Below are 55,662 nucleotides of genomic sequence, written 5' to 3'. Positions count from 1 at the left end.
CCCGTCTCCGAAGAGGTCACCGGCATCGATCTGGTGCGCGAGCAGTTCCGCCTCGCCGAGGGCGGCACGCTCGACTACGACGACCCGCAGCCCGTCGGCCACTCGATCGAGTTCCGCATCAACGGCGAAGACCCGGGTCGCGGGTTCTTGCCGCAGCCCGGTCGCATCCACCAGTTCAAGACGTTCGGCGGCCCCGGCATACGCCTCGACTCCGGCGTGACCGCGGGCGACAGCGTCTCGGGAGCGTTCGACTCGCTGCTCGGCAAGCTCATCGTCTCGGGACGTGACCGCGCCGAGGCACTGGAGCGCTCCCGGCGCGCCCTCGACGAGTTCGAGGTCGCCGGCATGCCCACCGTGCTGCCGTTTCACCGCAAGGTCGTGCGTGACCGCGCCTTCACGGCCGAAGACGGCCACTTCGGCGTGTTCACCCGGTGGATCGAGACCGAGTTCGACAACGACATCGCACCGTGGGACGGCGAAGCGGAGTCTCCGGCCGAAGCCGAGCCGCGTCACATCGTCGTCGTCGAGGTGTCGGGCAAGCGCCTCGAGGTGAGCCTTCCCGATCGCATCGCGGTCGCACCCGCCAAGATCGGCCGACCGGCGGCGGTGCCGCCCTCGCGCCGCTCGCACGCTCCGACGGTGATGTCCGGCGCGTCCGGTGACGCCGTGAAGGCGCCGATGCAGGCCACGATCGTCAAGGTCGCGGTCGAGGAGGGCCAGCCCGTCGTCAAGGGCGACCTGGTCGTCGTGCTCGAAGCGATGAAGATGGAGCAGCCGATTCAGGCGCACAAAGACGGCGTCGTCGGCGCCATCAACGCCGCTCCCGGCACCACCGTGTCGGCCGGGCACCAGTTGCTCACGATCTCCTGATGATGATCGCCGCGTCCCGCCGTCGCCTCGCCGTCGCCGCGACTGCGGCATCCGCTCTCGCGCTCTTGACCGGGTGCAGCACGGGGCCTTCCGACGCGGACCGCGCGGCGTGGTCGGCCTGGTCGGCATCGGTGATCGGAGCGAACCCGGGCGCGGCCGCCAGCGGAATGCTCGCCGCCAGCGAGGGGCCGGGGACCAGTGTGACCCTGTCGACGGGCACCACGTATCGCGCGGTCGAGCTGCGTTGCATCGGTGCCGACCGCGTGGCGTTCGCGTTGACCTACACCGCCGGCAGCTCGACGGTCAGCACACAGCAGGACATCGTCTGTCAGCAGGGCGCCCTGCGGACGCCCATCGCCATTCCGACGGCCATGCAGAACCTCACGTCGTTCACGGTGTCGGCGACATCGTCGGATGGCGAAGGAATGTGGACCGCGCAGGTGCAGCGGTAGCCAGACGGAGCGAAGCGGGGCGCATGCTGTGACCGCTTCGCTCAGCCGAAGAAGTCGTCGTCGCGGTTGACGAGGTGCATGGCGCGGGTCGCGTCGGTGACCGAGGCGCTCAGCGACGGGAAGACGGCGAAGATGCGTGAGACCTGGTCGACGGTGAGGCGACGCTCCACCGCCATCGCGATCGGGTAGATGAGCTCGGAGGCGCGCGGGGCGACGATCACGCCGCCGATCACGGTGCCGCTGCCCTCACGGGCGATGATCTTCACGAAGCCGTCTTTGATGCCCATCATCTTCGCGCGCGCGTTGGCGGCCAAGGGCAGCTTGTACACGTATCCGTTGATGGCGCCCGTCTCGAGGTCCTTCTCCTGGCGGCCCACGGTCGCGATCTCCGGCGCGGTGAAGATGTTGGCCGTGATGCGGCGGCGCTCGAGCGGGATGACCGTGTCGCCGAGGGCGTGGAAGATGGCGGTGCGTCCCTGCATCGACGCGACGGATGCCAGCGGGACGAAGGTCGTGCAGTCGCCGGCGGCGTAAATGTTGGGCACAGAGGTGCGGGCGACGCGGTTGACGCGGATGTGGCCGGAGTCGGTCAGCTGCACACCGGCATCCTCGAGGCCGAGGTCGGCCGTGTTCGGGATCGAGCCGACCGCCAGCAAGCAGTGACTGCCCTCCACGGTGCGCCCGTCCGAAAGCGTCACGACCACGCCGTCGCCGGAGCGCTCGACGCTGTTCGCGCGCGAGGTCGACAGCACCGTCATCCCCCCGCGCGTGAAGACTTTTTCGAGCACGGCGGCTGCATCGGCATCCTCGCCCGGAAGCACCTGGTCGCGACTGGAGATCAATGTGACTTTGGCGCCGAGGTTCATGTACGCCGAGGCGAACTCGGCCCCCGTCACGCCGGAACCGACGACGATGAGATGCTCGGGCAACGACTTCATATCGTAGAGCTGGGTCCAGGTGAGGATGCGCTGACCGTCCGGCCGGGCGGTGGGCAGCTCACGCGGCGACGCCCCGACCGCCACCACCAGCGTGTCGGCCTCGACGCGGTCGAAATCGGTTCCTCCGGGACCCGTCGATACGACGAGGGCGTGATGGCCGTCGAGCCGCCCGTGGCCGGCGATGATCCGCACACCTGCCTCGACGAGCTGGGCACGCATGTCGTCGGACTGCTGGCGCGCGAGGGAGAGCAGACGCTTGTTGACCGCCGCGAGGTTGATCGCGACCTCAGGCTTGAGGGCCGTTCCGCGATCGTCCTTGGCGAAGAACTGCACACCCAGATCGTGCGCCTCTGAGATCGCGACTGCAGCGTCGGCCGTGGCGATGAGGCTCTTCGAGGGGACGACGTCGGTCATGACGGCCGCTCCGCCAACCCCCGCACGCTCGACGAGGGTCACATCGGCGCCGAGCTGCGCGGCGGCGAGCGCCGCCTCGTACCCGCCGGGACCGCCACCGAGGACAGCGACCGACTGGGTGTTCACGAAGCTCGACGACATTGCTCCATTCTTTCAGGCCGACACGGCGGGCCGTGTCGCGCCGCGTCGGTCCGCCCGAAGCGCGGCGCGAGTGGCCCGGGGGCGCCGGGGTTCCTAGAGTGGGAGCATGTCCGACATGAACAGCAATCCGCTCGACGACCCCTCCGCCGACCCGTTCGAGGTCGCCGCGCAGGCGGCGGGCGACATCGCCCGCCTGACCGGCGTCGAGCACCACGACATCGCCCTCACCCTCGGCAGCGGATGGGGCAAGGCCGCCGACCTCATCGGCGAGACGACCGCGACCGTTCCCGCCACCGAGGTCACCGGGTTCAGCGCCCCGGCGCTCGCCGGACACGTCGGGTCGCTGCGCAGCATCCTGACGCCGACCGGCACGCGCGTGCTCGTCATCGGTGCCCGTACCCACTACTACGAGAACCACGGCGTACGCCGGGTCGTGCACAGCGTACGCACGGCCGCCGCGACCGGGGCCACCACGATGGTGCTGACCAACGGCGCCGGCGGCATCAAGGAGACCTGGACGCCGGGCACCCCCGTGCTCATCAGCGATCACATCAACCTGACCGCCGACTCCCCGCTGGAGGGCGCGACCTTCATCGACCTCACCGATCTGTACTCGTCGCGTCTGCGCGGCATCGCCCGGTCGGTCGATCCGACCCTCGATGAGGGCGTGTACTGCCAGTTCCGCGGCCCACACTATGAGACGCCCGCCGAAGTACAGATGGCGAAGGCCATCGGCGGTCACATCGTCGGAATGTCGACGGCGCTCGAGGCGATCGCCGCGCGGCAGGCCGGCATGGAGATCCTCGGCTTCTCGCTCATCACCAACCTCGCCGCGGGCATCCAGAAGACGCCGTTGAGTCACGCCGAGGTCATCGAGGCCGGCCAGAGCGCCGAGCCGGTCATCTCGGCGCTGCTCGCGCGCGTGATCGGCCAGCTGTGAGCACGGCGGATGCCGCGGCGGACGCCCTGACCGCGGCGGCGCGCTCCTGGCTCGCGCAAGACCCGGACGAGGTGACCCGCGCGGAGCTCACCGCCGTGCTGGACGCCGCCGCCGCAGGAGACGCCGCGGCATCCGCCGACCTCGCCGACCGCTTCGGCGCGCGCCTGCAGTTCGGCACCGCGGGGCTGCGCGGGCGCCTGGGCGCGGGCAGCAACCGGATGAACCGTGTGCTCGTCTCACAGGCGGCCGCCGGATTCGCGGCATACCTGCGCGAGAAGTCAGCGCCCGGTGAGACGCCGCTGGTCGTGGTCGGATACGACGGACGGCGCAACTCCGACGTGTTCGCCCGCGATTCGGCCGAACTGTTCGCGGGGGCGGGTCTTCGCGCGGTGCTGCTGCCGCGGCTGCTGCCGACGCCGGTGCTGGCCTTCGCCGTCCGCCACCTCGGTGCCGCCGCGGGCGTCATGGTGACCGCGTCGCACAACCCGCCGGACGACAACGGCTACAAGGTCTACCTGGGCGGTGCCGACGACGGATCGCAGATCGTCGCGCCCGCCGACGCCGAGATCGCCGCTCAGATCGATCGCGTGGCCGCCACGACGGTCGTTTCCGAGCTGGCCCGGGGCGAGTACGAGATCGCCGACGAGTCCGTCGTGCAGGCGTACGTCGCCGCGACCGCGGCGGTCGCTCCCGCCACGGCGGGCGCCGCCGGGATGAGCTGGGTCTACACCGCGATGCACGGCGTCGGCTACGAGACCCTGCGATCGATCCTCGAGCTCGCGGGGTATCCGTTGCCGACCGTCGTCGAGGCGCAGATCGCCCCCGACGGACGCTTCCCGACCGTCGCGTTCCCCAACCCGGAAGAGCCCGGCGCGATGGACCTCGCGTTCGAGACGGCACGCGCGGTGGATGCCGAGTTCATCATCGCCAACGACCCCGACGCCGACCGTCTCGCGGTGGCTCTTCCCGACGCCGCCGCCGACGGCGGCTGGCGCCGGCTCACCGGCAACGAGATCGGCCTGCTGCTGGGGTGGCGCGCCGCGGCCCGGGCCGCCGAACGCGGCACGGCCGGCTCGCTGGCGTGCTCGCTCGTCTCCTCCCCCGGCTTGCAGACGGTCGCCGAGCACTACGGGTTGGACTTTCACGCGACGCTGACGGGCTTCAAGTGGATCTCGCGTGCCCCCGGCATCCTGTACGGCTTCGAGGAGGCGCTCGGCTACCTCGTCAACCCCGAGACCGTGCGCGACAAGGACGGCATCTCGGCGGCGGTGGCGATTCTCGGCATGATCGCCGAGGCACGGGAGCGCGGCGAAGGACTCGCCGACCTGCTGCGGCAGTTCCAGGACACATTCGGTTTCTTCGCGTCGGGCCAGGTGTCGCTGCGGGTCGAGGACCTGTCGGTGATCTCCGACATCATGGCGGGGCTGCGGGCGGCACCGCCGACCCAGTTGGGCGGCACGGCGGTGGTGCGGATCGACGACCTGATGACGGGCGTCGACGGGTTCCCGCCGGGCGATGTGCTGCGGCTGTGGCTCGATGACGGGTCGCGGCTCATCGTGCGCCCCAGCGGCACCGAGCCCAAGCTGAAGGCCTACCTCGATGTCCGCGGCGAATCCGCCGCCGACGCCGAGCGACGCCTGGCGGCGCTGGATGCCGCTACCCGCGCCCTGATGACCCCCGCCTGAACTGCCCCCACGCCTTCGTCCTCGCGACGCGCGGCAGCGCCTAGGCTCGGAGCGTGTTGTTGACGGATGCGGTCGTGCTCGAGAACACCCACGTGCGGCTGGAGCCCTTGCGCGCCGACCACGCCGTCGAGTTGCAGCGCGCGCGGGACGGGTTGGAGTACGCCTGGTACACGTCCGTTCCGACGGACGCCGCCGCGGAGATCGCGCATCGGCTCGCCGAGAGGGATGCCGGACGGATGAACCCGTTCGCGGTCATCGTCGGGGAGGTCGCCGTCGGCATGACCACGTTCTGCACGATCGACAGCGCCAGTCCCCGCGTCGAGATCGGGTACACGTGGCTGTCGCCGACCGTGCAGCGCACCCCCGTGAACACGGCGGCGAAGCTCCTGCTCCTCACACACGCGTTCGAGGAGTGCGGCGTGATCGCGGTGCAGTTCTGCACACACTGGCACAACCGGCAGTCGCGGGCGGCGATCGAGCGCCTCGGCGCGAAACAGGACGGCGTGCTGCGCAACCACCGCGTCGGTCCCGACGGGACGCTCCGCGACACCGTCGTGTACTCGGTCCTCCCCCATGAGTGGCCCGCCGTGAAGCTCGGGCTTCAGTCGCGGCTCGGCTGAGAACGTCAGCCGTCGACGACGGCGGCGAGTTCGTCCAGGAACGGACCGAAGGAGGTGCCGCGGCGGACGATCCGCTGCACGCTGTCGCGTTCGCTGAACACCTCGACCAGCTGCTCGAACACGGTCTGAAACGCTTCGCGGTCGCTCTCCGAGAAGGCGACCATCGCGATCACCTGCACGCGTCCGTCACCCCAGCTCATAGACGGGTCGGCGATGCCCACCGCGATGGATGTCCGGGTCGCGGTCATCCCGATCGCGTGCGGCACGGCGAGCGCATCGGTGAAGGCGGTCGATGACAGCCGCTCGCGCTCGAGCGTGCGCTCGACATAGTCGTCGTCGATCACTCCCTGCGCCACCAGGCGGGCACCGAGATCCCGGATGACGCTTTCTTCGTCGGCATCCGCCGCGACGCGGCCGATGAAGGCGTCGGCGGAGAAATAGCGCCCCAACTCCTCGCGCAACCGCGCGAGGCGGCGCCCCCGACGCACACGCCCCGCCGCCGCCTGCACCCGTTCGATGTCCGATTCGGTCAGGAACGGCTGGATGCGGACGATACCGTCGCCGGCGAACGGCGGATCGATCGTCGTGAGGATGAGGTCGGTGTCGATCGCGTCCCAATCCGGGTCGGCGCGGGTATCGACGCCGACGACATCGACGGCTTGACCGAGCGAGCGGTCGACGCTGGAGCGCAGCAACTCGTGCAGCTCGTAGTACCCCGGGCAGACGATCGTGGCGGTGAGGACGGTGCCGGCGTGTCGGCTTCGTTCGAGCTGGCCGCCGACGTGCATCGCGATGTAGGCGATCTCGTCGTCGAGAATCGGGATGCCGAGCAGCCCGCGCAGTCCGTCGGCGAGGAAGACCGCGACATCGAAGATCATCGGGTACGTCGCCTTGAGCGAGCGGGTGAGCGGGTTTCGCGACCATGCCTGCTCCTGCGCGCGCAGCCGCAGGTTCTGCACGTGGAGCGCGAGCCGGAGGACGAAATCGTCGTGCTCGATGTCGACGAGGAACTCGAACGCCGCGCGGTGCACGACATCGCGCACCGCGGCCTCGACATCGGGCTGCAGACCCGCCCGCGTGACCGACGCCGCCTCCCCCGGGCCGGGCGCGACCACGCGGCCGAGCACCAGTGCGGCGAGGTGACGGCGATCGCCCGCTCCCAGGCGCAGACCGAGGTGGCGCTGGCACAGGACGTCGAGCAGATCGCCGACCGCCTCCTGCGCTGCGCTCGAGGAGTCGACCGCGGTCGCTTCCAGGGCGCGGTCGTGGGCGACGCGATCGGCGGTGATGGCGACGTGCATCATGACATCGCCGATGCCGAACTCGTTGACGAAGTAGCCGAGGTCGCGCAGGCCCGAAACGAGGTCGGCCTTGAACGGGCCGAACACGGCCTCTCCGATCGAGCCCGCTCCCAGGCTGCGGCGCAGCGCGCCGAGGTCGAACGCCCCATCATCGGTTTCATCGTGGGCCAGGCGGCTCAGCAGACGCCGCTGCGCCATCTCGGTGCCCCGCAACCGCGCCCGCGAACCGGTGCGCTCCAGGGTCAGTTCGGTGTCACCGAGAAGCGCACGCACGCGGGCGAGGTCACCCTCGAGGGTGGCGGGGCTCACGTGGAACTCCTCGGCCGTCTCGTACACGTCCACGCCATCCCGGCCCGACAGCAGGCTTCGCACCAAACGATGCACACGCTCGCGCGGCGTCGCACTGTCGACGGCGGCGCGGAGGGCGAGCGGAGCGTCGGCGCCTGCGCGATAGCCGAGCGGACCCGATTCGACGACGGTGCCCCGGGGCACCCGGGCGTTGAGCGCCGTGACGTAGCTGCGGATGCTGCGGGGAGTCACCCCGACGATGTCCGCCAGCTCGCCGGCCGTCAGCCAGTCGGATTCTCGCGCGAGGAGCGCGATGACCCTGTCCTGGCGCGCTCTGCTCATATCTTCCAGTCAACCACGCCCACCGTCACCTGTTTCCGCCCCCGCGGAAACAGGTGTGGTTGTCGCCTCTCAGCGCTTTCACAAGAATGGCTGGAAAGGAGGCGGATCGATGAGGATCCTCGTTGTGTGCGGCGCGGGAGCGTCGAGCACTTTCGTCGCGCAGCGCGTCAGACACGCTGCGCAGACGGCCGGGCGTCAGCTCAGTGCCGTCGCTGGCACCGAGCAGTCGCTCCCGATCGACATCGATGCCGCAGACATCGTGCTCGTCGGACCCCACCTGCTCGGCAGCCTGGACCGCATCCGACGAGACGCGGCGACGCGCCTCGCGCACGTGATCCTGCTTCCCGCCGACATCTACCGAGACGTCGACGGCACGCGCACGCTCGCGCTCATCGACGAAGCACTGGACCCCGACCGAGAACACCCCGCCCCGACGGAGAGGAACCCCGCATGAGCTCTGTGTCGCGAACGATCCGTATCGGATCGTCGAATGGACTGCACGCTCGCCCCGCGAAGCTGTTCGCGCAGGCGGTGAAGGAGTCCGGCCTTCCCATCACCATCTCCAAGGGGTCGGGAGCGGCTGTGAACGCCGCCAGCATCCTCGGCGTCATCTCGCTGGGCGCGGAAAAGGGCGACTACGTCACCCTCACCGCCGAGGGCGAGCACGCGAATGGCGTGCTCGACACCCTCGCCGAGCTGCTCACGACCGACCACGACGAGAACTGAACCGAAAGAGAGAGCCCGAAGATGAGTGAACTGCGTGGAGTAGGTATCGGTCTGGGAGTGGCCCAGGGACCCGTCGCCCGCATGGCCGAGCCGCTGCCTGCCCCGTCCGATGCCGCCAGCACGCTGACGCCCGACGAGGAGCTCGCCCGTGTGCGCGAGGCCGTCGCGGCCGTCGCCCGCGAGCTGGAGGAGCGCGGCGCCAAGGCCGGCGGCCTCGCCCGCGAGGTGCTCGAGGCGCAGGCGATGATGGCCGAGGACCCCACGCTCGACACCGAGGTCTCCACGCGGGTTGGCGCCGGCAAGACCGGTGAGTTCGCCGTGCACGACGCATTCGCGAGCTTCCGCGACACCCTGGCTGCGATGGGCGGCTATCTGGGCGAGCGCGCCGCCGACCTCGACGACGTCGCCCAGCGCGTGATCGCGCGCCTGCGCGGCCTGCCCGCCCCGGGTGTGCCCGACCCGGGCCACCCGTTCGTCCTCGTGGCCAAGGACCTCGCGCCCGCCGACACCGCTCTGCTCGACCTGGACCAGGTGCTCGCTCTGGTCACCACCGACGGCGGCCCCACCTCGCACACCGCGATCCTCGCCCGCGAGAAGTCGATCGTCGCGATCGTCGGCGCCGCCGCCGCCAAGGAGCTCGTCGATGGGCAGACCGTCATCGTGGACGCTGCCAAGGGCGTGGTGACGACCGACCCGACCGCTGACGAGCTGGCTCAGGCCGAGAATCGCGCCGCGGCCCGTGCCTCCGCAGCATCCGCCCCCCTCACTCCGGGCGCACTGAAGGACGGCTCTGCCGTTCCGCTGCTGGCCAACCTCGGAAAGCCCGGTGGCGCCGCCGAGGCCGTCGAGCTCGGTGCCGAGGGTGTGGGACTCTTCCGCACCGAGTTCCTGTTCCTCTCCGCCACGCAGGCACCGACCGTCGACGAGCAGACCGCGTCGTACACCGAGCTGCTGCAGGCGTTCCCGGGCAAGAAGGTCGTCGTCCGCGCGCTCGACGCCGGCGCCGACAAGCCCCTCGCCTTCCTCAACGACGCGCACGAGGACAACCCGGCCCTGGGCCTGCGAGGCCTGCGCGCCCTCCGCGCGAGCGAGGACATCCTGCGTGAGCAGTTGACGGCCCTCGCCAATGCGGATGCCGCGACCGACGCCGACCTCTGGGTGATGGCGCCGATGGTGGCCACCGTCGAAGAGGCCGACTACTTCGTGACGCTCGCCAAGGAGTACGGCATCAAGACCGCCGGCGTCATGGTCGAGGTGCCCTCGTCGGCGATCCAGGCGAAGCGCATCCTGCAGCTCGCGGACTTCGCCTCCATCGGCACCAATGACCTCACCCAGTACACGCTCGCCGCAGACCGCCTGCTCGGTTCGGTCGCGTCGTATCAAGACCCGTGGCATCCGGCCGTGCTGCAGCTGATCAAGATGACCGCCGACGGTGGCAAGGCCAACGGCAAGCCCGTCGGTATCTGCGGCGAGGCCGCGGCCGACCCGCTGCTGGCCGTCGTGCTGGTCGGCCTCGGCGCGACGACGCTGTCGATGGCGCCCACCGCGCTGGCCGACGTGCGCGCGTCGCTGCTGCAGTACACACGGGAGGATGCCGAGCGCATCGCCGCCGCTGCCCTCGCCGCCGATGACGCGGCTTCCGCACGAGCAGCGGCACAGTCCGCTGCAGAGAGCTCCGCCGCCTGACGGCGGGGGACGACCCGAAGGGAACAATGACAATGACAACGGCGTCCACGACATCGACGGGGGTGAACCGCGCGCGCGTCGGCGTGCAGCGATTCGGCACCTTCCTCTCGGGCATGATCATGCCCAACATCGCGGCCTTCATCGCCTGGGGCTTCATCACGATGTTCTTCATCACGAAGGGCTTCTTCGGCGCGGAAAGCCCCTTCAGGTGGCATTGGTCTCCCGTCGCCGAGATCATCGGCGGCGGCGGAAACTCGGCCACCATCGGGTGGAACGGCGCGATGACCGCGCTCGCCAGTGGCGACGTCGCCGCGTACGTGGGCCTGGTCGGCCCGATGGTCACGTACCTGCTGCCCTTGCTGATCGCGAACACCGGTGGCCGCATGGTCTACGGCGCTCGTGGCGGTGTCGTCGCCTCGATCGCGGTCATGGGCGTGATCGTCGGCACCGACATCCCGATGTTCCTCGGCGCGATGATCATGGGCCCGCTCGCGGCCTGGATCACCAAGCAGATGGATAAGCTCTGGGACGGCAAGATCCGCCCGGGCTTCGAGATGCTGGTCAACAACTTCTCCGCCGGCATCCTCGGCATGATTCTCGCGATCGTCGGCTTCTTCGCGTTCGGTCCGATCATGCTGGGTGTCAGCACGTTCCTCGGCGGCATCGTCGGGTGGCTCGTCGACGTGAACCTGCTCCCGCTGCTGTCGATCATCGTCGAACCGGCGAAGGTGCTGTTCCTCAACAACGCCATCAACCACGGCGTGTTCACTCCGCTCGGCATTCAGCAGGCGACGGAGACGGGCAAGTCCATCTTGTTCCTCATCGAAGCCAACCCCGGCCCCGGCCTGGGTCTGCTGCTCGCCTTCACGTTCTTCGGTGTAGGCGCAGCAAAGGCCTCGGCGCCGGGCGCGATCATCATCCAGTTCTTCGGCGGCATCCACGAGATCTACTTCCCGTACGCGCTGAGCAAGCCGATGACGATCCTGGCGCTCATCGCCGGTGGGGCGGCGGGTGTCACGACGAACATGCTGTTCGGCGGCGGACTCGCCTTCCCGGCGGCCCCGGGCAGCATCATCGCCGTCACCGCGGCAGCGATCGGCCCCGGTGCCGGCAACCTGCTCGTCGTCTACCTCTCGGTGATCGTGGCCGCGGCGGTGACGTTCCTTCTGAGTGCGGTGATCCTGCGGGCGTCGCGCAAGCGCGACCTCGCCGCTGAGGCGGACTCGACCGCGTCGTTCGAAGCCGCGATCGCGCAGACCGAGGCCAACAAGGGCAAGAGCTCGGACGCGCTGTCGGGCCTGCGCGCCGGGGCTGTTGCGGGTGCGGGTCGTGAGGGCGACCAGACGTCGCTGTCGGTCGATCAGGCCGCTGATGCCGTCGCGACCGGGACCATCGCCCCGGCCGGACACGTGAAGAACATCGTGTTCGCGTGCGATGCCGGTATGGGGTCGTCTGCCATGGGAGCCAGTGTGCTCCGCAACAAGATCAAGAAAGCGGGCGTGGAAGACGTCTCCGTCACCAACAAGGCGATCGCGAACCTCGACGGCAGCGAAGACCTCGTGATCACCCAGCAGCAGCTGACCGACCGCGCACGCGGGCGCACACCGAATGCGACGCACGTGTCGGTGGACAACTTCATGAACTCGCCGAAGTACGACGAGGTCGTGGATCTGGTCGTCCAGCAGCAGAAGAACCGGGCCTGAGAACTCAGAGCCTGCGCGACGCCGCGGGGACGGGATGGCGTGATGCCCCCGGCCCCGCGGCTTTCGCCCCACGCACAAGGGCTCCGACATACGATGACCGGGGCCATGCCACGAACAGAGACGAGGATGACATGTCACGCGAAGTACTGAACGTCGGCCAGGTCCGCATCCACCCCGGATCGGTCACCAAGGAAGAGGCGATGAGAGAAGCCGCCGACATCCTCCACGCCGCCGGGGCGGTCACGCCGGCCTACTTCGACGCCATGCGCCAGCGCGAACAGACGGTGTCCACCTACATGGGCAACGAACTCGCGATCCCGCACGGCACCAACGAGACGAAGGATGCGATCCTCGCCTCCGCGCTGTCGTTCGTCCGCTACGACGGTGGCGTCGACTGGGACGGCGAGAAGGTGAGCTTCGTCGTCGGCATCGCCGGCAAGGGCGATGAGCACCTCGACATCCTGTCGCAGATCGCACTCATCTTCTCCGAAGACGAAGAGGTCGCGCGCCTGAAGGCCGCAGGCTCCCCCGAAGACCTCGTCGCGCTGCTCGCGACCGTGAACGACTGATGAAGGCCGTCCACTTCGGCGCCGGCAACATCGGGCGCGGATTCGTCGGCCTGCTGCTGCACCAGGGCGGCTACGAGGTCGTGTTCTCGGATGTCGCGGCATCCCTGGTCGATGCCATCAACGCGGCCGACGAGTACACGGTGCACGAGGTCGGCGACGAGGCGCGCGACACGGTCGTGACCGGTTTCCGCGCGATCAACAGCGCCACCGATGCGCAAGAGCTGATCGACGAGATCGCCACCGCAGACGTCGTGACCACCGCCGTGGGACCGACCATCCTGCGCTTCGTCGCGCCGCACGTGCTCGCCGGACTCGCCCTGCGCGACCCCTCCCGCACGCCGCTGCAGATCATGGCGTGCGAGAACGCGATCGGCGCCACCGATACGCTCCGCGACGAGATCCGCGCCCAGGCCGCCGACGCGTGGGACGCGATCGTCGGCCGCGCCGTGTTCGCGAACACGGCGGTCGACCGCATCGTTCCCGCGCAGCCGGCCGACGGCGGCATCGACGTCACCGTGGAGCCGTTCTTCGAGTGGGCGATCGAGCGCCCCCCGTTCGGCGACGCCCCGCCGCATATCCCCGGCGCACACTTCGTGGACGACCTCGCCCCCTACATCGAGCGCAAGCTCTTCACCGTCAACACGGGCCACGCCGCCACGGCCTACTTCGGCGCGCGGGCAGGCATCGACAAGATCTCCGACGCGCTCGCCGACCCGGAGGTCGCTGGCAAGGTCGCGGCCGCGCTGGAGGAGACCTCCGCGTTACTCGTCGCCGTGCACGGATGGGATGCCGGCGAGCTCGCCGAGTACCGGGCGACGATCCTCCGCCGCTTCGCCAACCCTGCGCTGCCCGACACCGTCGGGCGCGTCGGTCGCCAGCCGCTGCGCAAGCTCTCCCGGCACGAGCGGTTCGTCGGTCCCGCCGCCGCTGCAGCCGAACGCGGGTTGCCGACGGTCGCACTCGTGGACGCGATGGGCGCGGCCCTCGAGTTCGACGACGCCGACGACGAGCAGTCGGTCGAGATGCAGCGGCGCCTGCGCGAAGAGGATGCCGTGGCCTTCACCGCCGCGGTCACCGGCCTCGAGCCCGGGCATCCGCTCTTCGCGGCGGTGGAGGCAGTCGTCCGCCGCCGACAGTCGGAGCTCTGACCCGCAGGGACTGCTCCTCCACGGCCGCAACTCCTCCACTTCTGCCTTCCCGCAGCCGCAATCGGCGCAAACCGCCGGTTTTGGCGTCGAGGTGGAGGAGTTGCGTCCGCCGGCTCCTTCACAATCGCACCGCGCGGCCAGTCCTCCACTGATCGTCGTCACCGCCCACCGCCGCGTGTCGCCGCACACTCAACTGCCGGCATGGATCCTTCGCGTTTTGGGGACGGCCGCCCGCCGGCACCACCGCAGATCGAGAACGCCGTCGACGCCTTGGAACGACGCCGGTGGACCACGGCTGACCTGCGCAGCGCGGGGGTACCGAAGCGGGCGCTGCGTCGCTGGCTGGACAGCGGCCGCCTCGTCCGCGTGCGCCGCGGCGTCTATGTCTCGGCGGATACTCCTGCACCGCTCGTGGACGCGGCGCGACTCGGCGCGCGTCTCGGGTGCGTGTCGCTGCTGTCGCTGCTCGGCGTCTTCGTGCGCAACGCCAGCGGACTGCATGTGCACATCGACCGTGGTGAGAGCAGGCTCCCGCCACGTGGGCCGAGGGTCGTCGCGCATTGGCGCACACCGGGTGACGGTGGCGACCATCACCTCGCGGCACCCATCGTCGACGCCCTCGTCGAAGCGGTGCGGTGCCAACAACCGCGCGATGCCATCGCCACTCTCGATTCTGCGTGGCATCTCGGGGTTGCGGACGAGTCCGTCATCGCAGAGGTGTTTGCCCGCCTTCCCGCCCGCTATGCGGCGCTCCGGCCCCTGCTCGATCCCCGAAGCGAAGCGGGCACGGAGTCTCTGATGAGGCTGCTGCTGCGCGCTCTCGGTCATCGGGCCGAGGTGCAGGTGCGGATCGCTGGCGTCGGCCGCGTCGACCTCGTGGTCGACGGTTGGCTCATCGTGGAGTGCGACAGTCGCGCCTACCACGGCGACTGGGCCGCCCGGCGCCGCGATGTCCGCCGCGACCTCGCCGCGGCACGCCAGGGGTACACGACCGTGCGCCCACTGGCAGAGGACATCCTGTCCTCGTATGACGAGATGGTCGCCACAATGTTCGACATCCTGCGCCACGGTCCGACGCGAGCTGCGGCCCGAACTCCTCCACGATGACCGCAGTATGGCGCGCCGGACATCCGTCAGGCCAGAACCTCCGCGGTGTGGAGGAGTTGGGGCCAGCAGCCCGCCCGGACGGGCGCGGCGAGCGCGGCTCAGGCGTCGAAACCCTCGCCGATGAGCTCGATCAGCTCTTCGCGCTCCTCCACCGACAGGAAAGCGCCGGCGGCCGCGTTGAGCTGGAAGGCCTCGAGGTCTTCCAGCCGGTACTCGAAGGTCTCGGCCAGCAGCGCCAACTCGCGCGTGAGCGAGGTGCGGCTCATCGTGCGGTTGTCGACGTTGACCGTCACGGCGAATCCAAGCTGGTACAGCAGATCGAACGGGTGGTCTTCGAGGCTCGTGCCCCACGCCGCGATCGCACCGGTCTGCAGGTTCGACGACGGCGACAGCTCCAACGGAATCTCGCGGTCGCGCACCCAGCGAGCCAGGTCGCCGAAGGTCACCAGCACCTCGTCGCCCTTCTGCTGCACGACCTCGAGGTCCTCGGCGATGCGCACTCCGTGCCCGAGGCGCAGCGCGCGCCCATCGAGAAGCGCGGAACGGATCGAGTCGAGGCCGGCCGCTTCACCGGCGTGGACCGTCACCGGGAAGAACTCGGATGCCAGATAATCGAACGCGCCGCGGTGGTTGGATGCCGGGAACCCGTCCTCGGCGCCGGCGATGTCGAACCCGACCGCACCACGGCCGCGGAATGCGACGGCGAGCTGGGCGATCTCCAGCGAACGATCGGCGTGACGCATCGCGGTGATCAGCTGGCCCACGCGGATGTCGCGGCCTGAGCGGTCGACGGCTTCCTCGGCCTCTTCGATGCCCTCCTGAACGGCTTCGACGGCCTCTTCGAGCGAGAGTCCGCCGGCCAGGTGCTGCTCGGGTGCCCACCGCACCTCACCGTAGATCACGCCGTCGGCGGCGAGGTCCTCGACGAACTCCTTCGCGACCCGGCGCAGCCCATCGGCGCTCTGCATGACCGCGGTCGTGAGGTCGAACGTCTTCAGGTACTCCACGAGCGAGCCGGAGTCGCTCTGGTCTTCGAACCAGTCGGCGAGCTCGGCGGCGTCGGTCGAGGGCACCTCGAGGCCGATCTCGTCGGCCAGCTCGATGATCGTCTGGGGCCGCAGCGCGCCGTCGAGGTGGTCGTGGAGCGACACCTTCGGGAGCGACCGGATCGAGACACCCTCGAGCTTCGGGTCTGCGGATGAGTCGATGGCCATGAGGGCTTCCTTCGAATGGGGGTGGAGAGGGTCAGGCGGTGATGCGTTCGAGGACCAACGGAGTGGATGCCGGGGCATCCGTACCGATCTCCCACGCTCCTTCGAGTGCGCCCAGGGCGCGCTCGAAGCGGTTCTCATCATCCGCGAGAAGGGTGAACAGGGGCTGTCCGGTGGTGACGGTGGCGCCCGGCTTGACGTGCAGATCGATGCCCGCCGCGTGGATCACGGGATCCTGGGCGCGGGCGCGGCCCGCTCCCAGGCGCCAGGCGGCGATGCCGAACGGCAGCGCCTCGAGCCGCGTGACCACGCCGTCACGCGCGGCGGTCACCGTGTGGGTCTCCCGCGGGGTCGGCAGCGGCGCGTCGGGGTCACCGTCCTGGGCGCGGATCATGTCGCGCCACGCGTCCATGGCCCGACCGTCGCGCAGCGCCGCTTCGACATCGGCGTCGGGCTGGCCGGCCAGCGCCAGCATCTCGCGTGCGAGCGCCACGGTGAGTTCGACGATGTCGGCAGGACCGCCGCCGGCGAGCACCTCGACCGATTCGCGCACCTCGTTGGCGTTGCCGATCGCAAGACCGAGCGGCGTGTTCATGTCGGTCAGCAGTGCCGTCGTGGCGACTCCCGAGTCGGTGCCGAGGGCGACCATCGTGCGGGCGAGCTCGCGCGCCTTGTCGACATCGCGCATGAACGCGCCGGAGCCGAATTTCACATCGAGAACGAGCGCGTCGGTGCCTTCGGCGATCTTCTTCGACATGATGCTCGACGCGATCAGCGGAATGGCCTCGACGGTGCCGGTGACATCGCGCAGAGCGTAGAGCCGCTTGTCGGCGGGTGCCAACCCCGAGCCGGCAGCGCAGATCACGGCGCCGACATCGCGCAGCTGCGCGAACATCTCGTCGTTGGACAGCGCCGCACGCCACCCCGGGATCGACTCGAGCTTGTCGAGCGTGCCGCCGGTGTGGCCCAGGCCGCGGCCCGACAACTGCGGCACCGCGACGCCGAAGGCGGCGACCAGCGGTGCGAGCGGGAGCGTGATCTTGTCGCCCACGCCACCGGTGGAGTGCTTGTCGACGGTGCGCTTGCCGAGACCGGCGAAGCTCATCCTCTCCCCCGACGCGATCATCGCGTCGGTCATGACGCGGATCTCATCGCGCGACATGCCGTTCAGCAGCACAGCCATGGCGAACGCGGCCATCTGCGAGTCGGCGACGTACTCACGCGTGTAGGCGTCGATCATCCAGCGGAGCGCGTCTTCGCCGACGGCGCCGCCGTCACGCTTGGTGCGGATGACATCCACGGCGTCGAACGGCTCGACGGCGCCTGTCGACGTCGTGGCGCTCATCGCGACACCTCCTCGAGGTCGCGCGGGCCGAACGCGTCGGGCAGCACCTCGTCGATCGTGCGGATGCCGGATACGGTCTCGAGCAGCATCCCGGGGAGGGCGAACTCGTTCAGCAACTGACGGCACCGCCCGCACGGCATGATCGTCTGGCCGTCGTTGTTGACGCAGACGAAGGCGACCAGCTGCCCGCCGCCGGACATGTGCAGATCACCCACGAGCGCGCACTCTGCGCACAGTCCCACACCATACGACGCGTTCTCGACGTTGCATCCCGACACGATGCGTCCATCGCTCACCAGAGCCGCTGCCCCCACCCGGTACCGGGAGTAGGGCGCGTAGGCGCGCTGCATCGCGTCGGTGGCGACGGCACGAAGCTCGTCCCAGTCGATGTCGGTCATGTAAGACGTCACTCCTTGATGTAGGGCTTGCCGGATGCTGCGGGACCCCGGATCTGGCCGGCGAAGCCGACCACCGCGAGGATCGTCACAACGTACGGCAGCATGAGCATGAACTCGCTGGGGATCGGCGTCTTGAGCACCGTCAGCAGGTTCTGCAGGTTGGTCGCGAAGCCGAACAGCAGCGCAGCGAGGGTTGCACGCACCGGATCCCAGCGGCCGAAGATGACGGCGGCGAGGGCGATGTAGCCCAGTCCCGCGGTCATGTCCTTCGTGAACTGCGGCACCGACACGAGCGTGAAGTAGGCGCCACCCATACCGGCGATCGCGCCGGCGAGCAGCACGTTCCAGAAGCGGGTGGCGTTCACCTTGATGCCGACGGTGTCCGCCGCCTGCGGGTGTTCACCGACGGCGCGAAGCCGCAGACCCCAGCGGGTGCGGTAGAGGCCCCACGTGACGACGATCACGACGACGATCATGAAGTAGACCAGGAAGGTCTGGTTGAACAGCGCCGGGCCGATGACGGGGATGTCGCCGAGGATCGGGATCTTGATGAGGTCGAAGCGCGCCGGGTTGTTGAGCGTCTGCGTGTTCGGCGCCAACATCACGCCGTAGAGGAAGCCGGTGAGGCCCGAGACGAACACGTTCAGCACGACGCCCACGATCACCTGGTCGACGATGTACTTGATCGAGAACGCGGCCAGCGCGAAGGCCACCACGACGCCGCCGAACATGGCACCGACGAGCCCGACGAACGGGTTTCCGGTGATGCTGGAGAGCACGGTCGCCGTGAACGCACCGAGCAGGAACTGTCCTTCGATGGCCACGTTGACGACCCCGACCCGCTCGCCGATGACGCCGCCCAGGGCGCCGAAGACGAGGGGCACGGCCAGCGAGATCGATCCGCCGAGCAGGCCGACGAGCGTGATCGCGCCGGACGCCCCCGCGCCCGCCCAGGTGAGGAAGGCGACCATGGCGAGCAGGGCGTAGACGATCGGCAGCCACAGTCCGATGCGCCGGTATTGGCGGGCGCGCAGCAGCGACCACACCGCCAGCCCAGCCGCCAGCACCCACGCAGTCCACACGACCGGCAGGGCGGGAACATCGACGTCGCCGAGGGCGATCGCCGCGCCCGCGTCTGCCAGGCGGTACGTTGTCATCCCCGAGCGCGGGGCGAGGAGGAAGAGCAGGCCGAGCAGCCCCGCGAGCGCGAGGAGCGTCGCGGGCACCTTGAGCGAGCGCACCTTGACGACGGTCGGCTCGTCAATGCCGGAGTCGATCACCGTCGCAGTCATGCTGCCACCGCCTTGTCATCGTTGCGGGTATCGGTGTGCTGATCGCGCAGACGACGGCGCGCGCGGCGGGCACGCGCCCGCGGCGAGAGCTCGGCATCGTCCTTCGGCAGGAAGAAGATCGTGCGGATCAGCGGCGGGGCGGCGATGAACAGCACGATCAGCGACTGCACCACGAGCACGATGTCCACCGGAATCTGCTGCAGAGCCTGCATCGGGAACGAACCCGCCTTCAGTGCGCCGAACAGGATGCCCGCCCAGAAGGTGCCCCACGCGCGACTGCGGCCGAGGAGGGCGACGGTGATGGCGTTGAAGCCGATGCCGGCATCGATGCCGCCGTCGAAGCCGCTTGTGACGGTCCCCTGGATCTGGCACATGCCCGCGATTCCGGCGAGGGCGCCCGCGAAGAGCATGGCGTAGATGTAGATACGCGGAACGCTGATGCCCGCCGCCCGTGCCGCGTGCGGGTTCTCCCCGACGGCACGCATACGGAAGCCCAGGCTCGATCGCTCGACCAGCCACCAGACGAACACGGTCGCGAAGATGACGATCACGAAGCCCCAGTTGAGCTGGTTGAACTGCTCGCCGAACAGCAGCGGGAAACGTGCGCTCTCAGGGGTGGCGCGACTGATGGGCTGGATGTTGTCGGGCTTCTGCAGCAGCTCCGGAACGCGCACCATCCACGACACCAGGTAGAAGGCGATGTAGTTCAGCATGATCGTGAGGATCACTTCGTGCGCCCCGGTGCGCGCCTTCAGCAGGCCCACGAGGCCTCCCCAGAGCGCCCCGCCGATGATGCCGACGATGAGCGTCAGCGGCACCTGGATGATGGCGGGCAGGTCGAGCTGGAACGTGACCAGTGCCGCTGCCGCACACGCGATGAGCATCTGGCCGCGCGCGCCGATGTTGAACAGGCCGACGCGGAACGCGACCGCGATGCCCAGCGCCGCGGCGATGAGCGGGGTGGCGAAGCCGAGGGTGTTGGCCAGCGGGCGGATCGCGGTGGCGAAGTCGGGGGCGTTGGGGTTGAACACCGAGCCGGTGAACAGCGCCGTGTAGGCCCCTGCCACGGCGGTCCATGCCGCGGAGAGCATGTCGCCCGGGCGGGCGAAGAAGTAGCCTGCGGTGGCCTGCACCTCGGGATTCGTGACGGCGATCAGGATGCCGCCGACGATCAGCGCCAGCACGACGGCGAGCACCGTGGTCATCACGTTGCCGCGCAGGATCTCGGTCATGACGCGGTTCGCGGTCGGCGGTGCGGGCACCGCCGCGCCGGATGCCGCGGGGGCAGGTTCGGTCGTGGTGCTCACGCGGCATCCTCCGTCGGGTTCTCGCCGGCCATCATCAGGCCGAGGACGTCGCGCGGCGTGTCGGCCGGCACGATGCCCACGATGCGCCCGCGGTACATCACGAGGATGCGGTCGGCGAGCGCGACCACCTCGTCGAGCTCGGTGGACACGACGATGACGGGGATGCCCTCGTCGCGTGTCTCGATGATGCGTTTGTGAATGAACTCGATCGAGCCGACGTCGACGCCGCGGGTCGGCTGCGACGCGAGGAACAGTTTCAGGGAGCGGCTGAGTTCGCGCGCGATGACGACCTTCTGCTGGTTGCCGCCCGAGAGCGACCCGGCGTGCTGCGCAGGACCCTGAGTGCGGATGTCGAACTCAGCGATGCGGTCGCGAGCGAAGCCGTCGAGCACACCGCGCCGGATCGTGCCGTAGCGCGAGAATTCGGGATCGTCCGAGCGATCGAGGATGAGGTTCTCGGCGACGGAGAACGCACCCACCAGCCCGTCCTCGCCGCGATCTTCCGGAACGAAGCCGACGCCGCTGCCGAGCACCTGGTTGACGCTGCGTCCGAGCAGCTCCGCACCGTCGAGGCTGATGGATCCCGTCGTACGCGCGCCGAGCCCCATGATGGCCTCGGCGAGTTCGGTCTGCCCGTTGCCCTGCACGCCGGCGATGGCCAGCACCTCGCCGGGCCGGACATCGAAGCTGATGTCGTCGACGAGCACGACGCCGTCGGCGCCGATCACCCGCAGGTCGCTCACCTGGAGGCCGCCGGTGCCGATGCGCGGCGGTTCCTTGTGCACCGTGAGCTCGACGGGTCGACCGACCATCATCGATGCCAGCTCGGTGTTCGACGCTTTCGGGTCGGCTTCGCCGACGACCTTGCCGAGGCGGATGACCGTGATGCGGTCGGCGACCGCGCGCACCTCGCGGAGCTTGTGGGTGATGAAGACGATCGCGGTGCCTTCGTCACGCAGCTGGCGCATGATCGTCATCAGCTCGTCGGTCTCCTGCGGGGTGAGCACCGCCGTCGGCTCGTCGAACACGAGCACCTTCGCGTCGCGGGAGAGCGCCTTGATGATCTCGACGCGCTGCTGCACGCCGACGGGCAGGTCGCCGACGATCGCATCGGGGTCGACGGCGAACCCGAATCGTGCCGCGACGGCGCGGACATGCGCGCGCGCGGCGGCAAGGTCGAGCGCGCCCAGCGCGCCGGTCTGCTCGTGACCGAGCATGACGTTCTCGGCGACGGTGAACACAGGAATGAGCATGAAGTGCTGATGCACCATGCCGATACCCGCGGCCATCGCGTCACCGGGTCCCCGGAAATCCTGGACGACGTCGTCGAGGAGGATCTCGCCCTCGTCGGCCCGGTAGAGGCCGTAGAGGACGTTCATCAGGGTGGACTTGCCGGCACCGTTCTCGCCGAGCAGAGCATGGATCTGCCCCGGTTCGACGACGACGTCGATGTGGTCGTTGGCGACGAGCGATCCGAACCGCTTCGTGATGCCACGCAACTCAAGCTTCATACGTGTGACCCTATCCAGAGTGGCCGGACACGAGAAGAGAGCGAGGCGCTCCGCTCGATGGCGAAACGCCCCGCTCTCGTACTCGTGCTGTTACTTCGGCGAGCTGGGCGAGGTGACCTTGATCTCGCCGCTGATGATCTTCGTCTGCAGAGCCTTGAGCTCATCCTGCAGACCGGCCGGCAGCTTGCTCTCGTAGTCGTGGAAGGACGACAGTCCCACACCCTCGTTGGCGAGCGTGCCCACGTACGGGGTCGCGTCGAACTTGTCGGCGGCGGCCTGCTCGACGGCGGTCGAGACCGCGGTGTCGATGCGCTTCATGATCGACACGAGGATCTGGTCGGCGACCGACGGGTCGGCGACGGCGAGGTCGGAGTCGACGCCGAGCATGACGGTGCTCTTGCCGCTGTCCTTGATCGCGGCGCTGGCCGAGAGGTAGATCGGTCCACCGACAGGCAGGATCACATCGGTGCCCTGGTCGAGGATGCCCTGCGCGGTCTGCTTGGCGGTGTCGTTGGCCTTGAAGTCGCCCGTGAACGAGCCCTTCTGCGCGGCGGCATCCCATCCGAAGGACTCGACGTTGGCGCCCTTGTCGGCGTCGAACTTCTTCACACCTTCGACGAAACCGTCCATGAAGATCGTGACCGGCGGGATCTGGAGGCCGCCGAAGGTGCCGACCTTGTTGACGCCCGACGCGTGCGACCAGGCGGCAGCGGCGTAGCCGCCGAGGTACGCGGCCTGCGCGGTGTCGAACAGGAGGGGCTTGATGTTCGTCGCGTCGGTCTTGCCGTCCTGGTCGACATCGGCCATGTCGTCGATGATCGCGAACTTCACGTTCGGGTTGGCCTTCGCGGCCTCGACCGTGGCGGCCGAGAGCTTGAAGCCGACCGACACGATGAAGGTGCAGCCACCGGACAGCAGCGCGTCCATGTTCGGCTTGTAGTCGTTCTCCGACTTCGACTCGACCTCGAGAGGCTTGACGCCCAACTCGGCGGCGGCCTTGTCCATGCCGTTCTTGGCGGACTCGTTGAACGACTTGTCGTTGAAGCCGCCGTTGTCCGACACGAGGCAGGGCTTGAAGCCAGCCACGGCTGCGGTCGCGCCGGCCGTGCCGGATGCCGCGGAGTTCGGTGCCGAGCCGCAACCGGCAAGGGCGAAGATGAGACCCGCGGCAGCTGTGATGCCGACGAGCTTCTTGGTGGTCGAGATGGTCAATGCAGCCTCCACATTGATAGACCCGCGGATTTCGCGGGCGCACGGATCGAAGTTACCCACTGTGACGTGGGATTTGCACGCTGCACACTCCCGTGCGAACGAAAGGTTACAAAGACGCAATGAAGCCGACACGCACGCGGCATCCTGCCCCGTGCCTCTCGGTCACAGGACGTCGTCGCGACCGGTCAGTTTGAGGGCGTCGACGACGCCCTTCACCCGCTGCGCGTTCTCGCTGGTGGTGACCAGCAACGCGTCGGGCGTGTCGACGACGACGATGTCCTTCACGCCGATGAGGCTGATCACACGCGTCGTGTGGCTGACCACGATGCCGCTGGCGGCATCCGACAGGATGCGCGCGTTCTCGCCCAGGATCGCCAGGTCGTTCTTGCGGCCCCCGCTGTTCAGCTTGGCGAGGCTTGCGAAGTCGCCGACGTCGTCCCAGTCGAAGTGGCCCGGAACGACCGCCAGTCGGCCTTTCTCAGCGGCCGGCTCGGCGACGACGTAGTCGATCGCGATCTTGGGGAGCTGGGGCCAGATGCGGTCGACGGCGGGGCCGCGGCGCTCCCGGTCGTCCCACGCGTCGGCGAGTTCGATCAGACCGGCATGCAACTCCGGGTTGTTCGCCTCGATCTCGGCGAGCAGCACGTCGGCGCGCGAGATGAACATGCCGGCGTTCCAGAGGTAGTCGCGATCGGCGAGATACTTCTTGGCGGTGTCGAGGTCGGGCTTTTCCACGAAACGCTCGACCAGCGACGCGTCGCGGGCGCCGTCGATGATCAGCTCGGTGCCGCGCTTGATGTAGCCGAATCCCACCGCGGGTTCCGACGGGGAGATGCCCACCGTGCAGATGTAACCGCTCCGGGCGACCTCGACGGCGTCGCGCACCGCGAACTCGAAAACTCGGGTTCCGCGGATGACATGATCGGCCGCGAACGATCCGATGATCACGTCGGGTTCCCGGCGCAGCAGGATGGCCGCCGCCAGACCGATCGCTGCGGCGGAATCACGCGGCTCGGACTCGAGGAAGACGTTGCGGTCGGGGATGCCGGGAAGCTGCGCCTCGACGGCGGCGCGGTGCGCGCGGCCCGTCACGACCGCGATGCGGTCAGCACCGGCCAAGGGGGCCAGTCGATCCCAGGTGTCGCGGAGCAGAGAATGCCCCGAACCGGTCAAGTCGTGAAGGAATTTCGGCGCGTCCGCGCGGGAAAGGGGCCACAGGCGGCTGCCGACACCCCCTGCAGGGATGACGGCGTAGAAGTCGTCGATCGGATTGGCCATGCGGACAGGCTACCGGGCCTGCTGTGACGGCATCGTTTCGTGAGGAAGGCCGTTTCATTCCGAATATCTTGATATCGAGAGAACTTAGGGTGGCCTTCCTCGCCCATGCCGCAAACGCCGACTTAGGATATGGGTGCGCCTGTGTGCGACGCCGAGGGTCCAGTGCCGTTGTGAACCCCGGGGCCGAAGATTGCCCCCGCCGTACCGAGGTGTCCGTTCACACCAAGGGAGGACGACCGTGTCAGCACCCACACGCGTCACACCGTCGGTAGCACAGACCACATCTTCGTCGCCGCGCGGAACGCTGTACCGCGGCAACGAGGGAATGTGGTCGTGGGTGCTTCACCGCATTACCGGCGTCGCCATCTTCTTCTTCCTGCTCGTGCATGTGCTCGACACCGCATTGATCCGGCTCTCTCCCGAGGCCTACGACGCGGTCATCGGCACGTACAAGAACCCGATCATGGGCTTCGGCGAGGTCGCCCTCGTCGCCGCCATCGTCTACCACGCCTTCAACGGCCTGCGCATCATCGCGGTCGACCTCTGGCCGTGGGCGACGCGCCACCAGCGTCAGCTCTGGTGGGTCGTGCTGGGCCTGTGGGTCGTGACCGTGGGCGGGTTCGCCGCCCGCCACATCCCCATCGTCCTGTCGAACATCGGAGGCGGTCACTGATGTCCACCCTGACTCCCGGCAACGAGCAGACCATCCCCGCTCCCCGCAGCCCTCAGGTGCGCAAGAAGGGCGCGAACCTGGAGAAGGTCGGCTGGATCTACATGCGCGTGTCCGGCGTGCTGCTGGTCGTGCTGATCTTCGGACACCTTTTCGTGAACCTGATGCTGGGCGAGGGCATCCACGGCATCGACTTCGCCTTCGTGGCCGGCAAGTTCGCGAGCCCGTTCTGGCAGGTCTGGGACGTCCTCATGCTCTGGCTGGCCCTCATCCACGGCGCCAACGGCATGCGCACGATCGTGAACGACTATGTGATCGGCGCCACCACCCGCAAGGTGCTGGTGTGGGCCCTCTGGGTCGCCGCGGCATTCCTCATCGTCTTGGGCACCCTCGTCGTGTTCACCTTCGACCCGTGCCTGGGCGTGGAGAACTCGACGACGGACTGGCTCATCCAGATGTGCGCCGCAGGCTGACAAACGAACTCGACGAGTAGAAGACAAGGCATCCCTGACGTGACTACCCAGCATCCCGAGGCCGTTCTGAAGGACGGCGTCTACTACCACGAGTTCGACATCGTCATCGTGGGCGCCGGCGGCGCCGGCATGCGCGCCGCGATCGAAGCCGGCCCGGGCGCCCGCACGGCCGTCATCACGAAGCTCTACCCCACGCGCTCGCACACCGGTGCGGCGCAGGGCGGCATGGCCGCCGCGCTCGCCAACGTCGAAGAGGACTCGTGGGAGTGGCACACCTTCGACACCGTCAAGGGCGGCGACTACCTCGTCGACCAGGATGCCGCGGAGATTCTCGCCCGTGAGGCCATCGACGCCGTCATCGACCTCGAGAACATGGGCCTGCCGTTCAACCGCACGCCCGAGGGCAAGATCGACCAACGCCGATTTGGCGGCCACACCGCCGACCACGGCAAGACGCCCGTGCGCCGCGCCTGTTACGCGGCGGACCGCACCGGACACATGATTTTGCAGACGCTGTTCCAGAACTGCGTGCGGCTCGGCATCAACTTCTTCAACGAGTACTACGCCCTCGACCTGATCACGGTGACGGACGACGACGGCAACACCCAGGTGGCCGGCGTCGTCGCGTATGAACTCGCCACGGGAGACCTGCACGTCTTCCACTCCAAGGCCGTGATCTTCGCCACCGGCGGCTTCGGCAAGATCTACAAGACCACCTCCAACGCCCACACCCTCACCGGCGACGGCGTCGGCATCGTCTGGCGCAAGGGTCTGCCGCTGGAAGACATCGAGTTCTTCCAGTTCCACCCGACAGGCCTGGCCGGCCTCGGCATCCTCCTCACCGAGGGCGCCCGTGGTGAGGGCGCGATCCTGCGCAACGCCTCCGGGGAGCGCTTCATGGAGCGCTACGCCCCGACCATCAAAGACCTCGCGCCGCGCGACATCGTTGCCCGCTGCATGGTGAAGGAAGTGCTGGAGGGCCGCGGCGGCGGGCCGCACAAGGACTACGTCTACCTGGACTGCACGCACCTGGGCGCGGAGGTTCTCGAGACCAAGCTCCCCGACATCACCGAGTTCGCCCGCACCTATCTCGGCGTCGACCCGGTGACCGAGCCGGTGCCGGTCATGCCGACCGCCCACTACGCGATGGGCGGCATCCCGACCAACAACAACGGCGAAGTGCTGCAGAACAACGACACCGTCGTTCCGGGCCTCTATGCGGCCGGTGAATGCGCGTGCGTGTCGGTGCACGGCGCGAACCGCCTCGGCACCAACTCGCTCCTGGACATCAACGTGTTCGGAAAGCGCAGCGGACGCAACGCGGTCGAGTACGTGCAGACGGCCGACTTCGTGCCGCTGCCGGAGGACCCCGCCAAGGAGGTCCGCGAAATGCTGGAGGGCTTGCGCAACAACGCGGGCACCGAGCGTATCGCCGTGCTGCGCAAGACGCTGCAGGAGGAGATGGACGCCAACGCCCAGGTCTTCCGCACCGAGGAGACCCTGACCAACGTCATGGGTACGATCCACGACCTGCGTCAGCGCTTCAAGAACGTGCACATCGACGACAAGGGCAAGCGGTTCAACACCGATCTGCTCGAAGCCGTCGAGCTCGGCTTCCTGCTGGATCTCGCTGAGATCGTCGCCTACGCAGCCCGTAACCGTCGCGAAAGCCGCGGCGGGCACATGCGCGAGGACTACCCCGACCGCAACGACGAGCAGTACATGCAGCACACGATGGCCTACCTTACGGGCGACCCGCACTCGCCGGACCCCGAAGACCACATCAAGCTCGACTGGAAGCCCGTCGTGTTCACGAAGAACGACAAGGGCGAGTTGAACTACCCCCCGATGGAGAGGAAGTACTGATGTCGACCGCCATCGTCGAGCAGGACGTCACCGCCGAGGCCGGGGAAGCCCCCATCCAGTCGTACCTCGTCACCTTCATCATCCGTCGTTTCGACCCGGAGACCGACAGCGAGCCGCGTTGGGTCGACTACGACGTCGAGATGTACCCGACCGACCGTGTGCTGGACGCGCTGCACAAGATCAAGTGGGAGGTCGACGGCTCGCTGACCTTCCGCCGCTCGTGCGCGCACGGCATCTGCGGCTCCGACGCCATGCGCATCAACGGCCGCAACCGCCTGGCCTGCAAGACGCTGATCAAGGACCTCGACATCTCGAAGCCGATCTACGTCGAGGCGATCAAGGGTCTGCCGCTGGAGAAGGACCTCGTCGTCGACATGGAGCCGTTCTTCGCGTCGTACCGCGAAGTGCAGCCCTTCCTCATCGCGAACAGCAAGCCCGAGGCGGGCAAGGAGCGCATCCAGTCGATCGTCGACCGCGAGATCTTCGACGACACGACCAAGTGCATCCTGTGTGCGGCGTGCACCTCGTCGTGCCCCGTGTTCTGGACCGATGGACAGTACTTCGGCCCGGCGGCCATCGTCAACGCGCACCGTTTCATCTTCGACTCGCGCGACGACGCGGCCACGACGCGCCTCGACATCCTCAACGACAAGGAAGGCGTCTGGCGCTGCCGCACGACCTTCAACTGCACCGAGGCGTGCCCCCGCGGCATCGAGGTCACCAAGGCCATCGCCGAGGTCAAGCAGGCCGTTCTGCGCGGAGGTCGCTGATCGGGTGACCGGCTCGCCCGATCAGACGGATGCCGCCTGGCGGGCGCGCTGGGAGCAGTCGCCGCTGCGCGAGCGCCTGGACGAGCCGATCGAGCGGGCGACGAAGATCACCCGCAAGACACTGGCGTGGTTCCCGGTGCGAGTGTGGCGTCATTTCCTGCGCGCGAACGGCTTCTTGCTCGCCGCGGCCATCAGCTATCAGTCGCTGTTCGCGATCTTCGCCGTCATCTACTTCGGCTTCGCGATCGTCGGCATCTGGCTGGGCGGTAGCGATCCGGCGATCGACGCGCTCATCCACATCCTCAACCTGTACATCCCCGGCCTCATCGGCCGCGAGGCCGGACACGGGCTCGTCAGCGAAGCCGACGTCGCCCAGATCGCCCGGGAATCGACGAGCATTCTCGCCGTCACCGGCGCGGTGGCCTTCATCGCGGCGCTGTGGACGGCGATCGGCTTCGTCACCTTCACGCGGCGCGCGGTGCGCGACATCTTCGGGCTGCCCTTCGACACCCGCAGCTACGTCCTGCTGAAGGCGCGCGACTTCCTCGCCGCCGCGCTGTTCGGCCTCGCACTGGTGATCGGCGCGGTGCTGGCCACGATCGCGGCCGGAGCCATCGAGCTGCTCTTCCAGCTGTTCGGCTGGCCGGGCTACTCCGGCTGGGTCTGGGCGACGGGGCGGATCGCCTCGGCTGTGGTGGCCTTCGCGATCAACACCGCCGCGATCGCCGCACTGATCCGCTTCCTCACGGGAACGTCGCTGCGCTGGCGGCTGATCGTCCCGGGCGCCGCGCTCGGTGGGGCTGCGATGGTCGTGCTCCAGTACGGTGCGGGAATTCTGCTCTCCTACTCCCCGTCCAACCCCCTGCTGGCGACGTTCTCGGTGTTCGTCGGGTTCCTGCTCTGGTTCCGCTTGGTGGGCATCGTCATCCTCGCGGCGGCGTCGTGGGTCGCTCTCGCCGCGCAGGACGCGGATGTGCCCATCGAACAGCTCACGGCCGACGAGCAGCGGCGTCGCGAGTACGCCGCACTGCTGATCGCCGCGCGCGTGCGGGTGCGGGGCGCGCGCCTCGCCCACGCGGACGCACCGTGGTGGGGGCGATGGCGGGCGACCCGCGAGCTGCGGCGGGCGGAGGACGATCTCGCCCGCGTGGAGGCAGCCGCACCCCCGCCGCCGCGCGGCCTCCTCGGCTGACGCTGCCGACGCCGGATCTGGTGTCGGCGGCGCTGGTTAGGGTTGTGGGGTGCCCCGAAACCTGCGCGTCGCCTCTGTCAACGTCAACGGCATCCGTGCCGCTGCCCGCAAAGGCATGCTCCCCTGGCTCGAGACCGCCGACGTCGACGTCTTGACACTCCAGGAGGTTCGCGGCGAGGCGGTGCACCTGGCCGACGCACTGCCCGGCTGGCACGTCGTAAACGATGAAGCCCTGGCGAAGGGGCGCGCCGGCGTCGCGATCGCCGCACGCCAGCCGATCGACATCTGGCGGATCGAACTCGGCGACGAGAACCTCGATTCGCGAGGACGGTGGGTCGAAGCCGATCTCGACATCGACGGCGAGCTGCTCACGGTCGTCAGCGCCTACGTGCACACCGGCGAAGACGGGACCGAGAAGCAGGTCGCGAAGTACGCGTTCCTCGATGCGATGGAGAACCGGATGCCGCGGCTCGGCGAGCTCGCGCTCATCACCGGCGACCTCAATGTCGGTCACCGCGAGCTCGATATCCGCAACTGGCGCGGCAACGTGAAGAAGGCGGGGTTCCTGCCCCGCGAACGCGCCTACTTCGACCGATTCACCGCAGCGGCGGGCGCCGCGGTGACCGGTACTGACGGATCCACCGGTACGGGCCTCGGCTGGGTCGACGTCGGCCGCCGGTGGGCGGGAGAGGTCGACGGTCCTTATTCCTGGTGGTCGAGCCGTGGCAAGGCGTTCGACACCGACACAGGCTGGCGCATCGACTACCATCTCGCGACACCCGCACTCGCGGAGCGCGTCGTCGACTACCGCGTCGTCCGCGCACCATCCTGGGACACGCGGTGGAGCGATCACGCTCCGGTCGTCGCGGACTACGCCTTCTGAGCCGCCGTCGCGGCGGCCGGCGGCCAGGGCGCGGGCATCCGTTCCCTAGACTTGTGGCATGACCAGGCCCCGCCTCTACTCCGGAATGCAGCCCTCCGCCGACTCGCTTCAGCTCGGCAACTACATCGGGGCTCTCCTGCAGTGGCGTGACCTGCAAGAGGCCTACGAGGCGTTCTTCTCGGTGGTCGACCTGCACGCGCTGACCCAGCCGAACGACCCGGCGGAGCTCCGCGAGAAGACGCGCCGGACGGCCGCCCAGTACATCGCGGCGGGCATCGAACCGGCGAAGTCGACGCTGTACGTGCAGTCGCACGTGCGTGCGCACGCCGAGCTGGCATGGGTGCTGTCGACGATCACCGGGTTCGGCGAAGCCGGCCGGATGACGCAGTTCAAGGACAAGTCCGCGCGGTACGGCGCCGACCAGACCAACGTGGGCCTCTTCACCTATCCCGTGCTGATGGCAGCCGACATCCTGCTCTACCAGACCGACATCGTGCCCGTCGGCGACGACCAGAAGCAGCACGTCGAGCTCACCCGCGATCTGGCCGAGCGCTTCAACGCCCGCTACGGCGAGACGTTCCGCGTTCCGATGCCCGTGATCCAGAAGGACACCGCACGCATCTACGACCTGCAGAACCCGACGTCGAAGATGAGCAAGTCGGCCGAATCGGATGCCGGTGTGCTCTGGATGCTGGATGACCCGGCGGTCTCGGCGAAGAAGATCATGCGCGCCGTCACCGACAGCGAGGGTGCGGTTCGCTACGACAAGGAGAACAAGCCCGGCGTCTCGAACCTGCTCGTGATCTACGCGGCCCTGACCGGTCGCCAGATCCCCGCGATCGAAGACGAGTATGCCGGCCGCGGCTACGGCGACTTCAAGAAGGGTCTCGCCGAGGTGGTGGTGAACGAGTTCGGCCCGGTCCGCGCTCGCACGCTCGAGCTGCTCGACGACCCGGCCGAACTCGACCGCGTGCTGGCGGCGAATGCCGACCGCGCTGCGGCCGTTGCCGACGCGACTCTCTCCGACGTCTACTCCAAGATCGGCCTGCTCCGCCGCAGCTGACCCGCGCCGGTGCGGTCGGGCCTGCGGGCGCGGCATCCTGCACGACTCCTCCTCTCCTGTGCTTGACGCCCACCCGCCGCTCCCCCGGGACATCTGAGATGGAGTTATGCAGCCGTGCGGCGGCCCGCGCGCGACGCCCGCGAGCGCAACAGCGCGCGAAGCGCGGCCTGAACCTCGTCGGGGCGGTAGAGGATCTGCGCCGCCGTCAAGCGAAGAACGACGTAGCCGCGCGCCGCGAGGGCGAGATCGCGTTCGCGGTCCTTCACCTGCTGCCGCCAGTCCGAGTGGAACTCCCTGCTGTCGCACTCGATCACGAGCCATCCGTCGACGAGAAGGTCCACGAACCCGACGCCCTCGAAGCGGGCCTGCGGTCGGACGTGTGCGCCCATGACCTGCAGCATCAGGCGGACCAGCGTCTCCGTCCCGGCCTGGGCTCTCCCGTCGACGTGCGTGCGCAGAATGCGGTGCCGCCGCGGCAGGTGGGCGAACAGCTCATCGAGGTCACCGGCACAGATCAGCCCCTTGTTGAGCGCCGAGTCGATCGTGGCGATGGCGTACCGCGGCGGCTGGCAACGCACCGCAAGGATCAGGGCGTCGAGGATGCCGACCGCCACCGTGCCGGCATCGGCGGGACGCGCCAGCGGCAACCAGTGCAAGCGCAGCTGCGCACGACCGGATCGCGGTGGCACGGGGCGCTGCGGATCGTCGGGCGCGCGGAGCCGGCTGGCACCCCGCGCGACGTGCACGTGGAGCGCGCCGTTGTGGAAGACGAACACGCCGCGTGCGGCAAGCAGGCTCAGGCAGGTGAGGCGCCCGCCAACGCGCACCGCCTCGACGACCGGCGGCGCCGCCGTCGCCGGAAGGTAACGGTCGCGGCGTGCACGGACGATACGACCGGACCGGACGGCTTCGGCTATCTGATGCCTGGTCATTCCCCGCTCCTGCAGCTCGTGGGAGGTGAGACACATGATGTCGTCCATGCCGACATGCTGAGGACGATCCGGCGGGCTCCACCCCGCTCGAGGGGGATCCGTGGACAGCCGTCGCCGCGAGCACGATGGGGAGGACCCGGCAGTTCGCCTGCACAACTCCCGCTGAACCGGCGTCGGGTTGGCGCCGCGGCATCGGTTGCGCAGCCCAGGCGGAGTTACGCAGGGCGAGCCGATCGACTCTGCGCGGCGGTGACCGACGGCGGGCGGCCGATAGGCTCTCGGCATGCAACCGGTGATCCTGCGGACGGCGCGACTCGAACTCTCGATCCCGACCGCCGGTGACGTCGATGCGATCTTCGCCGCGTGCCAGGACGAGCTGATCCAGCGCTTCACGACGGTGCCCTCACCGTACGAGCGCTCGCACGCGGAAGGCTTCGTGACCAAGGTCGCCGGCTGGTGGGATGCCGGGGCGGAAGCGACCTGGGCAGTGCGCAGCGACGACCAGCTGGCTGGGATGATGGGATTGCACCGCCTGGGCCAGGGCTCGGGAGAACTGGGCTATTGGATGACGCCCGCCGCGCGCGGCCGAGGTCTGGTCGTCGAAGCGGCCCGCGCCGTGATCGATTGGGGCTTCTCCCCCGACGGGCTCGCCCTCGATCGCATCGAGTGGCGGGCGGTGGTCGACAACCCCGCCTCGCACCGCGTCGCGCAGCGCCTCGGATTCCGCTACGAAGGGCGCCTGCGCTCGGCGCTGGTCAACGGCGCGGGGGTCCGCAACGACGGGCTCATCGCCGGTCTGTTGGCGGACGACGATCGCGCCCCGCAGTCGTGGCCCGCCATCGACTGAACCCCTGACGCCGTGTCGGGCGCGCGTGGCAGGATGAGCCCATGCCCGAGATGCCGGAGGTGCAAGGTCTCGTCGATTTCCTCGACGCGCGCGCCTCGGGGCACACGATCACGAAGGTCAGTGTCGCGAACATCGCGGCGCTGAAGACATACGATCCGCCGATCGACGCTCTCGTCGGCCGCACGATCACAGGTGCGCACCGGCACGGCAAGTTCATCGACCTGGCGACCGATGCCGGCATCCACCTCATCTTCCATCTCGCAAAGGCCGGATGGCTCCGCTGGTACGAGACCGTGCCCGACACCGTCATCCGCCCCGGGAAGACGCCGATCGCGTTGCGCGTGCGCCTCGACGACGGCGCCGGTTTCGATCTCACCGAAGCGGGTACGAAGAAGTCTCTGGCCTTTTACGCAGCGCGCGAGCCCCGCGACGTTCCCGGCGTCGCACGGCTCGGCCCCGATCCGCTCGCCGCGGATTTCACCCGTGATGCACTCGCGGGCCTGCTCGCCGGACGACGTACGCAGATCAAGGGCGTGCTGCGCGACCAGTCGATCATCGCGGGTATCGGCAACGCCTACTCGGACGAGATCCTGCACGCGGCCCGGATGTCGCCGTACGCGCTGGCGGCCGGTCTCGCCGAGCCCGAGATCGATCGGCTGAACGACGCCATGCGCACCACCCTGACCGATGCCGTCGCGGCGGCGTCCGGCAAGCCACCCGCCGACCTGAAAGACGCGAAGCGGCGGGGGATGTCGGTGCACGGCCGACGCGGTGAGGCATGCCCGGTGTGCGGCGACGAGGTGCGCAGCGTCTTCTTCGCGGACAACTCGCTGGAATACTGCCCCACCTGTCAGACCGGCGGCAAACTGCTCGCCGACCGGCGTCTTTCTCGCCTGCTGAAGTAGAGCAGCATTCGCCCCGTCGACGCGGAATGAAACGAGAGCCGGTGCGTTGAGTAGGATCACGTGCAAGAAACGTGCTCCGGGGTCGGTGTGAATCCGAACCGGCGGTGACAGTCCGCGAGCCCCTCTCACGAGGGGTTGATCCGGTGGAATTCCGGAACCGACGGTGATGCGTGACGGTTCGACGAGAACCCGATCGCTAGTCCGGATGGGAGGCAGCACGGATGACGTCCCGCGTGTCGGGGCGCCGTCTGCGATGTCGAACGCGCCCCGGGGCCTCACAGGAGGACCGACCGATGGCCGCGACAGACGGCGACGACACGATGATCGACCGTGCGATGCGGCGTGCGCTCGAGATCGCGCGGCGTGGACCGCGCGGCGTCAACCCGCAGGTCGGCGCCGTGATCCTCTCTCCCGAGGGCGACGTGCTCGCCGAGGGCTGGCACCGCGGCGCGGGCACGGCGCACGCCGAGGTCGATGCGCTCGCCCGCCTGGCGGCCGAGGCCGGTCCGGATGCCGCGCGCGGCACGACCGCTGTCGTGACCCTCGAGCCGTGCAATCACACCGGCCGCACCGGCCCCTGCAGCGAGGCGCTGATCGCCGCCGGCGTCGCCCGCGTGGTCTACGCGGTCGACGACCCGGGCGACGCCTCCTCGGGCGGCGGCGAGCGCCTCCGGGAAGCCGGCGTCGAGGTCACGCGGGGCACCCGCGAAGAGGACGGGCGAGCCCTGCTCGACTCCTGGCTGACGGTGCAGCGGCTCGGGCGGCCCCACGTCACGGTGAAGTGGGCGCAGTCACTCGACGGGCGCGCGGCCGCGGCCGACGGAACCAGCCAGTGGATCAGCGGCCCCGACGCTCGCGCCGACGTGCACCTCCGCCGCAGCGCGGCCGACGCAATCGTCGTCGGCACCGGCACCCTGCTCGCCGACGACCCCGCCCTCACAGCGCGCCGCCCCGACGGGTCGCTCTACGCGCAGCAGCCGCGCCCCGTCGTCATCGGAACGCGAGCCGTGCCGCAGGACGCAGCGGTGCGCCGGCATCCCCGTCCGTTCATGCAGGACGAGGGCGAGGACCTTCCCGACCTCCTCGAACGACTGCGGGAGCTCGGCGCACACGGCGTGTTCGTCGAGGGAGGCCCGACGCTCGCTTCCTCGTTCGTCCGCGAAGGCCTCGCCGACGAGGTGCTCGTGTACATCGCGCCGACCTTGATCGGCGGCCCGAGCCTGGCCTTGGGTGACATCGGCGTCTCGTCCATCACCGAGCAGCGACGCGTGCAGGTGGCATCGGTCGAGCACCTCGGCGACGACCTGCTCGTCGTCGGCCGATTCGACGACACCGCCGCCGCACACACCTCCATCACGAAGGAAGAGAACTGATGTTCACCGGAATCATCGAAGAGCGCGGCGAGATCGTCGCGATCGAGCCGTCGGGCGACGGCGTGCGCCTCACCGTGCGCGCTCCGCTGTCGGTGTCGGACGCACACCACGGCGACTCCATCTCGGTCAGCGGCGTGTGTTTGACCGTCGTCGACCAGGGCGATGACTGGTTCACCGCCGACGTCATGCGTCAGAGCCTCGACATGGCGACGCTCGGCGCGTTCGGCCCCGGAACGCGGGTCAACCTCGAACGGGCGATGGCCGCTCACGGGCGACTCGGCGGGCACATCGTGCAGGGTCACGTCGACGGCACCGGCACAGTGCTCGAGGTGCGACCGGGCGCCGAGTGGCGCGTCATCCGCATCTCGTTGCCGGCCGACCTCGCACCGCTGGTCGTCGACAAGGGATCGATCGCGGTCGACGGCGTCTCGCTGACGGTGTCGAACGCCTCGGATGCCGACGCTCCCGACGCCTGGTTCGAGGTGTCGCTGATCCCCGAAACCCTCGAGGCCACGACGCTGGGAGCCCGCATCGCGGGCGATGCCGTCAACCTCGAGACCGACATCCTGGCGCGCCACGTGCAGCGCCTGCTTGCTTTCACCCCCCGACCGACCGACTCCACTCCCGAAGGAGGCTCCCGATGAGCCTTTCCACCATCCCCGACGCCCTCGAAGCGCTCCGCACCGGGCGGCCGGTCATCGTCGCCGACGATGAGAACCGCGAGAACGAGGGCGACATCATCTTGTCGGCCCAGCTGGCGACGCCCGATTGGCTCGCGTGGACGATCCGCTGGTCGAGCGGCTTCATCTGCGCCCCCATGCCCGCTGAGTGGGCCGACCGCCTCGACCTGCCGCCGATGGTCGCCGTCAACGAGGATGCCCGCGGCACCGCCTATACGGTGAGCGTCGACGCCGCCGATCGCGTCTCGACGGGCATCAGCGCGACGGACCGTTCGCACACGCTGAACGTTCTGGCCGATCCGTCATCCGTCCCCTCCTCCGTGATCCGCCCCGGCCACATCCTTCCGCTGCGCGCGGTCGACGGTGGCGTGCGCGAGCGCGCCGGCCACACCGAGGCCGGCGTGGAGCTCATGCGCCTCGCGGGACTGCAGCCCGTCGCCGCGATCGGCGAGGTCGTCGCCGAGGACGGCTCGATGATGCGGCTTCCGGGTCTGGTCGAGCTCGGCGAACGCGAAGGGGTGCCGGTGATCACGATCGAACAACTCATCGCCTACCTCGACGAGATCGAGCCGACCGAGCTCGAAACGTCATCGTCGGCAACGCAGAAGCGCCGCGTGAGCCTGCGCGCCGAGGCCACGGTTCCGACCTCGCACGGCACGTTCCGTTTCCTCGCGTACAAGGACCGCGTGACCGGCACCGACCACATCGCGGTCGTCTCCGGCGATCTCACCGAAGACGCTCCCCTGGTGCGCGTGCACTCCGAGTGCCTCACGGGTGAAGCGTTCGGCTCGGAGAAGTGCGAATGCGGCCCGCAGTTGGATGCCGCGCTGGATCGCATCGACAAAGACGGCGGCGTCGTCATCTACATGCGCGGTCACGAGGGTCGTGGCATCGGACTCATCAACAAGCTGCGTGCGTACAGCCTGCAGGAGCGCGGCCTCGACACCGTGGACGCCAACCTCGCGCTGGGCCTGCCCGCCGATGCCCGCGACTACGCCGCCGCCGGCGGAATCCTTGCCGATCTCGGGGTCGACCGCATCCGTCTGCTGACGAACAACTCCGACAAGGTGAAGCAGCTGCGAGAGCTCGGTCTCGATATCGTCGAACAGGTGCCGCTGCTCGTCGGCGTCGGCGCCAACAACCACCAGTACCTGGCCACCAAGCGTGATCGCATGGGGCACATCATCGGCGTGGACGAGCTGGATGCCGCCCTCGCACACAGCACGGAGGAGCACGCATGAGCGGCCACGGAGCACCGCAGACAGCACCCATCGACGCGGCCGGCCTGCGCGTCGTCGTCATCGCCGGTCAGTGGCACGATGTGATCTCGGACGGTCTGATCGCGGGGGCGGAGCGGGTGCTCGCGGCATCCGGCGCCGAGTGGAGCCTCGAGCGCGTGCCCGGCTCGTTCGAACTGCCGGTCGCCGCGAAGGCGGCGCTGGAGGCGGGCGCCGACGCGGTCGTCGCGTTGGGCGTGATCATCCGCGGCGGCACACCGCACTTCGAGTTCGTCTCATCGGCGGCCACCGACGGGCTCACCCGCGTCGCGCTCGACACGGGCAAGCCGGTCGGCTTCGGCGTGCTCACCCTCGATGACGAGCAGCAGGGCATCGACCGTGCCGGACTCGTCGGATCGAAAGAGGACAAGGGCGCGGAGGCGGCGGATGCCGCGCTGCGCACGGCGCTTCTGCTGCGCCGCCTCCGCGGCTGACGCACGCCCGGTCGTTGAGACTTGCCCTAGGCATCAGTTAGGCTGAAGGAATGGAGATCCTGCGTCACGCCGTCGTCCTCGTCCACCTCACCGGATTCGCCATCCTTTTCGGCTCCTGGGTCGTGGAGGCGGTCGGGGCGCGGCGCATCACGCGACTGATGACGTGGGGCATGGTCATCGCCGCCGTCGCCGGCCTCGCATTGGCCGCACCGTGGGGCATCGACTACCCGCTCAACTACACGAAGCTCGGAGTGAAGCTCGTCGTGCTGCTCGCGATCGGCGCGCTGCTGGGCATCGGCACCGCGCGGCAGCGGAAAGCCGGATCGGTGCCGCCCGCGATGTTCTGGCTGGTCGGCATCCTGACCTTCCTCAACGCCGCCCTCGCCGTACTCTGGCGCTGAGAGGCTGCCTCGCGACCCGGCGTAGACTTTTCCCGTGCGCCGGGAACCTACCGGCGCCCCGGTGATTCCACTGTCGCGGCGCCCGATGCACACACCCCTGCCCCGGACGCCCACCACCGGCGCGTCCCACGAGGACCTACGAGTTTTCATCGATAGGTAGCCTCTCCGCATGTCCTCAGCCACCGCGGCCCCCACCGCACCCGCCAACTCCCGCGCCCGCGTCATCACCGCGAGCCTCGTCGGCACGACGATCGAGTTCTACGACTTCTACGTCTACGCCACCGCCGCCGTGCTGGTCTTCCCGGCGCTGTTCTTCCCGACCGGCAACGACACGACGGCTCTCCTGTCGTCGTTCGCCGTGTTCGGCGCGGCCATGATCGCCCGGCCCATCGGCGCCGTCGTGTTCGGCCACTTCGGCGACCGCTTCGGCCGCAAGGCCACCCTCGTGGCGTCGCTGCTCACGATGGGAGTCGCGACCTTCCTCATCGGGTGTCTGCCCACCTACGGCAACATCGGGTGGTGGGCTGCGCTGCTGCTGCTCGTGCTGCGCCTGTTCCAGGGCTTCGCGCTCGGTGGCGAGTGGTCGGGCGCCGCGCTCGTCGCGACGGAGAACGCCCCCCAGGGCAAGCGCGCCTGGTACGGCACGTTCCCGCAGCTGGGCGCGCCCATCGGCTTCATCATCGCCAACACCCTCTTCCTCGTGATCAACTTCGCCCTCCCCCACCCCGACGGGCCGATGCAGCGCTCCGAGGCGTTCCTCGCGTGGGGATGGCGTGTGCCGTTCTTGTTCTCGGCCGTCATGGTCATCATCGGTCTGTGGGTACGTCTGAAGCTCGTCGAGTCGCAGAGCTTCTCCGCCGCCGAGAAGAAGGGCGCGCTTCGCCGCTTCCCGCTGGGCGAAGTGATCCGGGGGCACTGGAAGAACCTCATCATCGGCACGTTCATCATGCTGGCGACCTACGTGCTCTTCTACCTGATGACGAGCTTCACGCTCGCCTACGGCACCAAAGCGGTCGACGCGCCCGTGGCCGGGTTGGGGTTCGGGTACACCGACTTCGTCATCATGCAGATCATCGGCGTGGTCTTCTTCGGCATCTTCACGCTCCTGTCCGGGCCTATCGCCGATGCCATCGGCCGCCGGAAGCTGCTGATCTGGGTGACCGTGCTCATCGGCATCCTCGGTCTCACCTTCAACGTCTTCCTCCTCCCTCACGTCGACCCGAAGTTCACGGGCGCGCTGGTGCAGGCATTCCTCGTGTTCGGGTTCATGCTGATGGGCGCCACGTTCGGGCCGATGGGGGCCGTGTTGCCCGAGCTGTTCCCCACGAACGTGCGGTACACGGGCTCGGCGATCGCGTACAACGTGTCGTCGATCCTCGGCGCCGCGGTCGCGCCCTCGATCGCCCTCTGGCTGTGGGCGACGGCGGGCGGCCAGCCGTGGCTCGTCGGTGTCTATCTCTCGGGGTCGGCCGTGCTGACGCTCATCGCGCTGCTGATCTCACGCGAGACGAAGGACGACGACTACGAGACGAACATCGGCCTCGGCGAGACCGGCTCGCTCTGAGCGCTCTCGTACGAACGGCGGATGCCGCGGGAACTCGTTTCCCGCGGCATCCGCCGTTGTGAGGCTGAGCGCGCGCCGGCTCAGTCGAGGAACAGCGCGCGCAGCCGCTTCGTCGTGAAGACCAGCCCGACGGCGATCATGACGACGTAGTAGAGCACGTGCCAGAGCATGTCGACGCTCAGGATGCCGGTGGTCAATCCTCGGATCAGCTCGACACCGTGCCACAACGGCAGGGCCATGACGATCTGCTGAACCCAGCCGGGGTAGACGGTGATCGGGTAGAACGTGGCAGAGAACAGGAACATCGGCAGCAGCACGAAGTTGATCCAGTCCATCTGCTGGAACGTCTTCATGTAGCTGGTGACCGCCATGCCGAGGCTCGCGAAGCCGAACGCGATGAGCAGCACCGCCGGCAGTGCCAGCAGCGCCGTCCAGGCGAGATTGAGCCCGAGGATCTGCATGATGATCATGAATCCGGTGGCGTAGGCGAGGCCGCGCAGAAGGGCGTAGATGATCTCGCCGAGCGCCACGTCGAGCGGGCCCAGCGACGTGGCGAGCATGCCCTCGTAGAGCTTGCCGTAGTTGAGCTTGAAGAACACGTTCCACGTGGAGTCGTAGATCGCCCCGTTCATCGCCGACACGGCCAACAGCGCCGGGGCGATGAACGCGGCGTAGCTCACGCTCGCGCCCTGCGCGGTCTGGACGTCGCCGATGAGCTTGCCGAGGCCGATGCCCATCGACGCCAGGTAGAACACCGGCTCGAAGAAGCCGGAGAGCACCACGGCCCAGCTCGACGACCGCGCGGCGATGAGCCCCCGCTGCACGACGGCACCCGGGTTGCCGGCCCACAGCGCACGCACGCCGCCGCGGCGGGCCGCTGTCATCTCGACCACGGCGCTCATTTGGCGAGCCTCTCGGTGAACACCCGTCGCGCCACGACGTACCCGACCGCGGCGAGCACGAGCAGGTACGCGAGGTGCACGGCGACCATCAGCGGGTCGACCGCGGCGCCGTAGGTCGCCACCCGCCCGAGCTCGGAACCGTGCCACAGGGGCGAGATCCAGCCGATCCACGCCAGCCAGGGCGGCAGCGAATCGAGGGGATAGAAGGTTCCGGAGAACAGGAACATCGGCATGAAGATGAAGCGCTGCACGAGCGCGAACTGACCCTTGTCGTCTTCGATCGACGCCGCGTACGCCATGAGCGGGATGCCGAAGGCGAGCCCGGCCAGCACCCCGGCGATGATCGCCAGCCACCCGGTGGAGGGGTGCGGGACCGCACCGAACGGCAGCAGCCAGACGATGAGGTAGTACGCCGCCGACGCGACGATCATGCGCGCCGCGGCGCCCGCGATGACACCGTTGGCGATCTGCGGGCTCGACAGCGGCGACGCGTTGAAGCCGTAGAAGTAGCGACGCCACTTGAACCCGGCCATGACCGGATACGTCATCTCCTCGCTGGCGACCGAGATCGTCGCGGTCGCCAGCAGCGCCGGCGCGACGAACATCAGGTAGGTGACCTCCTGACCGTGATCGACGATCGGCACCTTGATGAGTGCGGCGAGGCCGACCGCGAGGCCGAGCAGGTAGAGGATCGGCTGACCGACCGCGCCGACGATGATCGTCCACCCGTAAGCGCGCATCGCGCGGACCATGTGCTCGGTGACGTACCACCCGCCGCGGCGGCGGGGCTTGCGGCCCCACTGCATCGCTTCGGCGCGCAGCTCGTCGAGAGTGGGGTGCGTCCCGGCATCCGTCTGAGGGGCGCTCATTCGATCAACGACCTTCCCGTGAGGCGCAGAAAGACGTCTTCCAGCGACGAGCGGCGCACGAGCGAGGTGATCGGCTCGAGGCCCTGGCCGGTGATCCGCTCGAGCGCGGCCTCACCGTCTTCTGCGTAGATGAGGATGCGGTCGGGAAGAACCTCGACCCGCTCGCCGATGCCGCCGAGGCTGCCCGCGACCTGGGCGTTGCGGTCGGAGCCGAAGCGGACCTCGAGCACCTCACGGCTGGAGTGCTGCCGGATGAGGGATGCCGGGGTGCCCTCGGCCATGATGCGACCCTTGTCGACGACGATCAGTCGATCGCAGAGCTGCTCGGCCTCGTCCATGTAGTGAGTCGTGAGCACGAGCGTCGTGCCGCGCTCCTTGAGGCGGAACAGGCGATCCCACAGCACGTGACGGGCCTGCGGGTCCAGACCGGTGGTGGGTTCGTCGAGGAGCAGGATACGCGGATCGTTGATGAGTCCGCGCGCGATCGTGAGGCGACGCTTCATCCCGCCGGACAGCTGGTCGACCTTGTTCTTGGCCTTGTCTTCGAGCTGGGCGAAGGCGAGCAGCTCGTCGGCCTTCTCGTGGCAGAGCTTGCTCGGCAGACCGAAGTAGCGGCCGTAGATGTAGAGATTCTCGCGCGCGTTGAGTTCGCCGTCGAGATTGTCCTGCTGCGGCACCACGCCGAGGCGCGAACGGATCTCGGGTCCATACCGATCTGGGTCGAGACCGAGGATCTGCAGGTCGCCGCCGGAACGGGTGGACACGGCCCCGATCATCTTCATCGTCGTCGACTTTCCGGCCCCGTTGGGCCCGAGCAGGCCGAAGGACTCACCCGGCGCCACCTCGAAACTGAGGCCGTCGACGGCAACGAAGTCGGGCTTGCCCTTGACCTTGTAGGACTTGACGAGATTGGTCGCAGAGATCACGGGAGCGGGCACCGATCCACCCTAGCGGCGAGCTCCGACACTGCCGCGGCGCCGGGGGCGGTCTGCGAGAGAGAAGATAGAAGCACCCGAACACAGCAGGAAAGCACCTATGTCCTCCGCCAGCACCACCCGCCCCACCCGAGGTCGCCGCCGCTCCGCCGATGACGGCCCCCGCGCGAGCCTCCGCCAGCTCCTGCCCTTCGTCTTCGAGCAGAAGGGCGTGCTCGTCATCGTGGCGGTACTCAGCCTGCTGGCCGCGGGCGCGACGCTGGCGCAGCCCCTGGTGGTGGGCCAGTTGATCGACCGTGTGCAGAAAGGCGTGCCCCTCGACGCGCTGGTGTGGGTGCTCGTCGGTCTTGTGGTGGCCTCGTCGCTGGTCAGCGGCATCCAGCATTTCCTGCTGCAACGCACCGGCACGGCCGTCGTCTACTCGAGCCGACGCCGCCTCATCGCCCAGCTTCTGCACCTGCCCGTGCAGGAGTACGACGCCCGCCGCACCGGCGACCTCGTCTCGCGAGTGGGCACCGACACCACGCTGCTCTATGCCGTGCTGACCCAGGGACTGGCCGACTCGATCGGCAACGCGCTGATCTTCGCCGGCGCCATCATCGCGATGCTCATCATCGACCCCGTGCTGCTCGTGCTGATCCTCGTGGTCGTCGGCGCCTCGGTGGCCGTCGTGGTCGCCCTCAGCGGCCGTATCCGCCGCGCGACGGCAGTGCAGCAGGAGAAGGTGGGCGAGCTCGCGTCCGGTGTCGAGCGGGCGGTGGGTTCGATCCGCACGATCCGCGCCGCCGGTGCGTCCGAGCGCGAGCGCGAGAGCATCGAGAAGACCGCCCGGGGCGCCTACGACGCCGGCGTGCAGGTCGCCAAGGCCTCGGCATTCGTCGTTCCGATCGCCGGCGTCGCCCTGCAGCTCTCGCTGCTCGTCGTCCTCGGCGTCGGCGGGCTGCGTGTCGCGTCGGGCGACATCACGATCGCCGAACTCGTCACCTTCGTGATGTTCCTGTTCTTCCTCGTCCAGCCGCTCGGTTCGTTCTTCGGCGCCGTCACCTCGGTCGGCCAGGCCCTCGGCGCACTCGGACGCATCCAGGAAGTACTCGACCTGCGCACCGAGACAGCGTGCGATGCGGAGGTCGCGGCATCCGTGTCGGTCGGCACCTCGCCCATCTCGACCGCGGCCGCCCACGACGACCAGCCGACGTCGGCCGCGATCGAGTTCCGCGACGTGCACTTCGCCTACCCGGATGCCGTGGTCACCGCGCGCCGCCGTTCGGAGACCGAAGCGGCAGCGCTGCTCGCCGAAGCGCACGCCGACGCGACGGTGGAGGTGTCGGACACCGACGGCGAGGTGCTGCGGGGTGTCTCGTTCCGGGTGCCGCGCGGCGCGCGCGTCGCCCTCGTCGGACCCTCGGGCGCCGGCAAGTCGACGACTCTCTCGCTCATCGAGCGCTTCTACGACCCGACGGGCGGGGCGATTCTGCTCGACGGCGTCGACCTGCGCGGCATCGACCGCACGCGCCTGCGCGCCCAGCTCGGCTATGTGGAACAGGATGCCCCGACCCTCGCCGGCACCATCGCCGACAACCTGCGGCTGGCTTCGCCCGCCGCTTCCGACGAGGCCTGCGAAGACGTGCTGCGGGCGGTCAACCTCGGCGACGTGCTGGAACGCTCGCCTCTGAGAATCGACGCCCCGGTCGGCGAGGCCGGTGTCATGCTCTCCGGCGGCGAGCGCCAGCGACTCGCGATCGCGCGCGCATTGCTCGCCGCTCCCCCGGTGCTGCTGCTCGACGAGTCGACATCGTCGTTGGACGGCCTCAACGAGCAGCGGATGCGTGAAGCGATCGACGCGGTCGCCTCCGGCCGCACCCTCGTCGTGATCGCGCACCGCCTGTCGACCGTGGTCGACAGCGATCTCATCGTCGTGCTCGACCACGGTCGCGTCGTCGGCCAGGGCACCCACTCCGAGCTGGTCGAGACCGTGCCCCTGTACCGCGACCTCGCGAAGCACCAGCTGCTGGTGTGAGCGCCTGACGCTCCGACGCGCACGACGAAGGGCCCGCCGATCCGGCGGGCCCTTCGCTGGTCACGATCGGCCTACTTTCCGCCGAGCGCGTCCTTCACGTCCGACGCTGCGTCCTTGACGTCGGAGGCGGCATCCTTCGCGTGGGCCTTGACCTGGTCGGCCTTGCCCTCGGCGACGAGCTTGTCGTTATCGGTCAGGTTGCCGATGGCCTCCTTGGCCTTGCCGGTCAGGTTCTCGGCTGTGTTCTTGATGTCGTCTGCGAGGCCCATGATGAGCTCCTTTCGTTTTCGGTGGAATCCCCGGCGTTTCCGGGGAAGTTGTGCCGCGTCAGGCGACGCGGCGCTCGTGTGCGAATGTCGACCGGAGTCCTCCGGTGAGCTGCACGACGAGGGGAACGGCAAGGCCCAGGCGACGGTCGGCGTCGCCGACCGCGGCCGCGACGCGGCGCTGGAGCAGGGCCAGGTCGGCACGAGGTCGCACCTGAATGCGCGCGCGGACGATGCGCCGGGCGCGCCGACGCTGGGTGATCGCGGTCACCGAGAGGATGTCCGGCACATCGGCCAGCGCGTCGCGCAGGAGGTCGGCGATCACGTCGTCGTCGATGGTGATCCCGCCGTCGTCGACCGCAGCACGCTCGTGGCGCACGGGCCGGGTGAGCACGATCGCAAGGGCGATCACCATCAGCACGGCGAGCGCGCCGGCCACGATCCATGCCCAGGCGGCGGACGCGATGCCGGTTGATCGCATCGCGGCCTCGACCGGGTCGACCAGAGGCATCGGAGTGCCACTGTTGACGACGGGCCAGGCCGCGGCCACCGCGACTGCGATGCCGCAAGCTGCGAGAACCAGCAAGGTCAGCCGGTTGAGCACGCGCGTTGCGAGAGTCATGAGAGGCGTCCTTCCGAGGCGATGTCGACACGCGCCGAGAGCCGGGGCGCGGCGCCGAGCTGTGCGAGCAGATCGTCGACCTCCGCCGAGACGGCAGTGCGGTCGATGGGGAAGCCGGTGGCGGGAATGAGGGCGATGCGCGCCTGACGCGCGCCGAGCCGAGTGCTCACGTGGGCGTGGCCGAGCGCGGCAGATGTGCCGGCGACGCGGGAGAGAGCTCCCGCGACGATGGCGTCGTCAACGACCATCGGCACACGGCCGGCGACCAGCATCCGGCGGTGGGTGCGTCCGGGCGCGATCGCGCCCCACAGGCAGACGAGCCCGAACAGCCCCGCGGCGACCGCGACGATCGCGCCGGTCATCCCCCCGCCGGTGAGGGCGGCGTGCACGGTCTCGAGGGAGACCAGAGCGGGCGACCGCCCGAGCGCGAACAGCACGGTTTCGATTCCGAGCAGCACCGCCGCCGCGACGGCGACGACGAGCGCGACGGTGACCCAGACGCTGCGCGAACGTCCGCGCAGTCGCTTCGCGAGAGCACGTTCCGCGCGCGACACGTGCGGCGGCACGGCCGACGGTGCCACGGCATCCGCACGGACGAGTGTGTCGGTCACAAGAGGCCCCTCTCTGGAGTGACGAGGTGGGTGATGCGCAGTCGGATGTCGCCGACGCGGGCACCGGTCAGGGCGGCGAGGCGTTCGCCGGTACGGGTGCGGGCGGATGCCGCCGCGGCGGCGACGGGCGGACCGTCGCCGCGGATGCCGCTGGTGAGGTCCACCGCCAGGGCCCCGCCCGCATCACGCACGCTCGCGCGGGTGATGCGCACCGGCACGCCGAGCTCGTCGGCGAGCACCGCGGCCGCGACGCGCTCGTAGGCGCGCGCAGCGACCGTGATGCGGCCTGCGGCGGGGGTGCGCCGTGCGGCATCCATGATCAGCCCACCCGCCGGCCACGGGCCGCGTCGACGGCGGCGCGCAGATCGATGCGACCCGACACGACGGCGCCGACGAGCGCGCCGAGGGCGGCGAGCACGGCCACGAGGACCACGCCCCAGAACCCGAAGGCCAGGGCCGCGAACGCCAGCACGGCTCCCGCGACGGCGCCCCAGACGGTGGCGCCGGCGCCGGTCACTGGACACGCTCCGGAGCTGCGGGCGTGTCGTCGTCACCGGGGATGTGGACGTCGACGACGGTCACGTTGACCTCGGTGACCTCCATGCCGGCGAGTTCGGTGATGGCGTCGGCGACGGCGGTGCGCACGTCGGATGCCACGCGCTGCAGCTGCTCGGGGTACTCGGCGACAATCGTGATGTCAGCGGCGACCTGCCTCTCGCCGACCTCGACCTGCACGCCCTGACCGAGGTCCTTGGCACCCACGGCCTCACGGATGCTGCCGATCACACGGGCGGCTCCGCCACCCAGCGCGTGCACCCCGGGGACCGAGGCGGCCGCGATGCCGGCGATCTTCGCGATGACCGGGTCGACGATGACGGTCTTGCCGCCGCCGACGGCGGGAGCAGGGGTCGTGGTGGGAGTGGTCGTGATGGCCATGATGTCTGTCCTTTCCGCACCCTCGGTTGAGCGCGTTCACAGGTATGACGGGCGCCGCCGGCGTTTCGTCACGGTCGACTTCCTGGCAGTTCGCTGAGCGTCGTGAGGCGCATAGTCGGTGGGGCTACGGCCGCGCAAGGGCTTGGCGCCGCGCCTGCGGCGTGGCACGGTCTTGAGGTATCTGGGGGCGGCACGAGGCAGGAGGACGCGTGGAGACGCTGATGCACGTCGAAGACGGCATTCTGGCGGCGCGCGCGGCCGACGGCGACGAACGGGCTTTCGCGGTGCTCGTCCGCCGACACAGTGGGTATCTGATCGGCTTCGCCACACGGTTGCTCAGCTCGCGCGCCGACGCCGATGACTGTGTGCAGGAGTCGCTGATCACCGCCTGGCGACGCCTGCCGGAACTGCGCGAACCCGAGCGCGTCCGGGCGTGGCTGTCGACGATCGTGGCCCGTAAAGCCACCGATCGTCTCCGCTCCGTCCGTCCTCTCACACCGATCGAGGATGCCGAGCCCGAGGCGGTCGGGCTCACGCCGGACGAGTCCGCCGTGGCATCCTCTCAACTGGACATGCTGCGCCGCGTGCTCGACGAACTGCCGGCAGAGCAGCGCGCAGTGTGGCTGCTGCGAGAGGTGAGCGGCTACGGATACGACGAGATCGCCCGCGAGTTGGGAGTCTCGGCGAACGCCGTGCGGGGTCGGCTGTCGCGAGCCCGTGCGACCATCTACGACCGTATGCAGGAGTGGAGGTGAACGACATGGCACGCGATGAGATCGGTGACTCGGGGTACACCCTGGACGAACTCGCGGAATACCACGAACGCGGACGCACGCCGGCGATCCCCGCGATCGACGGCGACCCCCAGTGCCGCGCCGTGCTCGACTCGATGACGCACCTCGGTGCGCTGTCGCGGGAACTGCTCGAACGCGACGCCCGCACCGATGTGGCGGAGTCGTGGTTCCAACAGATTCTGGGTGAGGTGGCGCGCGAATCTCGCGCCGGGCACGACCTTCCCCTCCTCGACGACGACGCCGTGCGGGTTGTCGTCACCGAGGGGGCGGTGCGTGGGCTCGTCCGCGGCGCCGGCGACCAGGTGGACGGGGTGCTCGTCGAGCGCGTCGACGTCACCCTCACCGACGCCGACCGGATCGATGTGCGGATGACGATCAGCGTGCTGAACAGCGTCGTGGGCCGTGACGCCGGACTGCTCGGGGTCGCCGACCGCGTGCGGCAGGGCGTCCGCGACGCCCTTGAGGAGCACGCCCGCTGGACGGTGAGCGAGATCGACGTCATCGTCGACTCACTGCGTGTGCAGGAGGACGGCCGATGAGCGACGTGATCACCTCGACCCGGGACGACCGCCCCGCCGACGTGGCGAAGATCGCGGATGCCGCCGCGCGCGAGGTGCCGGGCGTCGCCGAGCTGTTCTACGCGGCGCCGCTGCCCACGCGACTGTGGCGGGCGACGATCGCTCCCGACGGCGCGTACAGCGTGGTCTCGCGGCACGACGACATCGTGGACATCTCCGTGAGTATCGGCGTCGCCGGCGGGCGGGTCGACGAGGTGGCGCGCGCGGTCGCGAACCGCGTGCGGGCCGCTGTGGGCGATCCCGCGGTGCGGGTCACCGTGCGCGTCAGCCGTATCGCCACGCCCGCCACGCCCTCCACGCCCTCACCGTGATGGAGAGCGGGCGCTTCCGCCTCAGGCGCTGCGGGTGAGGCGGAAGCGAAGGGCCGCGAGTTCGGCGTGCAGGGCAGCGGGAACGCGCCCCTCGAAGGTTTCGTAGAACTCCTCCGTCAGCGCCGTCTCCTGCAGCCACAGGTCGCGGTCGATGGCGAACAGCTCCCGCAGGTCGTCGTCGGAGACATCAATGCCATCGAGGTTGAGGTCCTCGGTGCGCGGCAGCCGGCCGATGGGGCTGTCGACGGCCGGAACCCGACCCTCAATGCGACGGATGATCCAGTCGATGACACGGGCATTGTCGCCGAATCCGGGCCAGAGGAACCGGCCGTCGTCGCCCTTGCGGAACCAGTTGACCTGGAAGATGCGCGGCGCGCGGTCGAACCGGAGCTTCTGACCGACCTTCAGCCAGTGCCCGAAGTAGTCGGCCATGTTGTAGCCGCAGAACGGGAGCATGGCGAACGGGTCGCGGCGCAGCTCGCCGACGGTGCCCTCGGCGGCGGCGGTGCGCTCCGACGAGATGGTCGAGCCGAGGAAGACGCCGTGCGACCAGTCGGTCGCCTCGACGACCAGCGGGACGTTGGTGGCGCGGCGACCGCCGAACAGGATGCCGTCCAGCGGCACCCCTTCCGGGGTCTCCCAGTCGGGCGCGATCTGCGGGCACTGGCCGGCGCTCACGGTGAACCGCGAGTTCGGGTGCGCGGCCGGGCGACCGGATTCCGGCGTCCAGGGGTTGCCTTCCCAGTCGGTCAGCTCTGCGGGAACGTCTTCGGTGAGTCCTTCCCACCAGACGTCCCCGTCGGGTCGGAGTGCGACGTTCGTGAAGATCGTGTTGCCCCACAGCGTCTCGACGGCCGCGACGTTGGTCGTCTCACCGGTTCCCGGCGCGACGCCGAAGAATCCGGCCTCGGGGTTGATCGCCCAGAGGCGACCGTCGTCGCCGGGACGCAGCCACGCGATGTCGTCGCCGAGGGTCTCGACGCGCCAGCCGGGAATGGTCGGACGGAGCATCGCGAGATTGGTCTTGCCGCAGGCCGACGGAAACGCGGCGGCGAGGTGGAAACTCCGCCCCTCCGGGCTGATGACGCGGATGAGGAGCATGTGCTCGGCGAGCCAGCCCTCATTGCGGCCGATGACCGAGGCGATGCGCAGCGCGAAGCACTTCTTGGCCAGGATCGCGTTGCCGCCGTAGCCCGAACCGAACGACCAGACTTCGAGGGTGTCGGGGAAGTGCACGATGTACTTCTCGTCGTTGCACGGCCACGCGACGTCCTGCTCTCCGTCGACGAGCGGTGCGCCCACGGAGTGCACCGTCTTGACCCAGGGCTTGCCGGCGGCGATCTGCTCGATCACCGAGGTGCCGACCCGCGTCATGATGCCGATCGAGGTGACCGCGTAGGCGCTGTCGGTGATCTGCACGCCGATGTGCGACAGCGGACCACCGACCGCGCCCATCGAGAACGGGACGACGTACATGGTGCGCCCGCGCATCGACCCCTCGAACAGGGGCGTGATCGTGGCGCGGATCTGGGCGGGCGCCGCCCAGTTGTTCGTGGGCCCGGCATCCTCCTCCCGCTCCGACGCGATGAAGGTGCGCGCCTCGGTGCGGGCCACGTCGCTCGGGTGGGATCGGGCGAGGTACGAGCCGGGCCGCCACTCGGGATTGAGCTTGATGAGCTTGCCCTCGTCGACCTGCTGACGCAGCAGCGCCTCGTTCTCGCCGCGCGTGCCGTCGACCCAGTGGATGCGGGCGGGCTGGGTGAGCTCGGCGATGTCGTCGACCCAGGCGAACAGCGCTTCCAGGCCGGCGCCGGCGAGCGCCGGCCGACGGCCGAACCGCATCGCCGGCGCCGTACCGCCTCCGTGGGCGGTCACAAGGGCGGTGGGGTGGGGGGACAGGTCGGCGATGGCCATGTCAGCTCCTTCAGCGAGGCGGATCCGTATCGTCGGTGCTTGCCTTCCACCTTCCGCGCCTCAGAGCCATGTTTACAGCGAAGTGTGTGATCAAAAAGCGGGATTCTTTCGCTAGCATCAAGGAATGGCGGCCACCTCTCTCGAACTGTCGACCCTGGGTCATCGCATCCGGCACCAGCGGATCTCGCACGGGTACACCCTGGATGAGCTCGGGGCGATCGTCGGCGTCGCGGGCAGTCAGCTCAGCCTGATCGAGAACGGCAAGCGTGAACCGAAGCTCTCACTGCTGCAGGCGATCGCCACCGCGACCGGCACCGACGTGACCGATCTGCTCTCCACCGAGCCTCCGAACCGCCGCGCGGCTCTCGAACTGGAACTCGAACGCGCCCAGTCGTCCTCCGTGTTCCGCAGTCTCGGCATCCCGCCGATCCGCGTGACGAAAGCGACCACCGACGAGACCATCGAATCGGTGCTCGGTCTGCACCGCGAACTGCAGCGCCGCGAGCGGGCGGCGATCGCCACCCCCGAGGAAGCACGGCGGGCGAACACCGAGCTGCGCCTGCGCATGCGGGCGCGCGACAACTACCTGCCCGACATCGAGAAACTCGCCGAGAAGCATCTCAAGGCGGCCGGTCACGTCTCCGGTGCGCTCACGCATCGCACCGTGAGCCTCATGGCCGAGCGGCTCGGATTCGAACTCATCTACGTCGACGACCTCCCCCATTCGGCCCGCTCGGTCACCGACCTGGAGAACGGTCGCATCTACCTGCCCCCGGCATCCATCCCCGGCGGGCATGGCCTCCGCTCCATGGCGTTGCAAGCCATGGCTCATCGCCTCCTCGGTCACACTCCGCCCACCGACTACGCCGACTTTCTGCAGCAGCGCCTCGAGATCAACTACTTCGCGGCGTGCTGCCTCATGCCCGAGACCGCCTCCGTCGCGTTCCTGGCCCAGGCCAAGAAGGACCGCAACCTCGCCGTGGAAGATTTCCGCGACGCCTTCGGCGTGACCCATGAGGCGGCGGGAATGAGGATCACCAACCTGCTGACTGAGCACTTCGGCATCCGCCTGCACTTCCTGCGCGTCGACGGCTCGGGGGCGATCAGTCGCGCCTATGAGAACGACGAACTGCCCCTGCCGATGGATGTGACGGGATCGGTGGAAGGCCAGGTCGTGTGCCGGCATTTCGCCGCCCGGTCGGCGTTCTCCGAGCAGAACCGCACGATCGAGCACTATCAGTACACGGACACTCCGACCGGCACCTTCTGGTGCTCGAGCCAGACTGGCAAAACCCCCGACGGCGAGTTCTCGATCACTGTCGGGGTCCCCTTCGACGACGCACGCTGGTTCCGCGGACGCGAGACGCAGAAGCGGGCGACCTCGACATGCCCCGACGAATCATGCTGCCGCCGACCGGATTCCGCCCTCACGGCGCGCTGGGAGGGACGCGCGTGGCCAAGCGCGCGCGTGCACATGCAGATGTTCTCACCGCTTCCCCGTGGCGCGTTCCCGGGCGTCGACGACGGCGAGGTCTACGCGTTCCTCGACCGTCACGCCCAGGGCTGACCCGCAGCCCGTCAGCGGATGTGCCGGATGCCGACGGCGAGCCGCCGCAGCCGGAGGAGCGTGGGCGTCAACCGTGGACGGACGAGCTCGAGGCCCGCGTCGGCGGCGATCCACTCGACGACCTCGTCGAGGGTGCGGTCGTCGTTGGGAACGTGGGTCGCGAAGCGTTCGTGCGCGAGCGCCGCGATGCACCGCTGCATCTGCTGCATGGCCCACGTCTCCCGCCGACCACCGGTGCGGACGAACTCGATGCGAGTGCGTAGCGGCACGTCGAGTTCCGCGCCGATGCCGCCCTGCAGGGGTGCCCGAGTCCCTATGCCGATCCGACGGTCGATCCCCGTCTGGCCGGATGATCGACGGCGGTCGCCCACGCCACGGCCCGCGTCACGCGCTTGGCAGCGCCGCCCTGATCCATGTACGCTCGCTGCTAGTGAGGTTCGCCTAACCTCACCGGCGATGACCGGTGAGACTGCGAGGGGGCAGCGGGCGTCGACTCTCGCTTCCCCCACCCGAACAAACCGAAGAGACGAACGTGCTCGCCACTTTCCTGATCGGCCTCCGCGAAGGCCTCGAAGCCGCGCTGGTCGTCGGCATCCTCGTCGCCTATCTCGGTCGCATCGGTCGCCGTGATGTGCTGCCCCGCCTCTGGATCGGTGTCGCACTCGCGGTCACTCTCGCCGTCGGCATCGGAGCCGTCCTCACGTTCGGCGCCTACGCACTCACGTTCGAGGCGCAAGAGCTCATCGGCGGCCTGCTCTCGCTCGTCGCGGTGGCCATGGTCACCTGGATGATCTTCTGGATGCAGCGCACCGCGCGCACCATGAAGGCCACGCTCGAAGGCAGCATCGACCGCGCCCTCGCCACCGGCGGGCTGTGGGGCATCGTGCTCATCGGTTTCGTGTCGGTCGCACGAGAGGGCATCGAGACCACGCTGCTGCTGTGGTCAATGGTCCAGTCGTTCGGAGCCACGCCGTCGGCGTTGCTCGGTGCACTGCTGGGTCTGATCGCCGCCGTCCTGCTCGGCTGGCTGCTCGCGCGCGGAATGGTACGCCTCGATCTGCGCGTGTTCTTCGGGTGGACCGGCGCGTTCCTCGTCGTCGTCGCCGCCGGGGTTCTCGCCTACGCGATCCACGACCTGCAAGAGGCGGGCGCACTGCCCGGGCCCTTCTCCGCACTCGCTCCCCTGGACGCGGCTGGCACCGTTGCCGTCGGCGCCTCCGCATTCCCCTTCGGCTGGGCCTTCGACGTGTCCGGTGCGATCGCCCCCGACAGTTGGCTGGCCGCTCTGCTGCAGGCCACGGTCGGATTCATGCCTCAGATGTCGTGGCTGCAGGTCGTCGCGTGGGTCGTGTTCATGGCGATCGTCGGCACCCTGTTCGTCCGCGGGTTGCGCCGGCGTCCCGCCCGCGCAGCATCCGCCTCCCCCTCTCCCGTCCCGCATCACCAAGGAGCCTCATGACCCGCATGCGCACCTGGGGAGTCGTCGCCGCGCTCGGCGCGACCGCCCTCGTTCTGGCCGGCTGCGTCGCCAAGACCGATGTCGCCGCCTCCGGCGCCCTGACCGTCACGTCCACCGATACTTCGTGCGAGGTGTCGACGGGCACGGCCACCAGCGGCACCCTGGCATTCTCGGTGGCGAACAGCGGCTCTCAGGTGACCGAGTTCTATCTGCTCGCCAAAGACGGTCTGCGCATCGTCGGCGAGGTCGAGAACATTGCTCCCGGCGCCTCCCGCACGCTGACGGTCGTGGCACAGCCCGGCGACTACTTCACGCTCTGCAAGCCCGGCATGGTCGGCGACGGCGTGGGTCGGGCGGCATTCTCGGTCACCGGCGACGCTGTGAAGGCATCGGGCGACGACGCCACCCAGAAGCAGAAGGCCGTCGACCTGTACGCCGCGTTCGTGAAAGACCAGGTGGAGCAGCTCGTTCCCGCCACCGCCACGTTCGTGGCCGCGTACGAGTCGGGCGACGATGAGAAGGCACGCGCGCTCTTCCCGACGACGCGCGGTTACTACGAGCGCATCGAGCCCGTGGCCGAATCGCTGGGCGATCTCGACCCGCGCATCGACTACCGCGAAGTGGATGCCGTGGCGGCGGGACTCAGCTGGACCGGCTTCCACCGCATCGAGAAGGACCTCTGGGTTCCGTCTCAGGATGCGCTCAACGCCGACGGCGCCACCCCGGCCTGGCAGAACTGGGCACCGTCGACGCCCACAGAGCGCGCCACGCACGGCGCTCAGCTGATCGCCGACGTCGGCCAGCTCAACGACTACGTGCATTCCGACGACTTCCTGAAGGCACTCGACGAGCAGGGCATCGCGGGCATCTCCAACGGCGCGATCTCCCTTCTGGATGAGGTCGCGACGGGAAAGATCAGCGGCGAAGAGGACTGGTGGAGCGGCACCGATCTCTACGACTTCGCCGCGAACGTCGAAGGCTCCAAGATGGCGTTCTCGCTCGTCAAGGACTTCGCCGTCGCCTCCGGCGCCCAGGGCTCGGAGCTCTCGGGGCGTATCGACTCGGGCTACGCCGACCTCGAAGCCGCCCTCGCGACACACGGCTCGCTCAGCGCCGGCTTCGTGAACTACCGCCAGCTCACCGAAGCCGACAAGCGACAGCTGACCGACCTCATCAACGCGCTGGCCGAGCCGCTGTCCAAGCTCACGTCGACGATCCTGCAGTGAGCGAGGACACGATGACCGGGTCTGCCCCCGGCGCGGAGCGAGGGGCGCACGCCGACGCGCCGAAGCCCGGCCTCAGCAGGCGTGGACTGCTCGGCCTCGCCGCCGGCGTCGGCGCGGCCGGTCTCGCGGTGGGCGCCGGTGCCGGTGCGGCGGCGGGAGTCGCCGTCGGCCGCTCGCGTGCGGCGGCGCCGACCTCGCCGTACGCGTTCTACGGAGCGCACCAGGCGGGCATCACTACCCCGGTACAGGACCACCTGCACTTCGCCTCGTTCGACATGATGGCGCGCACCACCCGCGCCGACCTCATCGAGCTGCTGCAGGACTGGACCTACGCCGCATCACGCATGACGCAAGGCCTCGACGTCACCGCGAGCGGCGCGGTGGGCGGTTCGCCCGAGGCCCCGCCGGACGACACGGGCGAAGCTGTGGGGCTGGCCGCCAACGGACTGACGATCACGTTCGGGTTCGGCCCCACGCTCTTCACCGCCGACGACGGCACCGACCGCTACGGTCTGGCCGATCGCGCACCGGCGCTGCTGAAGAAGCTGCCGGCATTCCTGGGCGATGACCTGTCGCCCGACCACACCGGCGGCGACCTCTTCATCCAGGCCTGCTCCGACGATCCGCAGGTCGCGGTACACGCCATCCGCAACCTCAGCCGCATCGCCTTCGGCCGGGCTCGCCTGCGCTGGTCGCAGCTCGGGTTCGGAAAGACCTCGAAGACCACCGCCGACCAGGCGACGCCGCGAAACCTCTTCGGTTTCAAAGACGGGACCGCGAACATCCTCGCCGACGACAGCGCCGCGCTCGACGCGCACGTCTGGGTCGGCGAGAGCGACGA

General features: G+C 69.1%; 57 protein-coding genes and 1 riboswitch (2 of these 58 only partly in view). Of the genes, 35 read left to right on the top strand and 22 right to left on the bottom strand.

The genetic code is table 11. The features are described from left to right. Together ITJ43_RS05800 and ITJ43_RS05795 are read left to right on the top strand one after the other, a co-directional pair. Positions 1–870 carry the end of an acetyl/propionyl/methylcrotonyl-CoA carboxylase subunit alpha gene (locus tag ITJ43_RS05800; RefSeq protein ID WP_194582874.1) on the top strand. Its footprint begins 927 nt before the window's first position, so 870 of the gene's 1,797 nt are visible here — the last part of the coding sequence; its start codon lies off the left edge, out of view; its stop codon occupies positions 868–870. Continuing rightward, positions 870–1,322 (top strand): hypothetical protein, encoded by a 453-nt coding sequence (locus ITJ43_RS05795; RefSeq protein ID WP_228495483.1) that lies wholly within the window; start codon positions 870–872, stop codon positions 1,320–1,322. The genes ITJ43_RS05800 and ITJ43_RS05795 overlap by 1 nt, the downstream gene beginning before the upstream one ends. A 41-nt stretch (positions 1,323–1,363) precedes the next feature. On the opposite strand, the gene ITJ43_RS05790 is transcribed toward ITJ43_RS05795, so the two are convergent. After that, positions 1,364–2,815 carry an NAD(P)H-quinone dehydrogenase gene (locus tag ITJ43_RS05790; protein ID WP_194582873.1) on the bottom strand — a complete coding sequence of 484 codons (1,452 nt, stop codon included), beginning with the start codon at positions 2,813–2,815 and terminating at the stop codon, positions 1,364–1,366. Between the two features lie 106 nt (positions 2,816–2,921). Between ITJ43_RS05790 and ITJ43_RS05785 the strand changes: the two genes are divergently transcribed. The 3 genes from ITJ43_RS05785 to ITJ43_RS05775 are packed head-to-tail and all read left to right on the top strand — an operon-like array spanning position 2,922 to position 6,060. Further along, positions 2,922–3,755, top strand: coding sequence for a purine-nucleoside phosphorylase (locus ITJ43_RS05785; RefSeq protein ID WP_194582872.1), 834 nt, complete (start codon positions 2,922–2,924; stop codon positions 3,753–3,755). Further along, positions 3,752–5,440: a phospho-sugar mutase gene (locus ITJ43_RS05780; protein ID WP_194582871.1), complete on the top strand. Its 1,689-nt coding sequence runs from the start codon at positions 3,752–3,754 to the stop codon at positions 5,438–5,440. The genes ITJ43_RS05785 and ITJ43_RS05780 overlap by 4 nt, the downstream gene beginning before the upstream one ends. A 53-nt stretch (positions 5,441–5,493) precedes the next feature. Then, entirely contained in the window at positions 5,494–6,060 is a 567-nt protein-coding gene (locus tag ITJ43_RS05775) for a GNAT family N-acetyltransferase (protein WP_194582870.1), read from the top strand. A gap of 5 nt (positions 6,061–6,065) precedes the next feature. Here the strand turns inward: ITJ43_RS05775 and ITJ43_RS05770 are convergent, their stop codons facing one another. Then, positions 6,066–7,991, bottom strand: a complete 1,926-nt coding sequence (locus ITJ43_RS05770) for a BglG family transcription antiterminator (protein ID WP_194582869.1) — start codon at positions 7,989–7,991, stop codon at positions 6,066–6,068. 109 nt (positions 7,992–8,100) lie between these two features. On the opposite strand from ITJ43_RS05770, the gene ITJ43_RS05765 reads away from it, so the two are divergent. The 7 genes from ITJ43_RS05765 to ITJ43_RS05735 all read left to right on the top strand — a co-directional run bounded on the left by ITJ43_RS05765 (position 8,101) and on the right by ITJ43_RS05735 (position 14,930). Next, a complete protein-coding gene (locus tag ITJ43_RS05765) occupies positions 8,101–8,445 on the top strand; it encodes a PTS sugar transporter subunit IIB (RefSeq protein ID WP_194582868.1) in 345 nt (114 codons plus the stop codon). After that, on the top strand, positions 8,442–8,717 hold the full coding sequence (locus tag ITJ43_RS05760) for an HPr family phosphocarrier protein (RefSeq protein ID WP_194582867.1): 276 nt from the start codon (positions 8,442–8,444) through the stop codon (positions 8,715–8,717). The genes ITJ43_RS05765 and ITJ43_RS05760 overlap by 4 nt, the downstream gene beginning before the upstream one ends. Positions 8,718–8,738: 21 nt before the next feature. Then, the gene (ptsP, locus tag ITJ43_RS05755) at positions 8,739–10,403 is read left to right on the top strand and encodes a phosphoenolpyruvate--protein phosphotransferase (RefSeq protein WP_194582866.1); all 1,665 of its coding nucleotides are present in this window, start codon (positions 8,739–8,741) and stop codon (positions 10,401–10,403) included. 32 nt (positions 10,404–10,435) lie between these two features. After that, the gene (locus tag ITJ43_RS05750; RefSeq protein ID WP_194582865.1) at positions 10,436–12,106 is read left to right on the top strand and encodes a PTS mannitol transporter subunit IICB; all 1,671 of its coding nucleotides are present in this window, start codon (positions 10,436–10,438) and stop codon (positions 12,104–12,106) included. Positions 12,107–12,237: 131 nt separating this feature from the next. Beyond that, a complete protein-coding gene (locus ITJ43_RS05745) occupies positions 12,238–12,675 on the top strand; it encodes a PTS sugar transporter subunit IIA (protein ID WP_194582864.1) in 438 nt (145 codons plus the stop codon). After that, positions 12,675–13,823 carry a mannitol-1-phosphate 5-dehydrogenase gene (locus tag ITJ43_RS05740; RefSeq protein ID WP_194582863.1) on the top strand — a complete coding sequence of 383 codons (1,149 nt, stop codon included), beginning with the start codon at positions 12,675–12,677 and terminating at the stop codon, positions 13,821–13,823. The genes ITJ43_RS05745 and ITJ43_RS05740 overlap by 1 nt, the downstream gene beginning before the upstream one ends. 201 nt (positions 13,824–14,024) lie before the next feature. Further along, on the top strand, positions 14,025–14,930 hold the full coding sequence (locus ITJ43_RS05735; RefSeq protein ID WP_194582862.1) for a type IV toxin-antitoxin system AbiEi family antitoxin domain-containing protein: 906 nt from the start codon (positions 14,025–14,027) through the stop codon (positions 14,928–14,930). 98 nt (positions 14,931–15,028) lie between these two features. Here ITJ43_RS05735 and ITJ43_RS05730 read toward each other — a convergent pair whose 3' ends face one another. The 8 genes from ITJ43_RS05730 to ITJ43_RS05695 form a co-directional block, all read right to left on the bottom strand. Next, a complete protein-coding gene (locus tag ITJ43_RS05730) occupies positions 15,029–16,144 on the bottom strand; it encodes an adenosine deaminase (RefSeq protein WP_194582861.1) in 1,116 nt (371 codons plus the stop codon). A gap of 31 nt (positions 16,145–16,175) precedes the next feature. After that, the gene (locus tag ITJ43_RS05725) at positions 16,176–17,486 is read right to left on the bottom strand and encodes a thymidine phosphorylase (protein WP_194582860.1); all 1,311 of its coding nucleotides are present in this window, start codon (positions 17,484–17,486) and stop codon (positions 16,176–16,178) included. Continuing rightward, positions 17,483–17,884 carry a cytidine deaminase gene (locus ITJ43_RS05720; RefSeq protein ID WP_194582859.1) on the bottom strand — a complete coding sequence of 134 codons (402 nt, stop codon included), beginning with the start codon at positions 17,882–17,884 and terminating at the stop codon, positions 17,483–17,485. Before ITJ43_RS05720 ends, ITJ43_RS05725 begins: the two co-directional genes overlap by 4 nt. A gap of 8 nt (positions 17,885–17,892) precedes the next feature. Beyond that, on the bottom strand, positions 17,893–19,176 hold the full coding sequence (locus ITJ43_RS05715; protein WP_194582858.1) for an ABC transporter permease: 1,284 nt from the start codon (positions 19,174–19,176) through the stop codon (positions 17,893–17,895). Beyond that, positions 19,173–20,483 carry an ABC transporter permease gene (locus ITJ43_RS05710; RefSeq protein ID WP_323741135.1) on the bottom strand — a complete coding sequence of 437 codons (1,311 nt, stop codon included), beginning with the start codon at positions 20,481–20,483 and terminating at the stop codon, positions 19,173–19,175. The genes ITJ43_RS05715 and ITJ43_RS05710 overlap by 4 nt, the downstream gene beginning before the upstream one ends. After that, on the bottom strand, positions 20,480–21,994 hold the full coding sequence (locus ITJ43_RS05705; protein WP_194582857.1) for an ABC transporter ATP-binding protein: 1,515 nt from the start codon (positions 21,992–21,994) through the stop codon (positions 20,480–20,482). The genes ITJ43_RS05710 and ITJ43_RS05705 overlap by 4 nt, the downstream gene beginning before the upstream one ends. A gap of 90 nt (positions 21,995–22,084) precedes the next feature. Continuing rightward, the gene (locus tag ITJ43_RS05700; RefSeq protein WP_194582856.1) at positions 22,085–23,206 is read right to left on the bottom strand and encodes a BMP family lipoprotein; all 1,122 of its coding nucleotides are present in this window, start codon (positions 23,204–23,206) and stop codon (positions 22,085–22,087) included. Between the two features lie 162 nt (positions 23,207–23,368). Next, entirely contained in the window at positions 23,369–24,484 is a 1,116-nt protein-coding gene (locus ITJ43_RS05695) for a mannose-1-phosphate guanylyltransferase (protein ID WP_194582855.1), read from the bottom strand. A 238-nt stretch (positions 24,485–24,722) separates the two neighbouring features. Between ITJ43_RS05695 and sdhC the strand changes: the two genes are divergently transcribed. From sdhC to trpS, 7 genes are read left to right on the top strand one after another with little or no spacing between them, the layout of a single operon-like run. Next, positions 24,723–25,157 carry a succinate dehydrogenase, cytochrome b556 subunit gene (sdhC, locus tag ITJ43_RS05690; RefSeq protein WP_194582854.1) on the top strand — a complete coding sequence of 145 codons (435 nt, stop codon included), beginning with the start codon at positions 24,723–24,725 and terminating at the stop codon, positions 25,155–25,157. Continuing rightward, positions 25,157–25,627 (top strand): succinate dehydrogenase hydrophobic membrane anchor subunit, encoded by a 471-nt coding sequence (locus ITJ43_RS05685; RefSeq protein ID WP_194582853.1) that lies wholly within the window; start codon positions 25,157–25,159, stop codon positions 25,625–25,627. The genes sdhC and ITJ43_RS05685 overlap by 1 nt, the downstream gene beginning before the upstream one ends. Positions 25,628–25,666: 39 nt before the next feature. Continuing rightward, a complete protein-coding gene (gene sdhA / locus ITJ43_RS05680; RefSeq protein WP_194582852.1) occupies positions 25,667–27,493 on the top strand; it encodes a succinate dehydrogenase flavoprotein subunit in 1,827 nt (608 codons plus the stop codon). Continuing rightward, positions 27,493–28,263 (top strand): succinate dehydrogenase iron-sulfur subunit, encoded by a 771-nt coding sequence (locus tag ITJ43_RS05675; protein ID WP_194582851.1) that lies wholly within the window; start codon positions 27,493–27,495, stop codon positions 28,261–28,263. Before sdhA ends, ITJ43_RS05675 begins: the two co-directional genes overlap by 1 nt. Positions 28,264–28,267: 4 nt before the next feature. Then, positions 28,268–29,455, top strand: a complete 1,188-nt coding sequence (locus ITJ43_RS05670; protein ID WP_194582850.1) for a YihY/virulence factor BrkB family protein — start codon at positions 28,268–28,270, stop codon at positions 29,453–29,455. 49 nt (positions 29,456–29,504) lie between these two features. After that, positions 29,505–30,338 carry an exodeoxyribonuclease III gene (locus tag ITJ43_RS05665; protein WP_194582849.1) on the top strand — a complete coding sequence of 278 codons (834 nt, stop codon included), beginning with the start codon at positions 29,505–29,507 and terminating at the stop codon, positions 30,336–30,338. A gap of 58 nt (positions 30,339–30,396) precedes the next feature. Beyond that, positions 30,397–31,401: a tryptophan--tRNA ligase gene (gene trpS / locus ITJ43_RS05660; RefSeq protein ID WP_194582848.1), complete on the top strand. Its 1,005-nt coding sequence runs from the start codon at positions 30,397–30,399 to the stop codon at positions 31,399–31,401. 104 nt (positions 31,402–31,505) lie between these two features. Here the strand turns inward: trpS and ITJ43_RS05655 are convergent, their stop codons facing one another. Beyond that, complete coding sequence (locus ITJ43_RS05655; RefSeq protein ID WP_228495482.1) at positions 31,506–32,381, bottom strand: endonuclease domain-containing protein; 876 nt, start codon at positions 32,379–32,381, stop codon at positions 31,506–31,508. A 235-nt stretch (positions 32,382–32,616) separates the two neighbouring features. Between ITJ43_RS05655 and ITJ43_RS05650 the strand changes: the two genes are divergently transcribed. From ITJ43_RS05650 to ITJ43_RS05615, 8 genes are all read left to right on the top strand, one after another. After that, the gene (locus ITJ43_RS05650) at positions 32,617–33,180 is read left to right on the top strand and encodes a GNAT family N-acetyltransferase (RefSeq protein WP_194582847.1); all 564 of its coding nucleotides are present in this window, start codon (positions 32,617–32,619) and stop codon (positions 33,178–33,180) included. Positions 33,181–33,221: 41 nt separating this feature from the next. Further along, entirely contained in the window at positions 33,222–34,085 is an 864-nt protein-coding gene (locus ITJ43_RS05645) for an Fpg/Nei family DNA glycosylase (protein ID WP_194582846.1), read from the top strand. A 67-nt stretch (positions 34,086–34,152) separates the two neighbouring features. Beyond that, a riboswitch (FMN riboswitch) is annotated at positions 34,153–34,308 on the top strand. A 70-nt stretch (positions 34,309–34,378) separates the two neighbouring features. Continuing rightward, positions 34,379–35,458, top strand: coding sequence for a bifunctional diaminohydroxyphosphoribosylaminopyrimidine deaminase/5-amino-6-(5-phosphoribosylamino)uracil reductase RibD (ribD, locus tag ITJ43_RS05640; RefSeq protein ID WP_194582845.1), 1,080 nt, complete (start codon positions 34,379–34,381; stop codon positions 35,456–35,458). Beyond that, on the top strand, positions 35,458–36,102 hold the full coding sequence (locus tag ITJ43_RS05635; protein WP_194582844.1) for a riboflavin synthase: 645 nt from the start codon (positions 35,458–35,460) through the stop codon (positions 36,100–36,102). The genes ribD and ITJ43_RS05635 overlap by 1 nt, the downstream gene beginning before the upstream one ends. Further along, positions 36,099–37,379 carry a GTP cyclohydrolase II gene (ribA, locus tag ITJ43_RS05630; protein ID WP_194582843.1) on the top strand — a complete coding sequence of 427 codons (1,281 nt, stop codon included), beginning with the start codon at positions 36,099–36,101 and terminating at the stop codon, positions 37,377–37,379. The genes ITJ43_RS05635 and ribA overlap by 4 nt, the downstream gene beginning before the upstream one ends. After that, a complete protein-coding gene (ribH, locus tag ITJ43_RS05625) occupies positions 37,376–37,849 on the top strand; it encodes a 6,7-dimethyl-8-ribityllumazine synthase (RefSeq protein ID WP_194582842.1) in 474 nt (157 codons plus the stop codon). The genes ribA and ribH overlap by 4 nt, the downstream gene beginning before the upstream one ends. 50 nt (positions 37,850–37,899) lie before the next feature. Beyond that, complete coding sequence (locus tag ITJ43_RS05620; protein ID WP_194582841.1) at positions 37,900–38,250, top strand: Fe-S protein; 351 nt, start codon at positions 37,900–37,902, stop codon at positions 38,248–38,250. A gap of 169 nt (positions 38,251–38,419) precedes the next feature. Beyond that, the gene (locus ITJ43_RS05615; protein WP_194582840.1) at positions 38,420–39,814 is read left to right on the top strand and encodes an MFS transporter; all 1,395 of its coding nucleotides are present in this window, start codon (positions 38,420–38,422) and stop codon (positions 39,812–39,814) included. 80 nt (positions 39,815–39,894) lie between these two features. Here the strand turns inward: ITJ43_RS05615 and ITJ43_RS05610 are convergent, their stop codons facing one another. Genes ITJ43_RS05610 through ITJ43_RS05600 form a run of 3 tightly spaced genes read right to left on the bottom strand, consistent with a single transcriptional unit; the run spans position 39,895 to position 42,523 of the window. Then, positions 39,895–40,716, bottom strand: a complete 822-nt coding sequence (locus ITJ43_RS05610) for an ABC transporter permease (protein ID WP_194582839.1) — start codon at positions 40,714–40,716, stop codon at positions 39,895–39,897. Beyond that, on the bottom strand, positions 40,713–41,585 hold the full coding sequence (locus ITJ43_RS05605; RefSeq protein WP_194582838.1) for an ABC transporter permease: 873 nt from the start codon (positions 41,583–41,585) through the stop codon (positions 40,713–40,715). Before ITJ43_RS05605 ends, ITJ43_RS05610 begins: the two co-directional genes overlap by 4 nt. Beyond that, positions 41,582–42,523: an ABC transporter ATP-binding protein gene (locus tag ITJ43_RS05600; protein ID WP_194582837.1), complete on the bottom strand. Its 942-nt coding sequence runs from the start codon at positions 42,521–42,523 to the stop codon at positions 41,582–41,584. The genes ITJ43_RS05605 and ITJ43_RS05600 overlap by 4 nt, the downstream gene beginning before the upstream one ends. A 97-nt stretch (positions 42,524–42,620) precedes the next feature. Here ITJ43_RS05600 and ITJ43_RS05595 point away from each other — a divergent pair, with 97 nt between their 5' ends. Continuing rightward, positions 42,621–44,537, top strand: a complete 1,917-nt coding sequence (locus ITJ43_RS05595) for an ABC transporter ATP-binding protein (RefSeq protein ID WP_194582836.1) — start codon at positions 42,621–42,623, stop codon at positions 44,535–44,537. Positions 44,538–44,608: 71 nt separating this feature from the next. Here the strand turns inward: ITJ43_RS05595 and ITJ43_RS05590 are convergent, their stop codons facing one another. Genes ITJ43_RS05590 through ITJ43_RS05565 form a run of 6 tightly spaced genes read right to left on the bottom strand, consistent with a single transcriptional unit; the run spans position 44,609 to position 46,972 of the window. Beyond that, positions 44,609–44,806: a CsbD family protein gene (locus ITJ43_RS05590; RefSeq protein ID WP_194582835.1), complete on the bottom strand. Its 198-nt coding sequence runs from the start codon at positions 44,804–44,806 to the stop codon at positions 44,609–44,611. Positions 44,807–44,864: 58 nt separating this feature from the next. Continuing rightward, entirely contained in the window at positions 44,865–45,425 is a 561-nt protein-coding gene (locus ITJ43_RS05585; RefSeq protein ID WP_194582834.1) for a hypothetical protein, read from the bottom strand. Then, entirely contained in the window at positions 45,422–46,036 is a 615-nt protein-coding gene (locus tag ITJ43_RS05580) for a hypothetical protein (protein WP_194582833.1), read from the bottom strand. The genes ITJ43_RS05585 and ITJ43_RS05580 overlap by 4 nt, the downstream gene beginning before the upstream one ends. Beyond that, a complete protein-coding gene (locus ITJ43_RS05575) occupies positions 46,033–46,353 on the bottom strand; it encodes a hypothetical protein (RefSeq protein ID WP_194582832.1) in 321 nt (106 codons plus the stop codon). Before ITJ43_RS05575 ends, ITJ43_RS05580 begins: the two co-directional genes overlap by 4 nt. A gap of 2 nt (positions 46,354–46,355) precedes the next feature. Further along, the gene (locus tag ITJ43_RS05570; RefSeq protein ID WP_194582831.1) at positions 46,356–46,553 is read right to left on the bottom strand and encodes a DUF2273 domain-containing protein; all 198 of its coding nucleotides are present in this window, start codon (positions 46,551–46,553) and stop codon (positions 46,356–46,358) included. Beyond that, positions 46,550–46,972 (bottom strand): Asp23/Gls24 family envelope stress response protein, encoded by a 423-nt coding sequence (locus ITJ43_RS05565; RefSeq protein WP_194582830.1) that lies wholly within the window; start codon positions 46,970–46,972, stop codon positions 46,550–46,552. Before ITJ43_RS05565 ends, ITJ43_RS05570 begins: the two co-directional genes overlap by 4 nt. 209 nt (positions 46,973–47,181) lie before the next feature. Here ITJ43_RS05565 and ITJ43_RS05560 point away from each other — a divergent pair, with 209 nt between their 5' ends. From ITJ43_RS05560 to ITJ43_RS05550, 3 genes are read left to right on the top strand one after another with little or no spacing between them, the layout of a single operon-like run. Continuing rightward, positions 47,182–47,727, top strand: a complete 546-nt coding sequence (locus ITJ43_RS05560; protein WP_323741134.1) for an RNA polymerase sigma factor — start codon at positions 47,182–47,184, stop codon at positions 47,725–47,727. A gap of 5 nt (positions 47,728–47,732) precedes the next feature. Next, positions 47,733–48,305: a hypothetical protein gene (locus tag ITJ43_RS05555; protein WP_194582829.1), complete on the top strand. Its 573-nt coding sequence runs from the start codon at positions 47,733–47,735 to the stop codon at positions 48,303–48,305. Then, positions 48,302–48,655 (top strand): hypothetical protein, encoded by a 354-nt coding sequence (locus ITJ43_RS05550; RefSeq protein WP_194582828.1) that lies wholly within the window; start codon positions 48,302–48,304, stop codon positions 48,653–48,655. The genes ITJ43_RS05555 and ITJ43_RS05550 overlap by 4 nt, the downstream gene beginning before the upstream one ends. A gap of 21 nt (positions 48,656–48,676) precedes the next feature. Here ITJ43_RS05550 and ITJ43_RS05545 read toward each other — a convergent pair whose 3' ends face one another. Further along, positions 48,677–50,569: a phosphoenolpyruvate carboxykinase (GTP) gene (locus tag ITJ43_RS05545; RefSeq protein WP_416361061.1), complete on the bottom strand. Its 1,893-nt coding sequence runs from the start codon at positions 50,567–50,569 to the stop codon at positions 48,677–48,679. 124 nt (positions 50,570–50,693) lie between these two features. On the opposite strand from ITJ43_RS05545, the gene ITJ43_RS05540 reads away from it, so the two are divergent. Beyond that, positions 50,694–52,136, top strand: a complete 1,443-nt coding sequence (locus tag ITJ43_RS05540) for an XRE family transcriptional regulator (RefSeq protein WP_194582827.1) — start codon at positions 50,694–50,696, stop codon at positions 52,134–52,136. 11 nt (positions 52,137–52,147) lie between these two features. On the opposite strand, the gene ITJ43_RS05535 is transcribed toward ITJ43_RS05540, so the two are convergent. Next, positions 52,148–52,405 (bottom strand): hypothetical protein, encoded by a 258-nt coding sequence (locus ITJ43_RS05535; RefSeq protein ID WP_194582826.1) that lies wholly within the window; start codon positions 52,403–52,405, stop codon positions 52,148–52,150. A gap of 263 nt (positions 52,406–52,668) precedes the next feature. On the opposite strand from ITJ43_RS05535, the gene efeU reads away from it, so the two are divergent. The 3 genes in view from efeU to efeB are tightly spaced (at most 11 nt apart) and all read left to right on the top strand, a layout consistent with a single transcriptional unit that may run on beyond the window. Next, positions 52,669–53,595: an iron uptake transporter permease EfeU gene (gene efeU, locus ITJ43_RS05530; RefSeq protein WP_194582825.1), complete on the top strand. Its 927-nt coding sequence runs from the start codon at positions 52,669–52,671 to the stop codon at positions 53,593–53,595. Then, complete coding sequence (gene efeO, locus ITJ43_RS05525) at positions 53,592–54,821, top strand: iron uptake system protein EfeO (protein ID WP_194582824.1); 1,230 nt, start codon at positions 53,592–53,594, stop codon at positions 54,819–54,821. Before efeU ends, efeO begins: the two co-directional genes overlap by 4 nt. Before the next feature lie 11 nt (positions 54,822–54,832). Continuing rightward, a protein-coding gene (efeB, locus tag ITJ43_RS05520) for an iron uptake transporter deferrochelatase/peroxidase subunit (protein WP_194583184.1) crosses the window boundary here: on the top strand, positions 54,833–55,662 show its 5' portion. The gene runs 484 nt beyond the window's last position; the window shows 830 of its 1,314 coding nt (coding positions 1–830); its start codon is at positions 54,833–54,835; the stop codon falls past the right edge of the window.

This window comes from Microbacterium sp. VKM Ac-2870, assembly GCF_015350795.1.
Classification (GTDB): Bacteria; Actinomycetota; Actinomycetes; order Actinomycetales; family Microbacteriaceae; genus Microbacterium.
Note: the sequence above shows the minus strand (reverse complement) of the source record. Positions and strands in the feature narration are given on the sequence as shown.

Coding starts and splice junctions, on each gene's coding strand:
- ITJ43_RS05735 (WP_194582862.1), top strand. CDS start 14,025: ATGGATCCTTCGCGTTTTGGGGACGGCCGCCCGCCGGCACCACCGCAG.
- ITJ43_RS05605 (WP_194582838.1), bottom strand. CDS start 41,585: ATGAGCGCCCCTCAGACGGATGCCGGGACGCACCCCACTCTCGACGAG.
- ITJ43_RS05635 (WP_194582844.1), top strand. CDS start 35,458: ATGTTCACCGGAATCATCGAAGAGCGCGGCGAGATCGTCGCGATCGAG.
- ITJ43_RS05645 (WP_194582846.1), top strand. CDS start 33,222: ATGCCCGAGATGCCGGAGGTGCAAGGTCTCGTCGATTTCCTCGACGCG.
- ribA (WP_194582843.1), top strand. CDS start 36,099: ATGAGCCTTTCCACCATCCCCGACGCCCTCGAAGCGCTCCGCACCGGG.
- ITJ43_RS05720 (WP_194582859.1), bottom strand. CDS start 17,884: ATGACCGACATCGACTGGGACGAGCTTCGTGCCGTCGCCACCGACGCG.
- ITJ43_RS05760 (WP_194582867.1), top strand. CDS start 8,442: ATGAGCTCTGTGTCGCGAACGATCCGTATCGGATCGTCGAATGGACTG.
- ITJ43_RS05770 (WP_194582869.1), bottom strand. CDS start 7,991: ATGAGCAGAGCGCGCCAGGACAGGGTCATCGCGCTCCTCGCGCGAGAA.
- ITJ43_RS05650 (WP_194582847.1), top strand. CDS start 32,617: ATGCAACCGGTGATCCTGCGGACGGCGCGACTCGAACTCTCGATCCCG.
- ITJ43_RS05795 (WP_228495483.1), top strand. CDS start 870: ATGATGATCGCCGCGTCCCGCCGTCGCCTCGCCGTCGCCGCGACTGCG.
- ITJ43_RS05595 (WP_194582836.1), top strand. CDS start 42,621: ATGTCCTCCGCCAGCACCACCCGCCCCACCCGAGGTCGCCGCCGCTCC.
- ITJ43_RS05575 (WP_194582832.1), bottom strand. CDS start 46,353: ATGGATGCCGCACGGCGCACCCCCGCCGCAGGCCGCATCACGGTCGCT.
- ITJ43_RS05590 (WP_194582835.1), bottom strand. CDS start 44,806: ATGGGCCTCGCAGACGACATCAAGAACACAGCCGAGAACCTGACCGGC.
- ITJ43_RS05585 (WP_194582834.1), bottom strand. CDS start 45,425: ATGACTCTCGCAACGCGCGTGCTCAACCGGCTGACCTTGCTGGTTCTC.
- ITJ43_RS05545 (WP_416361061.1), bottom strand. CDS start 50,569: ATGGCCATCGCCGACCTGTCCCCCCACCCCACCGCCCTTGTGACCGCC.
- ITJ43_RS05705 (WP_194582857.1), bottom strand. CDS start 21,994: ATGAAGCTTGAGTTGCGTGGCATCACGAAGCGGTTCGGATCGCTCGTC.
- ITJ43_RS05725 (WP_194582860.1), bottom strand. CDS start 17,486: ATGAGCGCCACGACGTCGACAGGCGCCGTCGAGCCGTTCGACGCCGTG.
- efeO (WP_194582824.1), top strand. CDS start 53,592: ATGACCCGCATGCGCACCTGGGGAGTCGTCGCCGCGCTCGGCGCGACC.
- ITJ43_RS05675 (WP_194582851.1), top strand. CDS start 27,493: ATGTCGACCGCCATCGTCGAGCAGGACGTCACCGCCGAGGCCGGGGAA.
- ribH (WP_194582842.1), top strand. CDS start 37,376: ATGAGCGGCCACGGAGCACCGCAGACAGCACCCATCGACGCGGCCGGC.
- ITJ43_RS05620 (WP_194582841.1), top strand. CDS start 37,900: ATGGAGATCCTGCGTCACGCCGTCGTCCTCGTCCACCTCACCGGATTC.
- ITJ43_RS05745 (WP_194582864.1), top strand. CDS start 12,238: ATGTCACGCGAAGTACTGAACGTCGGCCAGGTCCGCATCCACCCCGGA.
- ITJ43_RS05550 (WP_194582828.1), top strand. CDS start 48,302: ATGAGCGACGTGATCACCTCGACCCGGGACGACCGCCCCGCCGACGTG.
- ITJ43_RS05685 (WP_194582853.1), top strand. CDS start 25,157: ATGTCCACCCTGACTCCCGGCAACGAGCAGACCATCCCCGCTCCCCGC.
- ITJ43_RS05565 (WP_194582830.1), bottom strand. CDS start 46,972: ATGGCCATCACGACCACTCCCACCACGACCCCTGCTCCCGCCGTCGGC.
- ITJ43_RS05765 (WP_194582868.1), top strand. CDS start 8,101: ATGAGGATCCTCGTTGTGTGCGGCGCGGGAGCGTCGAGCACTTTCGTC.
- ITJ43_RS05615 (WP_194582840.1), top strand. CDS start 38,420: ATGTCCTCAGCCACCGCGGCCCCCACCGCACCCGCCAACTCCCGCGCC.
- ITJ43_RS05790 (WP_194582873.1), bottom strand. CDS start 2,815: ATGTCGTCGAGCTTCGTGAACACCCAGTCGGTCGCTGTCCTCGGTGGC.
- ITJ43_RS05715 (WP_194582858.1), bottom strand. CDS start 19,176: ATGACTGCGACGGTGATCGACTCCGGCATTGACGAGCCGACCGTCGTC.
- ITJ43_RS05730 (WP_194582861.1), bottom strand. CDS start 16,144: ATGGCCATCGACTCATCCGCAGACCCGAAGCTCGAGGGTGTCTCGATC.
- ITJ43_RS05740 (WP_194582863.1), top strand. CDS start 12,675: ATGAAGGCCGTCCACTTCGGCGCCGGCAACATCGGGCGCGGATTCGTC.
- ITJ43_RS05555 (WP_194582829.1), top strand. CDS start 47,733: ATGGCACGCGATGAGATCGGTGACTCGGGGTACACCCTGGACGAACTC.
- ribD (WP_194582845.1), top strand. CDS start 34,379: ATGGCCGCGACAGACGGCGACGACACGATGATCGACCGTGCGATGCGG.
- ITJ43_RS05750 (WP_194582865.1), top strand. CDS start 10,436: ATGACAACGGCGTCCACGACATCGACGGGGGTGAACCGCGCGCGCGTC.
- ITJ43_RS05655 (WP_228495482.1), bottom strand. CDS start 32,381: ATGGACGACATCATGTGTCTCACCTCCCACGAGCTGCAGGAGCGGGGA.
- trpS (WP_194582848.1), top strand. CDS start 30,397: ATGACCAGGCCCCGCCTCTACTCCGGAATGCAGCCCTCCGCCGACTCG.
- ITJ43_RS05540 (WP_194582827.1), top strand. CDS start 50,694: ATGGCGGCCACCTCTCTCGAACTGTCGACCCTGGGTCATCGCATCCGG.
- ITJ43_RS05695 (WP_194582855.1), bottom strand. CDS start 24,484: ATGGCCAATCCGATCGACGACTTCTACGCCGTCATCCCTGCAGGGGGT.
- ptsP (WP_194582866.1), top strand. CDS start 8,739: ATGAGTGAACTGCGTGGAGTAGGTATCGGTCTGGGAGTGGCCCAGGGA.
- ITJ43_RS05785 (WP_194582872.1), top strand. CDS start 2,922: ATGTCCGACATGAACAGCAATCCGCTCGACGACCCCTCCGCCGACCCG.
- ITJ43_RS05610 (WP_194582839.1), bottom strand. CDS start 40,716: ATGAGCGCCGTGGTCGAGATGACAGCGGCCCGCCGCGGCGGCGTGCGT.